This window comes from Salinicola corii (genome assembly GCF_008298015.1).
Classification (GTDB): Bacteria; Pseudomonadota; Gammaproteobacteria; order Pseudomonadales; family Halomonadaceae; genus Salinicola; species Salinicola corii.
The window spans coordinates 57,672-115,342 of the sequence record NZ_VTPX01000006.1; the positions used below are offsets into that span (position 1 = coordinate 57,672).

50 protein-coding genes and 2 tRNA genes (2 of these 52 cut by a window edge) are annotated in these 57,671 nt (G+C 63.2%); 37 read left to right on the plus strand and 15 right to left on the minus strand.

The window, feature by feature from the left end:
- The 3 genes from F0A16_RS11865 to F0A16_RS11875 form a co-directional block, all read left to right on the plus strand.
- Positions 1-117: the end of a ParA family protein gene (locus F0A16_RS11865; protein WP_149435619.1), read on the plus strand. Its footprint begins 630 nt before the window's first position; only the last 117 of its 747 coding nucleotides appear in the window; its start codon lies beyond the left edge, outside the window; its stop codon occupies positions 115-117.
- A gap of 74 nt (positions 118-191) precedes the next feature.
- Positions 192-1,919: a VRR-NUC domain-containing protein gene (locus tag F0A16_RS11870; protein WP_149435620.1), complete on the plus strand. Its 1,728-nt coding sequence runs from the start codon at positions 192-194 to the stop codon at positions 1,917-1,919.
- On the plus strand, positions 1,916-4,231 hold the full coding sequence (locus F0A16_RS11875; protein WP_149435621.1) for an ATP-dependent DNA helicase: 2,316 nt from the start codon (positions 1,916-1,918) through the stop codon (positions 4,229-4,231). The genes F0A16_RS11870 and F0A16_RS11875 overlap by 4 nt, the downstream gene beginning before the upstream one ends.
- Positions 4,232-4,332: 101 nt before the next feature.
- Here F0A16_RS11875 and F0A16_RS11880 read toward each other — a convergent pair whose 3' ends face one another.
- Both F0A16_RS11880 and F0A16_RS11885 read right to left on the minus strand, forming a co-directional pair.
- Positions 4,333-5,985 (minus strand): dihydroxyacetone kinase subunit DhaK, encoded by a 1,653-nt coding sequence (locus tag F0A16_RS11880; RefSeq protein WP_149435622.1) that lies wholly within the window; start codon positions 5,983-5,985, stop codon positions 4,333-4,335.
- 34 nt (positions 5,986-6,019) lie between these two features.
- On the minus strand, positions 6,020-7,318 hold the full coding sequence (locus F0A16_RS11885) for an NAD(P)/FAD-dependent oxidoreductase (RefSeq protein ID WP_149435623.1): 1,299 nt from the start codon (positions 7,316-7,318) through the stop codon (positions 6,020-6,022).
- Positions 7,319-7,644: 326 nt separating this feature from the next.
- Here F0A16_RS11885 and F0A16_RS11890 point away from each other — a divergent pair, with 326 nt between their 5' ends.
- The 3 genes from F0A16_RS11890 to F0A16_RS11900 all read left to right on the plus strand — a co-directional run bounded on the left by F0A16_RS11890 (position 7,645) and on the right by F0A16_RS11900 (position 10,809).
- The gene (locus F0A16_RS11890; protein WP_149435624.1) at positions 7,645-8,310 is read left to right on the plus strand and encodes a phosphoglycolate phosphatase; all 666 of its coding nucleotides are present in this window, start codon (positions 7,645-7,647) and stop codon (positions 8,308-8,310) included.
- 220 nt (positions 8,311-8,530) lie between these two features.
- Positions 8,531-10,027 (plus strand): anthranilate synthase component I, encoded by a 1,497-nt coding sequence (trpE, locus tag F0A16_RS11895; protein ID WP_149435784.1) that lies wholly within the window; start codon positions 8,531-8,533, stop codon positions 10,025-10,027.
- 83 nt (positions 10,028-10,110) lie between these two features.
- Positions 10,111-10,809, plus strand: a complete 699-nt coding sequence (locus tag F0A16_RS11900; protein WP_149435625.1) for a VTT domain-containing protein — start codon at positions 10,111-10,113, stop codon at positions 10,807-10,809.
- Positions 10,810-10,883: 74 nt separating this feature from the next.
- Here the strand turns inward: F0A16_RS11900 and argF are convergent, their stop codons facing one another.
- Positions 10,884-11,801 (minus strand): ornithine carbamoyltransferase, encoded by a 918-nt coding sequence (gene argF / locus F0A16_RS11905; RefSeq protein WP_149435626.1) that lies wholly within the window; start codon positions 11,799-11,801, stop codon positions 10,884-10,886.
- A gap of 415 nt (positions 11,802-12,216) precedes the next feature.
- Between argF and grxD the strand changes: the two genes are divergently transcribed.
- A complete protein-coding gene (gene grxD / locus F0A16_RS11910; RefSeq protein WP_149435627.1) occupies positions 12,217-12,561 on the plus strand; it encodes a Grx4 family monothiol glutaredoxin in 345 nt (114 codons plus the stop codon).
- 154 nt (positions 12,562-12,715) lie between these two features.
- Here grxD and rnt read toward each other — a convergent pair whose 3' ends face one another.
- On the minus strand, positions 12,716-13,381 hold the full coding sequence (gene rnt / locus F0A16_RS11915; protein ID WP_149435628.1) for a ribonuclease T: 666 nt from the start codon (positions 13,379-13,381) through the stop codon (positions 12,716-12,718).
- A gap of 216 nt (positions 13,382-13,597) precedes the next feature.
- Here rnt and F0A16_RS11920 point away from each other — a divergent pair, with 216 nt between their 5' ends.
- The 4 genes from F0A16_RS11920 to F0A16_RS11935 all read left to right on the plus strand — a co-directional run bounded on the left by F0A16_RS11920 (position 13,598) and on the right by F0A16_RS11935 (position 16,646).
- Positions 13,598-14,818, plus strand: coding sequence for an argininosuccinate synthase (locus F0A16_RS11920; protein ID WP_149435629.1), 1,221 nt, complete (start codon positions 13,598-13,600; stop codon positions 14,816-14,818).
- Between the two features lie 64 nt (positions 14,819-14,882).
- On the plus strand, positions 14,883-15,188 hold the full coding sequence (locus F0A16_RS11925; RefSeq protein ID WP_149435630.1) for an HlyU family transcriptional regulator: 306 nt from the start codon (positions 14,883-14,885) through the stop codon (positions 15,186-15,188).
- 150 nt (positions 15,189-15,338) lie between these two features.
- Entirely contained in the window at positions 15,339-16,001 is a 663-nt protein-coding gene (locus tag F0A16_RS11930; protein WP_149435631.1) for a glutathione S-transferase family protein, read from the plus strand.
- Positions 16,002-16,112: 111 nt separating this feature from the next.
- Positions 16,113-16,646, plus strand: coding sequence for a DUF1161 domain-containing protein (locus F0A16_RS11935; RefSeq protein ID WP_149435632.1), 534 nt, complete (start codon positions 16,113-16,115; stop codon positions 16,644-16,646).
- 27 nt (positions 16,647-16,673) lie between these two features.
- Here the strand turns inward: F0A16_RS11935 and nth are convergent, their stop codons facing one another.
- The 3 genes from nth to metG form a co-directional block, all read right to left on the minus strand.
- Positions 16,674-17,312: an endonuclease III gene (gene nth, locus F0A16_RS11940; RefSeq protein WP_149435633.1), complete on the minus strand. Its 639-nt coding sequence runs from the start codon at positions 17,310-17,312 to the stop codon at positions 16,674-16,676.
- The gene (locus F0A16_RS11945) at positions 17,309-18,310 is read right to left on the minus strand and encodes an RnfABCDGE type electron transport complex subunit B (protein WP_149435634.1); all 1,002 of its coding nucleotides are present in this window, start codon (positions 18,308-18,310) and stop codon (positions 17,309-17,311) included. Before F0A16_RS11945 ends, nth begins: the two co-directional genes overlap by 4 nt.
- A gap of 63 nt (positions 18,311-18,373) precedes the next feature.
- Positions 18,374-20,443: a methionine--tRNA ligase gene (gene metG / locus F0A16_RS11950; RefSeq protein ID WP_149435635.1), complete on the minus strand. Its 2,070-nt coding sequence runs from the start codon at positions 20,441-20,443 to the stop codon at positions 18,374-18,376.
- 344 nt (positions 20,444-20,787) lie between these two features.
- Between metG and F0A16_RS11955 the strand changes: the two genes are divergently transcribed.
- From F0A16_RS11955 to dcd, 7 genes are all read left to right on the plus strand, one after another.
- Positions 20,788-21,717, plus strand: a complete 930-nt coding sequence (locus tag F0A16_RS11955) for an AEC family transporter (protein WP_149435636.1) — start codon at positions 20,788-20,790, stop codon at positions 21,715-21,717.
- A gap of 25 nt (positions 21,718-21,742) precedes the next feature.
- A complete protein-coding gene (locus F0A16_RS11960; RefSeq protein WP_239023807.1) occupies positions 21,743-24,142 on the plus strand; it encodes a DNA polymerase II in 2,400 nt (799 codons plus the stop codon).
- A 226-nt stretch (positions 24,143-24,368) separates the two neighbouring features.
- On the plus strand, positions 24,369-25,097 hold the full coding sequence (locus tag F0A16_RS11965; RefSeq protein ID WP_149435637.1) for a glutathione S-transferase: 729 nt from the start codon (positions 24,369-24,371) through the stop codon (positions 25,095-25,097).
- Between the two features lie 81 nt (positions 25,098-25,178).
- Entirely contained in the window at positions 25,179-25,694 is a 516-nt protein-coding gene (luxS, locus tag F0A16_RS11970; RefSeq protein WP_149435638.1) for an S-ribosylhomocysteine lyase, read from the plus strand.
- A 168-nt stretch (positions 25,695-25,862) separates the two neighbouring features.
- Positions 25,863-26,324, plus strand: a complete 462-nt coding sequence (locus F0A16_RS11975) for a tellurite resistance TerB family protein (protein WP_149435639.1) — start codon at positions 25,863-25,865, stop codon at positions 26,322-26,324.
- A 92-nt stretch (positions 26,325-26,416) separates the two neighbouring features.
- Positions 26,417-27,274: an iron-sulfur cluster carrier protein ApbC gene (gene apbC, locus F0A16_RS11980; RefSeq protein WP_149435640.1), complete on the plus strand. Its 858-nt coding sequence runs from the start codon at positions 26,417-26,419 to the stop codon at positions 27,272-27,274.
- A 226-nt stretch (positions 27,275-27,500) separates the two neighbouring features.
- Complete coding sequence (dcd, locus tag F0A16_RS11985; protein ID WP_110599211.1) at positions 27,501-28,067, plus strand: dCTP deaminase; 567 nt, start codon at positions 27,501-27,503, stop codon at positions 28,065-28,067.
- A gap of 121 nt (positions 28,068-28,188) precedes the next feature.
- On the opposite strand, the gene F0A16_RS11990 is transcribed toward dcd, so the two are convergent.
- The 3 genes from F0A16_RS11990 to purM form a co-directional block, all read right to left on the minus strand.
- Positions 28,189-29,277: an aldo/keto reductase gene (locus F0A16_RS11990; protein ID WP_149435641.1), complete on the minus strand. Its 1,089-nt coding sequence runs from the start codon at positions 29,275-29,277 to the stop codon at positions 28,189-28,191.
- A 172-nt stretch (positions 29,278-29,449) separates the two neighbouring features.
- Entirely contained in the window at positions 29,450-30,202 is a 753-nt protein-coding gene (gene purN, locus F0A16_RS11995; protein WP_149435642.1) for a phosphoribosylglycinamide formyltransferase, read from the minus strand.
- Entirely contained in the window at positions 30,199-31,293 is a 1,095-nt protein-coding gene (gene purM, locus F0A16_RS12000; RefSeq protein WP_149435643.1) for a phosphoribosylformylglycinamidine cyclo-ligase, read from the minus strand. The genes purN and purM overlap by 4 nt, the downstream gene beginning before the upstream one ends.
- Before the next feature lie 231 nt (positions 31,294-31,524).
- Here purM and hda point away from each other — a divergent pair, with 231 nt between their 5' ends.
- On the plus strand, positions 31,525-32,226 hold the full coding sequence (gene hda, locus F0A16_RS12005) for a DnaA regulatory inactivator Hda (RefSeq protein ID WP_149435644.1): 702 nt from the start codon (positions 31,525-31,527) through the stop codon (positions 32,224-32,226).
- Positions 32,227-32,301: 75 nt separating this feature from the next.
- Here hda and F0A16_RS12010 read toward each other — a convergent pair whose 3' ends face one another.
- A complete protein-coding gene (locus F0A16_RS12010; RefSeq protein WP_149435645.1) occupies positions 32,302-33,315 on the minus strand; it encodes a LysR substrate-binding domain-containing protein in 1,014 nt (337 codons plus the stop codon).
- Positions 33,316-33,498: 183 nt separating this feature from the next.
- Between F0A16_RS12010 and F0A16_RS12015 the strand changes: the two genes are divergently transcribed.
- From F0A16_RS12015 to F0A16_RS12040, 6 genes are all read left to right on the plus strand, one after another.
- Complete coding sequence (locus F0A16_RS12015; RefSeq protein ID WP_338100607.1) at positions 33,499-34,734, plus strand: aldose epimerase family protein; 1,236 nt, start codon at positions 33,499-33,501, stop codon at positions 34,732-34,734.
- 317 nt (positions 34,735-35,051) lie between these two features.
- Positions 35,052-36,044 (plus strand): arabinose ABC transporter substrate-binding protein, encoded by a 993-nt coding sequence (locus F0A16_RS12020; RefSeq protein WP_149435646.1) that lies wholly within the window; start codon positions 35,052-35,054, stop codon positions 36,042-36,044.
- Between the two features lie 44 nt (positions 36,045-36,088).
- Positions 36,089-37,582 carry an L-arabinose ABC transporter ATP-binding protein AraG gene (gene araG, locus F0A16_RS12025; RefSeq protein ID WP_149435647.1) on the plus strand — a complete coding sequence of 498 codons (1,494 nt, stop codon included), beginning with the start codon at positions 36,089-36,091 and terminating at the stop codon, positions 37,580-37,582.
- A 52-nt stretch (positions 37,583-37,634) separates the two neighbouring features.
- Complete coding sequence (gene araH / locus F0A16_RS12030; protein ID WP_149435648.1) at positions 37,635-38,636, plus strand: L-arabinose ABC transporter permease AraH; 1,002 nt, start codon at positions 37,635-37,637, stop codon at positions 38,634-38,636.
- A 219-nt stretch (positions 38,637-38,855) separates the two neighbouring features.
- Positions 38,856-40,256, plus strand: a complete 1,401-nt coding sequence (locus F0A16_RS12035) for a GntP family permease (RefSeq protein ID WP_149435649.1) — start codon at positions 38,856-38,858, stop codon at positions 40,254-40,256.
- Between the two features lie 77 nt (positions 40,257-40,333).
- Entirely contained in the window at positions 40,334-42,097 is a 1,764-nt protein-coding gene (locus F0A16_RS12040) for an IlvD/Edd family dehydratase (protein WP_149435650.1), read from the plus strand.
- A 35-nt stretch (positions 42,098-42,132) separates the two neighbouring features.
- Here the strand turns inward: F0A16_RS12040 and F0A16_RS12045 are convergent, their stop codons facing one another.
- On the minus strand, positions 42,133-42,552 hold the full coding sequence (locus tag F0A16_RS12045; protein WP_149435651.1) for a secondary thiamine-phosphate synthase enzyme YjbQ: 420 nt from the start codon (positions 42,550-42,552) through the stop codon (positions 42,133-42,135).
- A 252-nt stretch (positions 42,553-42,804) separates the two neighbouring features.
- Between F0A16_RS12045 and attM the strand changes: the two genes are divergently transcribed.
- The 3 genes from attM (at position 42,805) to F0A16_RS12060 (ending at position 46,405) form a co-directional block, all read left to right on the plus strand.
- Positions 42,805-43,590, plus strand: a complete 786-nt coding sequence (gene attM / locus F0A16_RS12050) for an AttM family quorum-quenching N-acyl homoserine lactonase (RefSeq protein ID WP_149435652.1) — start codon at positions 42,805-42,807, stop codon at positions 43,588-43,590.
- 111 nt (positions 43,591-43,701) lie between these two features.
- Positions 43,702-44,829, plus strand: a complete 1,128-nt coding sequence (locus F0A16_RS12055; RefSeq protein ID WP_149435653.1) for a zinc-dependent alcohol dehydrogenase family protein — start codon at positions 43,702-43,704, stop codon at positions 44,827-44,829.
- A gap of 196 nt (positions 44,830-45,025) precedes the next feature.
- Entirely contained in the window at positions 45,026-46,405 is a 1,380-nt protein-coding gene (locus F0A16_RS12060; RefSeq protein WP_149435654.1) for a class II fumarate hydratase, read from the plus strand.
- 131 nt (positions 46,406-46,536) lie between these two features.
- On the opposite strand, the gene F0A16_RS12065 is transcribed toward F0A16_RS12060, so the two are convergent.
- The 3 genes from F0A16_RS12065 to F0A16_RS12075 all read right to left on the minus strand — a co-directional run bounded on the left by F0A16_RS12065 (position 46,537) and on the right by F0A16_RS12075 (position 50,266).
- Positions 46,537-47,550 (minus strand): endonuclease/exonuclease/phosphatase family protein, encoded by a 1,014-nt coding sequence (locus F0A16_RS12065; protein ID WP_149435655.1) that lies wholly within the window; start codon positions 47,548-47,550, stop codon positions 46,537-46,539.
- 193 nt (positions 47,551-47,743) lie between these two features.
- Complete coding sequence (gene glpD, locus F0A16_RS12070; RefSeq protein WP_149435656.1) at positions 47,744-49,270, minus strand: glycerol-3-phosphate dehydrogenase; 1,527 nt, start codon at positions 49,268-49,270, stop codon at positions 47,744-47,746.
- Between the two features lie 189 nt (positions 49,271-49,459).
- Complete coding sequence (locus F0A16_RS12075) at positions 49,460-50,266, minus strand: DeoR/GlpR family transcriptional regulator (RefSeq protein WP_149435657.1); 807 nt, start codon at positions 50,264-50,266, stop codon at positions 49,460-49,462.
- 451 nt (positions 50,267-50,717) lie between these two features.
- Between F0A16_RS12075 and F0A16_RS12080 the strand changes: the two genes are divergently transcribed.
- The 9 genes from F0A16_RS12080 to F0A16_RS12120 all read left to right on the plus strand — a co-directional run.
- Positions 50,718-50,794, plus strand: a tRNA-Val gene (locus F0A16_RS12080).
- 32 nt (positions 50,795-50,826) lie between these two features.
- Positions 50,827-50,903, plus strand: a tRNA-Val gene (locus F0A16_RS12085).
- A gap of 434 nt (positions 50,904-51,337) precedes the next feature.
- Positions 51,338-52,447 (plus strand): ABC transporter ATP-binding protein, encoded by a 1,110-nt coding sequence (locus tag F0A16_RS12090; protein ID WP_149435658.1) that lies wholly within the window; start codon positions 51,338-51,340, stop codon positions 52,445-52,447.
- The gene (locus F0A16_RS12095) at positions 52,448-53,560 is read left to right on the plus strand and encodes an ABC transporter ATP-binding protein (protein WP_149435659.1); all 1,113 of its coding nucleotides are present in this window, start codon (positions 52,448-52,450) and stop codon (positions 53,558-53,560) included. It abuts the gene before it with no gap.
- Positions 53,544-54,410, plus strand: a complete 867-nt coding sequence (locus F0A16_RS12100; RefSeq protein WP_149435660.1) for a carbohydrate ABC transporter permease — start codon at positions 53,544-53,546, stop codon at positions 54,408-54,410. The genes F0A16_RS12095 and F0A16_RS12100 overlap by 17 nt, the downstream gene beginning before the upstream one ends.
- Positions 54,411-54,417: 7 nt before the next feature.
- Complete coding sequence (locus F0A16_RS12105) at positions 54,418-55,218, plus strand: carbohydrate ABC transporter permease (protein WP_149435661.1); 801 nt, start codon at positions 54,418-54,420, stop codon at positions 55,216-55,218.
- Between the two features lie 30 nt (positions 55,219-55,248).
- Positions 55,249-55,521 carry a DUF2160 domain-containing protein gene (locus F0A16_RS12110; RefSeq protein ID WP_149435662.1) on the plus strand — a complete coding sequence of 91 codons (273 nt, stop codon included), beginning with the start codon at positions 55,249-55,251 and terminating at the stop codon, positions 55,519-55,521.
- Between the two features lie 153 nt (positions 55,522-55,674).
- On the plus strand, positions 55,675-57,351 hold the full coding sequence (locus F0A16_RS12115; RefSeq protein ID WP_239023820.1) for an ABC transporter substrate-binding protein: 1,677 nt from the start codon (positions 55,675-55,677) through the stop codon (positions 57,349-57,351).
- A 173-nt stretch (positions 57,352-57,524) separates the two neighbouring features.
- On the plus strand, positions 57,525-57,671 hold the start of the coding sequence (locus F0A16_RS12120) for an HDOD domain-containing protein (protein WP_149435663.1). The gene runs 687 nt beyond the window's last position; the window shows 147 of its 834 coding nt (coding positions 1-147); its start codon is at positions 57,525-57,527; the stop codon falls past the right edge of the window.

Genomic DNA, 57,671 nt, shown 5'->3' on the forward strand with positions numbered 1-57,671 from the left:
GACGTCGAGCGCATGAGCCTGGAGTGCCGCCCGCTGGCGGACCTGGCGCCACGTAGTCGCGCCACCCACGCCTACCGTCGTCTATGGCAGGAGCTCAAGACGGAACTGGGCGAATAGCCACGACAACGCTTCGAACGCCTCTCTTGGGTCTGTATACTTACCCAGTGTTTTGAGTCTACGCTGGGGAAGCCATGGCGCTGTCGACGCTCGAAGACCCGCTCTACTATCTCGCCAATTTCCGCCGCGTGCTTGACTGGCTGACGTCGCGTTACGCCGATGTGTTGAGCGTCGACGAGGCCGCTTTCATCGCTGATTTCCAACGTCTGCCCCAGCCCTCCCAGGCGCTGCTGGTCAGGATGATCATGCGCCGGGGTGTCGATTTTCGGGCCAGCCGCCTCGACTATGCGGAGATTGGCGATACACGGGCGGCGGCCGAGCCGCTGATCGCGGCCGGCTGGATCGAGGAGGGCGCGCCGCTGTCGCTGGAGGCGCTGTTCGCGCTGACGACCCGGCCGGAGATCGGTGCGCAGCTGGGCGGCTGGCTGGCGACATGCGGTCTCTCCCGGGGCGCCGGCAAGGGGGTATGGCTGGCGGCGCTGCAGGCAGAGTCTCCCGAGCCCCGCCCCCTGGCCGAGTGGGCGCCGGGACTTGAGGATCGTCACTACCGGTTGAGCGTCGATGCGATGTGCGAGCGTTTCCGGCTGATGTTCTTCGGCAATCTGCGTCAGCAGTGGTCGGAGTTCGTGCTGGCGGAGCTCGGCGTCTACCGTTTCGAGACCATCGAGCTGGAGGCAACCTCGCGAGCGTTCTCCCGGCGCCAGGAACTGGAGGCCTATCAACACCTGCACCGCTGCCGGGAGCGTTTCGAGGCCGATGAAGCGATGGAGTCGCTGCTGGCCGATGTTCCACGCCTGCCGTTTGCCAATGACTGGCTGGAGCGTCGCCGGGGGCGGTTGATCTACAAGCTGGCCTACCGTCTCGAACGCCAGGGCGAGCTCGATCAGGCCCTGGCGCTCTATCAAGACTGCTCGGCACCGGAGGCGCGGCTCCGCCGGATCCGGGTGCTGGAGGCGCAGCAGGCATTCAGCGATGCGCTGGCACTGGCCGAGCGGGCGGCAGCCGATCCCGTCAACGCGGCGGAACGCCAGGCGCTGGAACGGGTGCTGCCCCGGCTTCGTCGCAAGCTCGGCCTGGCGCCGGGGCGTCGGCCGGAGGCAATGCAGCCGCCGCGCCTGGACCTGGTGCTGCCCCGCGCCACCAGCGTCGAGCGGGCGGTGGCCCGGCATCTCTGCCGTGACGAGGCGCCGGTCTGCTACGTCGAGAACGCGCTCGTCAATGGTTTGTTCGGGCTGCTCTGCTGGGAAGCGATCTTCGCGCCACTGCCCGGCGCCTTCTTTCATCCGTTCCACTCGGGGCCGGTGGATCTGTTCGAGGCGGACTTCCAGGTGCGCCGGCGCGACCGGTTCGACAGCTGTCTGGCAGCGCTCGAGACGGGCGACTACGGCGCGATCATCCGTCGACGCTATCGCGAGAAGTGGGGGATCCAGTCACCCTTTGTGTTCTGGGAAGCGCTCGACGAGCACCTGCTGGAGCTGGCCCTGCAGTGTATCCCGGCGCGCCACCTGCGGCTCTGGTTCGAGCGGCTTCTCGGCGACGTCCGTGCCAACCGTGCCGGGATGCCGGATCTGATCCAGTTCTGGCCGGAAAACGCTGATCCCTCGCAGGCGACGCGTTATCGCATGATCGAAGTGAAGGGCCCCGGTGATCGCCTGCAGGACAACCAGAAGCGCTGGCTGGATTTCTGCGCCCGACACGACATGGCGGTCAGTGTCTGCTACGTCAGTTGGGCCTCCGAGGGCGATGTCGAGGTGGCAGGCCTCCCCGGTCCCGACACGGCCGTGACCGGGAGCGATTCTTGAGCTACCGGATCGCCGTCCGGGCGCTGTGCGAGTTCGCGGCCAAGCGTGGCGATCTCGATCTGCGCTTCACGCCGTCGCCCTCGGCGCAGGAGGGGATCGCCGGCCATCAGCTCGTCGCGGCGCGCCGCGGCGAACGTTACGAGCGCGAGATTGCCTTGAGCGGCAGCTATCACCATCTCGAAGTGCGCGGGCGTGCCGATGGTTACGATCCCGACGCCAACCGGCTGGAAGAGATCAAGACACATCGCGGAGACCTCGCCCGTCAGCCGGCCAATCAGCGGGCGCTGCACTGGGCACAGGCCAAGGTCTATGGACATCTGCTGTGCGCCGAACGCGGGCTGGACCAACTCACGGTAACGCTGGTCTATTTCGATATCGTCAGCCAGCGCGAAACGCCCCTGGCCGAGCAATGCTCCGCCGGGGCTCTGCGTGCCGAATTCGAGGCGCACTGTCAGGCATTTCTGGCCTGGGCGCAGCAGGAGCTGGCCCATCGCCGCCGCCGGGACAACGCCCTGAAGTCGCTCCGCTTTCCCCATGCCGGTTTCCGCGAAGGCCAGCGTCCGTTGGCCGAATCCGTCTACAAGGCCATCCACACCGGGCGCTGGCTGATGCTGCAGGCGCCCACCGGTATCGGCAAGACGCTGGGGACGCTGTTTCCGCTGCTCAAGGCGATGCCTGGCGAGCCGCTGGACAAGGTCCTCTTCCTGACGGCGCGCAATACCGGGCAGCGACTCGCCCTCGAGGCGTTGCAGACGCTGGGCGCAGGTGGCCGTTGCCACCGTGGCGAGTCGCGTGTCCCCGTGCCCGACGGGACCGGGGCGCTGCCCCTGCGGGTGCTGACGCTGACGGCCCGCGACAACAGCTGTGAGCACCCCTACAAGGCCTGTCACGGCGACTCCTGCCCGCTGGCCGCCGGTTTTTACGATCGCCTGCCCGCGGCCCGCGCGGCGGCGGTCGAACGCGGCTGGCTCGATCGTGCCGGCCTGCGGGATACCGCGCTTGCCCACGACATCTGCCCCTATTACCTCGGCCAGGAGATGGCGCGCTGGGCCGATATCGTCGTCGGCGACGTCAACTACTGGTTCGATTTTCACGCCATGCTCTATGCCTTGAGCCAGCAGCAGCAGTGGCGGGTCGGAGTGCTGGTCGACGAGGCTCACAATCTGGTGGAACGCGGGCGCGGCATGTACAGCGCGACGCTGGACCACGGTGCTTTCCGGCGCCTGAAGCCGACGTTGCCGGCGCCGCTCAAGCGGCCGTTCTCGCGGCTGGCCGCTATCTGGCAGGCGCTGGCGGACGAGAGCAAATCGGACTATCGGGTCATCGAGACGCTGCCCGGCAAGCTGATCGGGGCGCTGCAGCAAGCGGTTTCGCAGGTGGTCGAGTATCAGAGCGAGCAGCCGATCGCGCTCGACGGCGAATTGCAGCGATTCGCCTTCGACGCCCAGCACTTCTGCCGCGTCGCCGATGTCTTCGGCGAACATTCGATCTGTGACGTGACCCGCCAGGCGCCCCGCGGACGCCAGCGCCGCGCCGGGGCGCAGGTGACGTTGCGCAACGTGGTGCCGGCGCCGTTCCTGGCGCCGCGATTCGCCGCGGCGCATGGCGGCACTCTGTTTTCCGCCACGCTGACCCCGGAAGCCTACTATCGCGATCTGCTCGGCGTGGCACCGGACGCGCCCTGGCTATCGCTGGATTCACCGTTCCACGACTCGCAACTGGCGGTGCACGTCGCCGCATCGCTGTCGACGCGTTACGTCGACCGCGATGCCTCGCTCACGCCGCTGGCGGACCGGATCGCCGCCCAGTTCCGGGCACGTCGCGGCAACTATCTGGCGTTTTTCTCGAGCTTCGCCTACCTCGAACGGGTTGCCGATCGTCTGGCCGAACGCCATCCCGACGTGCCGTCATGGCGACAGGCCTCACGCATGGATGATGCCGCCCGGGAGGCATTCCTGGCCCGGTTCGAAGCGAGCGGGGAGGGGGTAGGCTTTGCCGTACTGGGCGGGATCTTCGGCGAAGGCATCGATCTCCCCGGCGATCGCCTGATCGGCGCCTTCGTCGCGACGCTGGGATTGCCCCAGGTCAACCCCGTCAATGAGCAGATGCGCGCCAGGCTGCAGGCGCTCTACGGTCATGGCTACGATTACGCCTATTTTTTTCCGGGCATGCAGAAAGTGGTGCAAGCTGCCGGACGCGTGATTCGCTCGCCGCAGGACGAGGGCGTGATCCACCTGCTCGACGATCGTTTTAGCCGGCGCGAGGCCCAGGCACTATTGCCGGACTGGTGGCCGCCGGCTTTGTGGGATTGACCAGGGCAGAGACGAGCACCCGGGTGGTCGATTGCCCGGCAGTGGTAGTCTTGCCATATTGAAATGAGTCGCGTGGGCAAAGCACGGGCGGCGTGACGCTGTTATCCCATCGTCGCCAATGCCTCGAACACTCTTGCCACCGCCTCGGCGCCGGGGTCGACGACGCCCTTGAGCGCGCTCTCTGGCACGTAGGCGGACCGACCGGCGTTGGCGCGGACGAGTTGGGCAGTGGCCTGGGCACCATCGCGAGCGGCCTGCGCTGCTTGGGCCAGCGATTCACCCCGCTGCAGTGACTCAATGGCAGGGATCAGGGCGTCGAGCATGGTACGGTCGCCGGGCTTGGCGCCGCCGTAGGCCTGCACCTTCTCGACGCCGGCGGCGAGCGCCTCGTCGAGTTTGCCACGTCGATCCAGCGAGGCAGCGGCTGCGGTAAACAGGATCGATAGCAGTACGCCGCTGGAGCCACCCATTTCCCGCGAAAGGAGCTGGCCGATACCGGCGAACATCAATGGCAGGGCTTCGGTGTTGAGTCGGTTGGCCGACAGCGCCCTGGCGATCGACTCGGCGCCGCTCTCCATGCTGGCGCCGGCGTCACCGTCGCCACTTTTTGCGTCGAGGGCGTCGAGCTCCTGGCGCGATTGGCGCAGGGTCTCGATGACCCGCTCGAGAAGGGCGGAAGTGCCGGGATCCTGCGGGGCATCGTCGGCCAGTGCCTCATGATCCTGTCGGGTATCCGGAGAAAAGTGGGCGGGAGCCTGGGCGACGTGCAAACCGGGCCAGGCCGGCGCCGTCGTCGGGGCCGACAGCGCCTCGACGACATCGTCGTCGGCCGGCAGCAGCGTGAGCGAGAAGCCGTGCATGTCCAGCGAGGTCATCAGCGGCGCCGGGCCGATCAGATGGGCTATCTGATTGACGCCCAGTTGGCGCAGCAGGCTGGCGGTCAGCACCCCCATCTCCTGGGTGGAACAGCTGCCAAGGTCGTTGAGCATCGCGATCCAGGGCCCGGAGAGCTTGCGGTCGGACAGGGCGTCGCGCAACGGCTCGAGCACCAGTCGCATCGCCTCGTCGGCATTCTTTGGATTGACCTCCCGCGTGCCGGTCTCGTTGTGAATACCCAGGCCCAGTTCCGGCGAGCGCTCGGCGGCTGCCTGGCCCGGCTGGGCCGCGGCGCTGAGCGCCATGCCCAGCGACCCCATTCGCTGGCACAGGGCTTCGGCGCGCTCGAGGATGGCGTTCAGCGGCAGTTCCCGGCTCGCCAGATGACCGCTCAGCTTGTGCACCAGCACGGTGCCGGCGATGCCTCTCGGTTGCGGGGCATTTTCGATGGCGACATCGTCGGCGACGATGACCATGGCAACGTCCAGTCCCTCGCCTCGGGCACGCTCGGCGGCGAGGCCGAAGTTGAGGCGATCACCGGTATAGTTCTTGACCACCAGCAGGCAGCCGGCCTCGCCGCAGACTTCGCGAATGGCAGCGAGTACCGCCTCGACGCTGGGCGAGGCGAACAGGCTGCCGGAGATCGCTCCGGTCAACATGCCCTCGCCGATATAACCGGCATGTGCTGGCTCGTGACCGGCCCCACCGCCGGACAATATCGCGACCTGGTGTCGGCCCTGATCCGCTTTGTCCCAGTCGCGGCGGATCAGGATTCGCAGACCGCTCTCCGGTTCGGCGACACGCAGTGGAGCGGTTACAGCCGCCGCTCTCAAAATCTCGTCGACGACATCGCCGGGGGCATTGTAGAAACGATCCATGTTGTCTCTCCGTTGAAGTTTCGGGGTCGATGCTTCAGTGCAGTTTCATTTTCGGCCGGATATAGCGGTTGAGACCGTCGACAATGACGGTCATCGCTGTCTTGAAAATGCCATGAATCGCCATCTGGTGCATACGATAGAGAGAAGCGTAGAACAACTTGGCCAGCCGCCCTTCGATGAACAGGCTGCGCGCCGATGCGCCACGCATGAGGCTGCCGACCGCCTCGAAGTGCGCCAGCGAAATCAGTGAGCCTCGATCGCGGTAGACGAACGGCTTGAGCGGTTTGCCGTCCATGGCTGCACGCAGGTTGTGGTAGCAGTGGGTCGCCTGCTGGTGGGCGGCTTGGGCCCTGGGCGGCACTCGCTTGTCGTCGGGCTGAGGGCAGGACGCACAGTCGCCGAAGGCGAAGATGCGCTCGTCGTCAAGGCTCTGCAAGGTTTCGTGGACCTTGATCTGGTGGTTGCGCTCGGTGGCGAGCCCCAGTTGCGACAGGAATTCCGGCGCGCGAATGCCGGCCGCCCAGACGCTGAGGTCCGTCTCCAGCGGCTCGCCGTCGGCGGTGATGAAACCGTTGGCGTTGGCTTCGGTGACCCGAGTGTCGACATGGATCTTGACCCCGAGTCGCTCCAACTCGCCGTGTACCGCGCGGCTGATCCGCTCGGGCAGGGCCGGCAGGATGCGCGGTGCCGCCTCGATCAGATGGACCTCGAGTTTGCCGCTGTCCAGCGCCGTGAACCCGTAGCTGTGCAGCATTCGGGAGGCACCGAAGAGTTCGGCGGCCAGCTCGACGCCAGTGGCGCCCGCGCCGACCAGGCCGACGGTCAGCTTGGGGTGTGTCCGGCGCTCCGGATCGCTGTAGCGCAGGAAGGTGTTGAGCATGTTGCGGCGAAAGCTCTCCGCCTGCTGCGGGCTATCGATGAAGTGGCAGTGCCTGGCAACACCTGGCGTACCGAAATCGTTGGAGACGCTGCCGACGGATAGCACCAGGTAGTCGTACTCGAGCTCACGAGCCGGTAGCACCACGGCGCCGTCCTGATCGTGGATCGGCTCCAGCGTCAGGGTGCGGTTGTCGCGATCGATGGCACTCAGCGTACCCCGCTGGAACCGGTAGCCGTGACTCTTGGAGTGGCCCTGGTAGGAGACCTCGTCGAGCCCGGAGTCGAGGGTGCCGGTGGCGATCTCGTGCAGCAGCGGCTTCCAGATGTGAGTGGGGTTGCGGTCTACGAGGACGATGTCGGCACGCTGGGACTTGCCGAGTTTGCGACCCAGACGGGTTGCCAGCTCGAGTCCACCCGCGCCGCCACCGACCACGACGATGCGTGGTGTGGTCATGGGAAACTCCAATCGAAAAATCGGAAGAAAATGAGAAGGGAACAGCCGGGGAAATCGGGAGTCGTCGGTTCGGGGCGCTTCGAGAGGGCTCGGGGCAGATGGTTGGCGATAAGGCAGGCACACCGAGAACCGAGTGATGACGACATCGGATTGTGAGACTGCGCGTTCACGGAAATGAGCACCCGTCGATTCGACGAAAAAAGATGTGTCCGAGGATACGCCGATCATCGACACTTGGCATCTGTGGGTTGCGTAAACTTACGCCGTTTTGGGTAAGCTGCTGTGCGATGTGTCGTCTTTCCAACCTTTCACTCGAGGATTCCATCATGCACCCGTCGCTTCAGGACATCCGGCTGGTCGCTTTCGATCTTGATGGCACCTTGATCGATTCCGTACCCGATCTGGCGGCGGCGGTGGACGCCATGCTCGTCGGGCAGCGCCTGGCGCCGGTGGGCGAGGCCAAGGTGCGTGACTGGGTGGGCAACGGCTCTCATAAGCTGGTCGAGCGAGCGCTGGCCTGCGTCCTGGGGGAAGCGCCGGATACGGCCCGGGTGACGGCGAGTCATGACGGATTCCTGCGCGCGTATCACGCGGCGCCTTGCGAGCGCACCCGGGCGTATCCCGGGGTTAGCGAGGCACTTGGATCGCTCGAGGCGAGGGGGATCATCGTGACGCTGGTCACCAACAAGCCCGCGGCGTTCATCGATCCGATTCTCGAGGCACTGGGTCTGCGCCGCTACTTTCGCATGACGCTGGGCGGGGATTCGCTGGCGGAGAAGAAGCCCCATCCCGCGCCGCTGCTCCATCTGGCGGCACAGTTCGGCGTCGCGCCTGCGCAGTGTCTGATGGTGGGGGATTCGCGCCACGACGTGGAGGCGGGGAAACGGGCCGGTTTCCGCACCCTGGCGGTGCCGTACGGCTACAACCATGGCGAGCCGGTGGTCTCGAGCCGCCCGGATGGCGTGGTTGAATCGCTGGGGGAACTCGTTTAGGGTTTCCGAACCGGCGCCATGGTGGTCGTGGCGTCGTTCTTGCACACCTTCCCGGTATTTTCGTTTCCCCTCGACCGAGCTTTGACATGCGACCGGATATCCAACGCCTTTTCAGTCCCAGCGTGTTGATGCGCTACGTGACGCGTTGGCGATGGTGATTGTCAGCCGAACTGCCTCGTTTGCCGATTGCTGATTTTCACTGCTGGAGCCCGGTCCCATGATGACCCCCGATCGTTTTGCCGAGCTGGCGCAAGCTGGCTATAACCGTATTCCGGTCACCCGCGAGGTGCTGGCCGATCTGGATACGCCGCTGTCGACCTACCTCAAGCTGGCCGATGCGCCCTGGACCTTTCTGCTCGAATCGGTCCAAGGAGGCGAGAAGTGGGGGCGTTATTCGATCATCGGCCTGCCCAGCCGGGAGCGGATCGAGGTGCGAGGCCTTACCGTTCGCCACATCGTCGACGGCGAAGAGTTTGGCGTCAGCGAAGTCGAGGATCCGCTGGCCTGGATCGAGCGATTCCAGGCGCGATTCAACGTCCCGGACCTGAATGACCAGCCGCGGTTCGATGGCGGTCTCGTGGGCTATTTCGGCTACGATACCATTCGCTATATCGAACCGAAGCTGCGCACCGCGCTCGCCGCCGAGAAGCCCGACCCCATCGGTGTGCCGGACATCCTGTTGATGGTGTGCGACGACCTGGTCGTCTTCGACAACCTCTCCGGTCGCCTTCAATTGTGGACTCACGCCGACCCTGAGTCGCCTCACGCCTATGCCGACGCGGTCGAGCGACTCGAGACGCTGGAGCTGAAGCTGCGCAGTGCCACCTTCAACACCTTGAGTCCGGGTACCGGCCGGGCGGATGTCGCCGAGGACGACTTTCACGCCAGCTTCAGCGAGCAGGGCTACAAGGACGCGGTGGCGACGATCAAGGAGTATGTGCTGGCCGGCGACGTCATGCAGTGCGTGCCGTCCCAGCGCATGTCGATTCCGTACCAGGCGCCGCCGTTGGATCTTTACCGGGCGTTGCGCAGTCTCAATCCGTCGCCCTACATGTTCTTTCTGAATCTCGAGGATCATCACGTGATCGGGTCATCCCCCGAGATTCTGACCCGGCTGGAGAATGGCGAGGTGACGGTCCGCCCGATCGCCGGCACGCGGCCGCGCGGTGCGACGCCCGAGCAGGACAAGGCGCTGGAGGAGGAGCTGCTGGCCGATCCCAAGGAGATCGCCGAGCATTTGATGTTGATCGATCTCGGGCGCAACGATATTGGCCGCATCAGCGAAATCGGCACGGTTGAGCTCACCGACAAGATGGCGATCGAGCGTTACTCCCACGTCATGCACATCGTCTCCAACGTCACTGGCAAGCTGCGCGAGGGTATGTCGGCGATGGACGTGCTGCGGGCCACTTTCCCGGCGGGTACGCTCTCGGGCGCGCCGAAGATCCGGGCGATGGAGATCATCGACGAGCTCGAGCCGGTCAAGCGTGGTGTCTACTCCGGTGCCGTGGGCTATCTCTCCTGGCACGGTAATATGGACATGGCGATCGCGATTCGCACGGCGGTGCTTAAGGATGGAGAGCTGCACGTCCAGGCCGGCGGCGGCATCGTCGCCGATTCCAATCCCGACGACGAGTGGAACGAGACGCTCAACAAGCGCCGGGCGCTGTTCCGTGCCGTGGCAATGGCAGAGAAAGGGCTCGACAACCTCGAATGAGCCGCTGCGGAGGGAGCGTTCGGTTCTCTCCGCGCTTGTCGCTTGTCATCGATCCTTCATCGAAACCGGATTAGATTGGGGGTATGCGACGCTCGACCCCCGGTTCCCATCGATCCCATGTCATCTCGCCGCCACGACGTGCTCGTCGCTGGTGGCTTTGGACGTCGGTGCTGCTCGGATTCACCACGCTGACTGCAGGGCTTGTCGCCTGGGGTGGTCTATCACTCGAGTCGCTGGAGACACTGCATTCACTTCCCTTGCTGCTGATGATGGTGCTGCTGCCGGCATTGGGCCTGCCGATGACGCCGTTTTACATCATCGCCGGGCTGCGTTTCGGTATCCCCGGCGGGTTGGCGTTCTCCGCCATCGCCACGCTGCTCAACCTGCTGCTCTGCTATGCCATTGCCCACGGCCGCCTGCGGCCGGCTCTGAGCAGTGCCATCGAGCGGCGCTTCCCGGCACTGGCGGGTCTCGACCGGACCCGGGGCGATGCCTGGCGAGTCACGTTCCTGATCAAGTTGGTGCCCGGGGTTCCGATGTTCATCAAGCACTACGCCTTGGGGATCGCCGGCGTCCCCCGGTCGATCTACCTGACGGTGGCATTGATGACGACCGGACCCTATGCCGTGGCGTTCGTGGTGCTGGGCAAGTCGGCGCTGGAGGGGGATGTCGGTCAGATGCTCGTCGCATTGGCGCTGGTGGCACTCGTCGTCGTGTTGCTGAATATGGCGGTAGGCTACTGGACGCGACGCGGGGTCTCCCGGCCGGCGGGCTCTCGATGAAGCCGGACAGGAACGGTGCGAGAACCTTGGCGCCGCGATCCATTACAGGATCGCGGCGTTTTCTCATCGATGAATCAGGCGACCCGACCCAGCAACAGGAATTCGATCAGCGCCTTTTGGGCATGAAGGCGATTGCCGGCTTCCTGCCACACCACGGCGCGCGGGTCGTCGAGCAGTGTGGTGCTGATCTCCTCGCCGCGATGCGCTGGCAGGCAGTGCAGGAAGATAGCCTCTTCGGTCGCCTGATCCAGCAACGCTTCGGTGACCTGGAAGCCGGTGAAGTCACGTTCGCGTTTGGCCTGCTCTTCCTCCTGGCCCATCGAAGCCCAGACGTCCGTGGTGACCAGGTCGGCATCTCGAACGGCGTCGCCAGGATCGCGCACGATGACGGCATGTTCGCCTGCGGCCTCGAGAATGTCCCGACGCGGATCGTAGCCCTCGGGACAGCAGATGCGCAGCTGGAAATCGAATTGCCGAGCGGCGTTGATCCAGGAGTGGCACATGTTGTTGCCGTCACCGATCCAGACGGCCGTCTTGCCCTTGATCGGCCCACGGCATTCGGTCCAGGTCATCACGTCGGCCAGCAGCTGGCAGGGGTGGTAATCGTCGGTCAGGGCGTTGATCACCGGCACGGAGCTGGCGGCGGCGAACTCTTCGAGGCCGGCGTGGGAGAAGGTGCGAATCATCACCGCATCGACCATTTCCGACAGCACTCGCGCGGTATCCGCGATCGGTTCCCCGCGTCCGAGCTGGGTATCGCGCGATGAAAGGAACAGCGCATGGCCGCCGAACTGTGCCATGGCGGTCTCGAACGATACGCGTGTTCGCGTCGAGGACTTCTCGAAAATCATCGCCAGGGTGCGATTGCTGAACGGCGTGTAGATGGGGCCGTTGGTCTTCAGGCGATTCTTGATCGTGATCCCGCGCTGGATCAAATAATCGAGCTCGTCGGCGGAAAGGTCCAGAAGGGTCAGAAAGTGGCGTGCGCTCATGGGCGGATTCCTGTCGTGACTTGATGTCGATACATGGGCTACAAGGCATGCGGCATCATCCCGGCGCGCCGCACTGAAAACTCGATCGGTGACCGTGCCCGCCATGGCGGCTGCCACCAGAAAAAGAAAAAGCGCCGCGGGCGAAGCGCCCGGTGGGGCGTTTCGCTAGGCGGCGCCACGATCGATGCCATGGGGAGCCGCGCCCTGGGCGGGCGTCGGCGGCCAGCGTCGATCCGTGCGAAAGCCAATCATCCTAACCAGACCTCGTGAGCGGCGCAACGCCGCGGGATATCTTCACGGGTCGGCGGGGGTGTTTTCGACCGGTGTCATCAGTAGAATGGTGTCACGGTCTTTTATATTCGCGCACACGCGAAGGGTGGGTCAGCGGCTCTCCCTTCCCGCTACAGGACGTCTCATGAGCGATACCATCGAATCGATCAAGCAGCAGATCAGTGACAATGCCATCCTGCTCTACATGAAAGGATCGCCCCAGCTACCCCAGTGCGGCTTCTCGGCCCAGGCGGTTCAGGCGTTGATGGCATGCGGCGAGAAGTTCGCCTTCGTCAACATTCTCGACAACCCGGATATTCGATCTGAGCTGCCCAAGTACGCCAGCTGGCCGACGTTTCCCCAACTGTGGATCGACGGTGAGCTGGTGGGCGGCTGCGACATCATCGTCGAGATGTACCAAAACGGTGAACTGGAGCCCATGGTCAAGGCTGCCGCGGCCAAGTCCGCCGAAGCTTCCAGCGACAGCTGATCCGTCAGCCGCCAGGCCTAATCAACGACGCCCCATCCGTGCAAAAAATGCGGATGGGGCGTTTTTCGTTCGGTACGGTCGGGAGCAGATGATTTGGAGTGCGTGTTCGCGGATGACTCAAAATTGGTCGCTGTCGGCAGGTCTGCCGGATCGATCAGAGTTCGTCGTAACCCTGTTCCTTCAGCGCGAGATTCCAGCCGCCCAGGTCCTTGAAGCGGTTGACGATGGCGCAGAAAAGCTCTGCGGTGCGCTCGGTATCGTAGCTCGCCGAGTGGGCCGAAGAGCTGTCGAAGATGATACCGGCCGCCTGGCAGGCGCGGGCCAGTACCGTCTGGCCGTAAGCCAGCGCGGAGAGCGTGGCGGTGTCGAAGCTGGAGAAGGGGTGAAAGGGGTTGCGCTTGATATTGCAGCGATTGACGGCGGCGTTGAGAAATCCCTGATCGAAAGAGGCATTGTGGCCGACGAGGATGGCTCTCGAGCAGTCGTGGGATTTGATGGTCTTGCGAATCGGCTTGAAGAGTCCGTCGAGCGCTTCACGCTCGCTGACGGCGATCTGCTTGCGGAAGGCGCTGGAGAGGTCGATGCCGGTGAAATCCAGGGCGGACTGTTCGACGTTGGCGCCCTCGAAAGGCTCGACGTGAAAGGCAATGGTATCCAGTGGCAGCAGGTTGCCCTGATCGTCCATGGTCAGCGGCACGGCAGCGATTTCCAGAATCGCATCCGTTGCCGAATTGAACCCGCCGGTTTCGACGTCTACCACGACCGGGAGATATCCGCGAAAACGCTGCGCCATCAGCTCTTTCGTGCTGGCGTCCGACATGCAATGACTCCCATTCCCTTGGTGTGGTAGTGGTAATGTGTAGAGGAAACCGTGGTCATGAAACCGCGTAGAGTCTAGCAGTTTCGGCCATCGGCGTCCCGTCGCTCGGTGTTCGTAGCGGGCCGGGAGCGTTATAATTTCGGGCCGCGCCGTTCGCCGCACGTCAACGAACGACATACCCTGCCCATCAATTCAAACTTGCTAAGGAGCTATCGCATGTCCGATGTCAAAAAGGTCGTCCTCGCCTATTCCGGCGGCCTTGACACTTCCGTGATCGTGAAGTGGCTGCAGGAAACCTACGCTTGCGAAGTGGTCACCTTTACCGCCGATATCGGTCAGGGCGAAGAGGTCGAGCCGGCGCGAGCCAAGGCGCAGGCGCTCGGGGTCAAGGAGATCTACATCGAGGACCTGCGAGAAGAGTTCGTTCGCGATTACGTCTACCCGATGTTCCGGGCCAACACCATCTACGAGGGCGAGTACCTGCTGGGCACGTCCATCGCGCGGCCGCTCATCGCCAAGCGTCTGATCGAAATCGCCAACGAGACCGGTGCCGATGCGATCTCCCACGGCGCCACCGGCAAGGGCAACGACCAGGTGCGCTTCGAATTGGGCGCCTACGCCCTGAAGCCGGGGGTCAAGGTCATCGCGCCGTGGCGCGAGTGGGACCTGAACTCCCGCGAGAAGCTGATGGCGTACTGCGAGGACAATGACATTCCGGTCGACTTCTCCAAGAGCAAGAAGAAGTCGCCGTACTCGATGGATGCCAACCTGCTGCACATCTCCTACGAGGGTGGCATTCTCGAGGACCCGTGGGCCGAGGCGGAAGAGGAGATGTGGCGCTGGAGCGTGGCGCCGGAAGCCGCGCCGGATCAGCCCACCTATGTCGAGCTGACCTACGAGAAGGGCGACGTCGTCGCCATCGACGGCGAGCCGCTCAAGCCTCACGAAGTGCTGGCCAGGCTCAACAAGCTGGGTGGCGACAACGGCATCGGCCGTCTCGATATCGTCGAGAACCGCTATGTCGGCATGAAGTCTCGCGGCTGCTATGAAACGCCTGGCGGTACCATCCTGCTGCGGGCGCATCGAGCCATCGAGTCGTTGACGCTGGATCGCGAGGCGGCGCATCTCAAGGATGAGCTGATGCCCAAGTACGCCAAGACCATCTACAACGGTTATTGGTGGAGTCCGGAGCGCCGCATGCTTCAGGCCGCCATCGACGAAACCCAGGCGTTCGTCAACGGCGTGGTGCGGATGAAGCTCTACAAGGGCAGCGCGGTCGTCGTCGGTCGTCGCTCCGAGCAGTCGCTGTTCGATGAGTCGATTGCCACGTTCGAGGATGATGCCGGCGCCTACGACCAGAAAGATGCCGAAGGCTTCATCAAGCTCAATGCGCTGCGTCTGCGGATCGCGGCAGGCAAGGGCCGCTCCGCGAGCTAGCGCCGTCCGGTCCAACCCTTGATGCCGATACCTGCCGTGTCGGCATCCGAATCGGGAGCAACGTATGCTGAAGAAACTGTTCTCCGGGCTGCTGGGCGGTGGCAATGCCAAACCCGCCACGCCCACAAAAGAGCGCGAGCCGGTCGAGTACAAGGGGTTTTTGATCGTGCCCGATCCGCAGGATGTCGGCGGCCAGCATCGGGTCAGTGGTTGGATTCGCAAACCGGTCGAGGGCGGCGAGACCCTGGAGCGACGCTTTGAGCGTTCGGATGTCGTTCCGGGCGAAGATGCCTGCGTGGAGCTGACGATCACCAAGAGCCAGCGCTATATCGATGATATCGGCGATGAGATGTTCGAGCAGCAGCATTGACGACGATCGTTCGATCTCGATGGCGGCGCCTGCGTGGCGCCGTTTTCGTCATTGGCGGCTTCAGCGATAACTTCCTATGGTTAAGGCATTCCCGGAGGCCGAGGCCCCGGTGGATAGGAGCGTTCGAACAACCGGCAAGGAAGCGCTGACATGATCACCGTTCATCACCTCGAGAACTCCCGCTCGCAGCGTATTCTGTGGCTGCTGGAGGAACTGGGTGTCGAGTACGAGATTCGGACCTATCGACGCGACCCCAAGACCATGCTGGCCCCCGCGGAGCTGAAGCGGATCCATCCGCTCGGCAAGTCGCCTATCATCACCGACGACGCTCACACCGTCGCCGAATCCGGTGCCATCATCGAGTATCTTGTCGCTGGCTACGGTGGTGACGCCCTGCTCCCCGCCCAGGACACCCCGGAGCGCTTGCGCTACACCCACTGGCTGCACTACGCCGAAGGCTCCGCCATGCCGCTGATGGTGATGAGTCTGGTTTTCGCAAAGTTGGGTAAGCCCCCGGTTCCGGCGATCATTCGCCCGATCGGTAAGCTGTTGGGCAATGGTGTTCGTGAGAAATTTCTCGTTCCACAGCTACGTCTGCATTTCGACTATTGGGAGAGCGAGCTGGACCAGCACGCTTGGTTCGCGGGGGATACGTTCAGTGCGGCGGATATCCAGATGAGCTTCCCTCTGTTGGCTGCCGAGAGCCGCACCGATCTATCCCGTTATCCCAATATCAGGGGCGTGCTCGAGAGGATGCGTGAGCGACCGGCCTATCAGCGTGCGGTCGAGAAAGGCGGTGAGTTTCAGCTGTAAATCGTTCCGATGGATGGCATCCATTCGTCGGGCCACGCGCGGCTTTGATCATTCGTGCGCGAATTACCGGCATTCCGGCCGGGCTCGTGCCACTCTGGCTGAGGAGTCTCTATGCGTGTCCTTACCTGGAAACATGCCATGATCGCCGCTTTGAGCGGCGCCGGTCTGGCGTCGTCGCTGACTTGGGCGCAGATGCAGCCCGGCGACTCACCTTTCGACAACCAGCCGGAAACGCGGCTGGCTTGCGAGCGTCTCAAGGCGCAGATCGATCAGACGATCCGCGACAACGGCGCGCGGCACTTTCTCCTCGAGATCGTCGACAACGCTCAGGTGGAAGGCGATGTAGTGAGGGAAGGGGAGGCGTTTGCCGGTGCCGAGGTGGTCGGTAGTTGCGACGGTGGCACCCGCAAGGTGGTCTACAGCCGTGATGGCGCGACGGAGATGAGTTCCATGCGACCGGCTGCGGAATCTTCCACCCCGGTCGAATCCTCGTCGCCCAACATGACCAAGTCGCCGGAGGGTGGTGACGGCAGCAGCGTGCCTGAGACGGCTCCGGTCCCTCCCGAGTCCAGCGGTGAAGAGGCCGTGCCCACGCAGGATACGCAAGCCGGTAACGCGGCCCAGGAGCCGGAAGCCAGCCCTTGATCCCGGCCCGCGAGTCTCAGCCGGGCATTAGGCGATATCGATCTTGTCCGGGTACTCGCACAGATCCTCGATGACACAGCTGCCGCAGCGGGGCTTGCGCGCCAGACAGGTGTAGCGCCCGTGCAGGATCAGCCAGTGGTGGGCGTCCTTGAGGTAGGCCTTGGGTACGTGACGCATCAGCTTGTTCTCGACTTCGACCACATTCTTGCCCGGCGCGAGTCGTGTGCGGTTGGATACGCGGAAGATATGCGTATCCACCGCCATGGTCAGCTCGCCGAATGCCGTGTTCAGAATCACATTGGCGGTCTTGCGCCCAACCCCGGGTAGCGCCTCCAGCCCTTCCCGCGTTGTCGGGATGTTGCCGGCGTAGCGCTCGGCCAGGATGTGGCAGGTTTTCATCAGATTCTCGGCCTTGGTATTGAATAGGCCAATGGTCTTGATGTGTTCCTTCAGCCCATCGATACCCAGATCGATGATCGCCTGCGGCGTATTGGCCACCGGAAACAGTCTTGCCGTCGCCTTGTTGACGCCAACGTCCGTCGCCTGGGCCGACAGTAGTACCGCTGCCAGCAGCTCGAACGGCGTCGACCAGTTCAGCTCCGTGGTCGGGTTGGGATTGTGAGCCTTGAGGCGAGCAAAGATCTGCTCTCGCTTGGTGGCGTTCATGAGGTGGTTCCATGATAGTCGTCTGCGTCTCTGGCAGGCTGGTTGACGGGCGATCCGCTGGCCAGGGAGATCAGCCTCTCCGCCTCGCATATCTTGTCCCGCGCCTGCGCGATGCCCGCCTGATCGCCCTGACGTTGAAAATGGGCGAGCTCCTGGCGTGCCTTGCGCATCGCCTGCTCTGCTGCCGCCACGGCGATATGCTGGTGGTCTCGCGTGGTGCTCCGGTTCGATGGCGGTCCGGACTCGAGTCGTCGGTACAAGGCGTCGAGCTGGTCGTCGAATCCCGCCAGGCGCTCGAGGAGCGCGGGGCGCTGCGCCTCTTCGACTTTGTCCAGTTGGCGGTGCAGGCGTTTTCGGCGTGCGGTAAGAGTCGCCACCTGCGCCTTCAGGGCGGTAACGTCGACATCGACGGGCCATTCACGTGATGCATTGGCGGCCGGCCGTGCCGCAGCGGCGCGGCGTTGCTCGCGCTTGCGGCGTTTCTCCTCGGCTCTGACAACCAGTCGCCGGTTGCGCGCCTCGAAGCGTCGGCGTCCGTTTTCGGCCCGCCAGTCGAGATAGCGCTGCCGCTCGATGTCATTGCCGGCCTGCGCCCACTGCGGGTGCCGAACGAGATCGATGCAGTCGACCGGGCAGGGTGCGATACACAGTTCGCAGCCGGTGCATTCTGACTCGATGACCGTGTGCATCTGTTTGGCGGCGCCGAGAATGGCATCGACGGGGCAGGCCTGGATGCACTTGGTGCAGCCGATGCACTCGGCCTCGCGAATCACGGCCAGCAACGGTGTCTGGGGCGGCTCGATCAGTTCGAGAGGCGGGTGGCCTGTCAGCGCTGCCAATCGGTCACGCGTGGCCTCGCCACCGGGAGGGCAGCGGTTGATCGCCTCGCCCTCCACGATCGCCTCGGCGTAAGGCCGGCAACCGTCATGACCGCACTTGCCACATTGGGTCTGCGGTAGTTCGGCATCGATTCGTTCGACGGTGATAGCGAATGACATAGGATTTCCGGAATAGCGGGACAAACGACCACTCCCGATGGGAATCGTGCGGCATTGGCTCCTTCAGGTGACGCGCTGGCCCGGTTTGGCGCCGCTGTCCGGGGAGAGAAGATAGATGCCATCGTCGTCACCTGCGGCCAGCACCATGCCTTCGGAGACGCCGAAGCGCATCTTGCGCGGCGCCAGATTGGCGACCATCACCGTCAGCCGGCCTTCGAGGGCTTCCGGCGCGTACACCTTGCGAATCCCGGAGAAGACGGTCCGCGTCTCGCTGCCGATATCCAGCGTCAGCTTGAGCAGCTTGTTGGACCCTTCGACATGTTCGGCCTTCTTGATCTCGGCAATCCGCATGTCGACCTTGATGAAGTCGTCGAAGGCGATCTCGTCGCCGATCGGCTCGTCGACCAGTGGCGTGTCCCGGGGCGCTTCGGCGGGGTTCGAGGGGGCTTTCCCGGTCAATTTCTTCTCCTCCTCGAGCACCTCCTTGGAGGCCTCGATCATCGACTCGATCCTGTCGCTCTCGACACGGGTCATCAGCGGCTTGAACTTGCCGATGACATGACCTTCGAGTACCTGCTGGCGGCTCGCCCAGGCGAGGCTGTCGACCTGCAGGAACCGTCGCGCCTGCTCGGCCATTGCCGGCACCACCGGATGCAGGTAGACCATCAGGGTGCGGAACAGATTGATCCCCACCGAGCAGATATCGATCACTTCCTGCTCGCGACCGCTTTCCTTGGCCAGTACCCATGGCGTCTTGTCGGCGATGTAGGTATTGGCCTCGTCGGCGAGTTCCATCACCTTGCGCATGGCGCGGCCAAACTCACGGGCCTCGAAATCGGCGGCGATCTCGTCGCCGGCGTGGATGAACCTGGCGACGAGTTCCGGTTCGGCACAGGTCGAAGAGAGCTGCCCGTCGGCGAGCTTGTTGATGAAGCCGGCGCAGCGGCTGGCGATATTGACCACCTTGCCGACCAGATCCGAGTTCACCCGCGCGGCGAAATCCTCGAGATTGAGGTCGAGATCGTCGACGCGAGAAGTCAGCTTGGCGGCGAAGTAGTAGCGCAGATACTCCGGGTTGAGGTGCTCCGCGTAGGTCTGCGCCTTGATGAAGGTCCCGCGGGACTTCGACATCTTGGCCCCGTTGACGGTCACGAAGCCGTGGCAGTTGACGCCGGTCGGCGTGCGCATGCCGGCGCCTTCGAGCATGGCTGGCCAGAACAGCGCGTGGAAGTAGACGATGTCCTTGCCGATGAAGTGGTAGACCTCGGCGCTGGAATCCGCCTTCCAGTAGCTGTCGAAATCGAGGCCTTCGCGATCGCAGAGGTTCTGGAAGCTGGCCAGATAGCCGATCGGCGCGTCCAGCCAGACGTAGAAATACTTGCCTGGCGCATCGGGAATCTCGAAGCCGAAGTAGGGCGCATCGCGGGAGATGTCCCACTCGTTGAGGCCGGATTCGAACCACTCCTGCAGCTTGTTGGCGATCTGCGGCTGCACGCGACCGGAGCGCGTCCACTGCTTCAGAAACGCTTCGAAGTCCGGCAGCTTGAAAAAGTAGTGGGTCGAGGTGCGCACTTCCGGCGTGGCGCCGCTGATCGCCGAGACCGGATTGATCAGCTCCGCCGGTGTATAGGTCGCGCTGCACACTTCGCAGTTGTCGCCGTACTGGTCCTCGCTGCCGCACTTCGGGCAAGTGCCCTTGATGAAGCGGTCGGCCAGAAACAGACCCTTGACGGGATCGTACATTTGCTCGATATCGCGGGTGCTGATATGGCCGGTATCGCGCAGCGCCGTATAGATCCGCTCGCTGTGAATGCGGTTCTCTTCGGAGTGGGTCGAGTGGTAGTTGTCGAAAGCCACGCCGAAGCGGGCGAAATCTGCCTGATGCTCCTCGCTGACCTTGGCGATCAGTTGCTCGGCCGTGATGCCTTCCTGCTCGGCGCGCAGCATGATCGCGGTGCCGTGGGCGTCGTCCGCGCAGACGTAATGGCACTCGTGGCCGCGGCTCTTCTGGAAACGCACCCAGATATCGGTCTGGATATACTCCAGCAGGTGGCCCAGGTGGATCGAGCCGTTGGCATAGGGCAGCGCGCTGGTGACGAGGATCTGGCGCGAAAGCGAGGCGTTGTTCGACATGGCGACTGGAACATTCCCGTAACGAAACCCGAGGCGGCCTGGTATCGGTGGCCCCACGGGTGGATAGGCTGAAAACTTGGTCGACGATTGTAGCACCGATGGCGGGGGCTTTGCGTCGGGTGCACGCGTGGGGAGAAGTGATTCCCATCGCCCTCCATCGTCGTGACGCGGAAACGGGTCGAGGAGGGGCTCGAGCTCAGCCCCTGACAACTGTCATGGTGGTCTGGATAGGGCGTGGCGAATACTGCGATCCCGTAGTAACCCAGAGCCCGGCCGGCGAGACATTCAAATGTTAAAGTCAGCGGCCAAACCGTTACCGCCGACCGTTGCTCAAGGAACCCCGGATGGCCGAAATCGATCTTTCCCAGTCACTATGGATGCTGCTCTTCTTCGTCGCGCTGGGTTGGCTGGCGGCGCGGCGGTTGAGGGTCGATCCTCGGCCGATAGCGACGCTGCTCGTCTACATCATTTCACCGCTGACCTTCTTCCATGGCCTGACCCAGGGGCAGCCCAGCGCCGACAAGCTGATACTGACGCTCAGCGTGCTGTTGCTGGCGACGTGCCTCTGTCTTGCGGTCAACAGGGTAGCCAGCCGCTTTTTCGCCGAACAGGAGCGGGCGCTATTGGCCTTTTCCGCCGGGACCGGCAACACGGGCTATTTCGGTTTCCCGATCGCGCTGGTGCTGCTGCCGCCGGAGGGGGTCACGCTCTATCTCTTCTGCATGCTGGGTGTCTCGCTCTACGAGTTCACGGTCGGTTTCTATGTCAGCGCCCGGGGACGTTTCTCGGTGAAAGAGAGCCTGACCCGACTGGCGAGGCTGCCGCTGATCTACGCCTTCGCGACCGGCATGCTGGTCAGCGCCCTCGACTGGCAGATACCGGATGTCGTCGCGGATGGGCTCGACTACTTCAAGTACTGCTTCACGGTGCTGGGGATGATGATCATCGGCATGACCCTGGGACGCGTGACGTGGCGGGAGTTCGACCTGCGCTTCGTCGCCGGCTGCGTGGTGGTGCGCTTCGTCGTCTGGCCGTTGGCGACGCTATTGATGGTGCTGCTGCTGCGGATGAGCGTGGGCGTCTCGGACTCGCTGGCGCTGGCATTTCTGCTCATCGGCGCCGTCCCCATGGCCGCCAATGTGGTGGTCATCGCCATGGAACTGGAGATTCGCCCCGAGAAGGGCGCCATCGCCGTGTTGATCACCACACTGGCCGCGCCCTTGCTGATACCGGTCTACCTCGGGGTCGCGCTACCGTGGGTGCTCTCCTTCTAAGTGCTCTCCGAACGGAAAGGGACGGGTGTCGACCACCGTGCAATCGAATAGCGTGACGCAACAGGGCTTCATTCTGACCCGCCAATGGCAGGACACGCCGACCGGTACCGAGGTATCGCTTTGGCTGGCCACCGATGACGGGCCGCGATTGGTACGCCTGCCGCCGCAGACATCGGTGGCTTTCATCCCAGCCGATCAGCGCGAGAGCGTCGAGCGCTCGATTCGCCGTGAGCGCGATGTCGAACTGCGAGAACTCGATCTGAGGGACTTCGATCACCGTCCGGTGCTCGGCCTCTATTGTCGTCAGCATCGTCAGTTGATGAACCTGGAGCGACGTCTCGCCGATGCCGGCGTCGACCTGCTCGAGGCCGATATCCGACCGCCGGACCGTTACCTGATGGAGCGCTTCATTACCGCGCCGGTCGTGGCGATGGCTACCCAGGCGGCCGACGGTTCCCTGATCGACGCCCAGTTGAAGCCGGCGCCGGATTATCGGCCGCAGTTGACACTCTGCTCGCTGGACATCGAGACCAGCGAGCGCGGCGAGCTCTACTCGATCGGCCTGCATGGATGCGGCCAGCGCATCGTCTACATGCTGGGGCCGCCGGCGGGCAACGGGAGCAAGGCCGATCGCGAGCGGGATTTCGAACTCGTCTACTGCGACTCCCGCGCCGATCTGCTGCACGCGCTGAACGCCTGGTTCGCGCGCTTCGACCCGGATGCGATCATCGGCTGGAGCGTGATCCAGTTCGACCTGCGCCAGCTGCAGCGTCACGCGGATCGCCTGAATGTCGCCTTGCGGCTGGGGCGAGGCGGAGCGACGGTGGAGTGGCGGGCGCATGGCCACCAGCCCAATCACTACTTCGTCACCATTCCGGGGCGGCTGGCGATCGACGGCATCGAGGCGCTGCGCTCGGCGACCTGGAGCTTTCCCTCCTTCAGCCTCGAAAACGTCGCCCAGACGTTGCTCGGCGAGGGCAAGGCGATCGACAACCCCTATCAACGCATGGCGGATATCAACCGCATGTTCGCGGAGGACAAGCCGGCGCTGGCGCGCTACAACCTCAAGGATTGCGAACTGGTGACGCGCATCTTCGAGCACACCCGGATCATCGACTTCCTGCTCGAACGGGCCAGCGTCACCGGGCTCTCCGCCGATCGCAGCGGTGGCTCCGTCGCGGCATTTTCGCATCTCTATCTGCCGCGCATGCACCGGCTCGGGTTCGTCGCCCCGACGCTGGGCAGCCGCGACGGCGAGGACAGCCCGGGCGGCTACGTGATGGACTCGCGCCCGGGCCTCTACGATTCGGTGCTGGTGCTCGATTTCAAGAGTCTCTATCCCTCCATCATCCGCTCGTTTCTGATCGATCCGGTCGGTCTGGTGGAAGGGCTGCGCACGCCGGATGAAGCACACTCGGTGGCGGGATTTCTGGGGGCGAGGTTCTCTCGAACCGCCCACGCCCTGCCGGCGATCGTCGAGCAGGTGTGGGAGGGGCGCGAGGCGGCCAAGCGCGAGGGCAACGCGCCCCTGGCCCAGGCGTTGAAGATCATCATGAACGCGTTCTATGGCGTACTCGGCTCGCGGGGCTGCCGGTTCTTCGATCCTCGACTGGCGTCGTCGATCACCATGCGCGGTCACGAGATCATGCGCCGTACGCGGGCGCTGATCGAGGCCGAGAGTTATACCGTTATCTATGGTGATACCGACTCGACGTTCGTGTGGTTGGGCGGGGCCCACGACGCCGAAGCCGCCAACACGATAGGGAGACGGTTGGTGACCAGGGTCAATGCCTGGTGGCAACGGCATCTGCGAGACGACCTACAGCTCGAAAGCGCCCTGGAACTGCAGTTCGAGACGCACTTCACACGCTTTCTGATGCCGACCATTCGCGGCACGGAAGAGGGCAGCAAGAAACGCTATGCCGGCTTGGTCCGCGAGGCGGACGGGAGTGAGCGACTGGTCTTCAAGGGACTGGAGTCGGTGCGCGCCGACTGGTCACCGCTGGCCCAGGCCTTCCAGCGCGAACTCTATCGGCGGGTCTTCGCCGATGAACCCTATCGCGATTATGTACGCGAGACCGTGCGTCAGACACTGGCCGGGGAGAACGACGACCAACTGGTATATCGCAAGCGCCTCAGGCGCAAGCTGGACGACTATCAGCGCAATGTTCCGCCCCACGTGCGCGCGGCACGTCTGGCGGACGAGTTCAACCGCCAGATGGCGCGTCCGCTTCAGTACCAGAATGGGGGCTGGATTCGCTACCTGATCACGGTTGCCGGCCCGGAGCCGTTAGAGAATCGGCGTTCGGCTATCGATTACCAGCACTATGTAAGCCGGCAGCTCCAGCCCGTTGCCGACGGCATTCTGCCGTTCGTGGGCGACGATTTCGAGCGCCTGACCGGACAGCAGTTGGGGCTGTTCTGAGCCCGGTTCGAAAGACATTGATGCCGAGATCGAGGCGGTGATAGCTAGCCGCTGCCTGCCTTTTTTGTTCTATGCTGGGGAGCGTATCGATCGATGTCGCCTGTCGTGACGACTTCGGGGTTGTCTGGCGGCAAATTCGCCGTCACCTGTCATGGGCATGGCGGTCGCATGGAGACGCCGCAAAACGGTGCTTCATGGAATCTTTTCAAGGAGGGAGAGGCAGGCGATGACCTACGAACTCTATTACTGGCCCGGTATCCCCGGCCGCGGTGAATTCATTCGTCTCGCGCTGGAAGATGCCGGTGCGGACTATGTCGATGTCGGCAATCAGCTCTCCTCGAACGGCGGTGGCGCCGGCGCGGTCAGCGAATTCCTCCATGGCGGCGAGATGGGAAAACCCCATTTCGCGCCGCCCGTGCTGAAGGCCGGCGAGATCGTGGTATCTCATGTCGCCAATATCCTGCAGTTTCTGGCGCCACGCCTGGGGCTGGTGTCGGATGACGACGCCAGCCTGGTCTGGGCCAACGGCCTGCAATTGACGCTGACGGATTTCGTTGCCGAGATTCATGACACGCACCATCCGATCGGCAGTTCGCTCTATTACGAGGATCAGCAGGACGAAGCGGCGCGTCGGGCCACGATTTTCGTGCAGGAGCGCTTGCCCAGATTTCTTCACTACTTCGAGCGGGTGCTCTCGGTCAACGCGGGTAACGAGGCCTACTTGGTGGGAACGGCGCACAGCTATGTGGATCTGTCCCTGTTCCAGGTGGTGACGGGCTTGCGTTACGCGTTCCCTCGGGCGATGGGGCGACTGGAGCCGGAAATACCCGAAGTGACCGCTCTGGTCGATCGCGTCAGTCAGCGACCGAAGCTTTCCGCCTATCTCACGTCCGACCGGCGACTGGATTTCAACGAGGGCGGCCTGTTCCGTCACTACCCCGAACTGGACGGGTGATGATTCGGAGTCGGCGCATGACAGCGCCGGTTAGCGTGCTAAAGTAGACGGACATTCGGACATGCCGATTAAGGAGGCAGCATGCCATTACTCGATAGCTTCATGGTCGACCACACCAAGATGAATGCACCTGCGGTGCGTGTCGCCAAGCAGATGAAGACACCGGGCGGCGACAATATTACCGTTTACGATCTGCGTTTTTGCATTCCCAACGAAGAGATCCTGTCCGAGCGCGGCATTCATACGCTCGAGCATCTGTTTGCAGGCTTCATGCGGCAACATCTCAATGGCGATGGCGTCGAGATCATCGATATCTCGCCGATGGGTTGCCGTACCGGGTTCTACATGAGCCTGATCGGTCAGGTCGACGAGCAGACCGTGGGGACTGCCTGGAAAGCGGCAATGGAAGACGTGCTCGAGCTCACGGATCAGAAATCGATTCCCGAGCTGAACGTCTACCAGTGCGGAACGGCAGAAATGCACTCGCTCGACGAAGCACAGCAGATCGCCCGCAACGTCACCACGCGAGGGATTGGCGTCAACTCCAACAGCGAACTCAAGCTGACCGAAGAGTTTCTCGCCGCTCACGGTGCATGACGCCACTCCGATGCTCCGCAAGGCGTCCGTTCAGATGCCAGACCCGCAACTTCGGTTGCGGGTTTTTCGTTCGGAGAATGGTTGAATCTGAAGGAGCTTCGAACCTTTCGGCCTTTCGGTGTCAAAACGTTACCCGATTGTTCGCCGTTCACCGCAGGGGATTGACCGATGCTCGATACCGTTCAGCAGTTCTTTCAACGCGTTCTCGCTACGCCGCAGTCCGCAAACCGGGACGTGATCACGCCACAATTGGCGGTTGCCGCGCTGTTGAGCGAGATTCTGCGCGCCGATTACGAAACCGAACCCGAAGAGTTGGCCATGTTGCGTCGGATGCTGATGGCGCAGTTTTCGCTGGACGAGGTTGCCGTCGATGAACTGGTCGACCAGGCGCAACGGCAGGTCGACCAGGCGGTGGATCATTTCCAGTACGTCTCTTTGCTCAACGAACGCTACGACTACGATCAGCGCGTCGAGCTGATCGCGGCCATGTGGCGTTTGGCCTATGCCGACCATGAGCTGGCGGCCCTGGAGGAGCACCGGATTCGCCGTCTGGCCGATCTGCTCTATGTGACCCATAGCGACTTCATTCGCACCAAACTGACCGTGCTGGGCGAGTTCAAGCGTTCATAGCTCGCCTCGGGATTGATCGCTGTCACCCCGTCGCTGCCTGCTCGGTCAGAATCGGGTGCTATTTCCGAGCGTGTTGCTAGGGTATAGAGGGTCTGCCTCGTTATACTGGTGGAAAGTCGCGCTTTGAACGTTGCAAGGAGTGGTTCGTGATCGAAGGCATCAAACATATCGTGGCCGTCGCCTCCGGCAAGGGTGGCGTCGGCAAGTCCACCGTCACCGCCAATCTGGCGTTGGCGATGGCGGCGGAAGGCTACCGCGTGGGCCTGCTCGACGCCGATATCTACGGTCCGAGCCAGGCGCGGATGCTGGGGCTGGCGGAGAACACCCGCCCCGAGGTGATCGACGAGAAGAGCATGAAGCCGGTGATGGCCCATGGCATCCAGGCGATGTCGATGGCGTTCATGGTCGATATCAATCAGCCCATGGTGTGGCGTGGGCCGATGGTCTCCGGTGCCTTCCAGCAGCTGCTCAACCAGACGCTGTGGGACGATCTCGACTTCCTGTTCATCGACATGCCGCCGGGCACCGGCGACATCCAGTTGACGCTGGCGCAGAAAGTGCCGGTGGATGGCGCGGTGATCGTCACCACGCCGCAGGACATCGCGCTGCTCGACGCACGCAAGGGCATCGAGATGTTTCGCAAGGTCAACGTGCCGGTATTGGGCGTGGTCGAGAACATGAGCCTGCACGTCTGTTCGAACTGCGGCCACAGCGAGCCGATCTTCGGCGCCGGTGGGGGGGAGCGCATTGCCGAGCAGTACGACACCCAATTGCTGGGCCAGCTTCCACTGCGGCTGTCGATCCGCGAACAGGCCGATGGCGGCAAGCCCAGCGTGGTAGCCGAGCCGGATGGCGAGGTCGCCGCCACGTTTCGTGCCATGGCCCGCACGGTCGCCAGCGGTGTCGCCGGGCAGGACACCGCTGGCCCCTCGATTTCCTTCAGCGACTGATCCCGTTCGGCGCGCGAGCCGCCGCCTGCTTCGTCCTGCCGGGGCTGGCGCGCTTCGGGCAGCCGCGTCTTCTCGCCGTTTATCACGGACGCTCGCCCTGGGTGGCGTTTTCGGGCGCGTCGTTTCCTTCACGGAAGCGGGCCGCTATCATGTCGCCCACCGATGAGTTTCCCCGATGATTTCATGACGTCGTGACGACGTCTGCCCCTGTCTCAAGGACGCCTGCATGAGCATTAAATCCGACAAGTGGATTCGCCGTATGGCGGAGCAGGAGGGCATGATCGAGCCGTTCGAAGCCGATCAGGTCCGCCACGTGAACAACCAGCGCGTGATATCCTACGGCACGTCCAGCTACGGTTACGATGTGCGCTGCGCCGACGAGTTCAAGGTGTTCACCAATATCCACTCGGCGATTGTCGACCCCAAGGCGTTCGACGAGAAGAGTTTCGTCGACATCAAGGGCGACGCTTGCGTAATCCCTCCCAACTCGTTTGCCCTGGCGCGCACGGTGGAGTATTTCCGTATCCCGCGCAGCGTACTGACGATCTGTCTGGGCAAGTCGACCTACGCGCGCTGCGGCATCATCGTCAACGTGACGCCGCTGGAGCCGGAGTGGGAAGGGCATGTCACCCTGGAGTTCTCCAATACCACCAACCTACCGGCGCGGATCTACGCCAACGAAGGCGTGGCGCAGATGCTGTTTCTGGAATCCGATGAGATCTGCGACGTCTCCTACAAGGATCGCGGCGGCAAGTATATGGGGCAGCGCGGCGTGACGTTGCCGCGCACCTGAAAGCACTACCCGGGTTGGCAATATTGCATTGAAAACGGCCGGCACAGCGTCAATCCTGACGATGTGCCGGCCGTTTTTGCCTTGTCTGCCTCGCTTGCGTTGTTGAGCGGTCAGCCGGCGGTCATTGGGCCGAGCGCTCGTCGGTACGATTCTTGATGGTCTCGCCGAAGCCGTCCAGGAACGGCTTCTCCGCCGGATCGAGTCGATCCATGCCGGAGACCACCCGATGCCAGTAGGGATAGAGCGGTGCCGGACGGGTCAGCCGCTCGAGACGCTGGTGCTCCTCCTGGCTCAACTCGAGGTCGGCGGCGGCGAGATTGTCGCGAAGATGCTCCTCGCTGCGGGCTCCCACGATCAGGGAGGTGACGCCGGGGCGGTCCTTCAGCCATGCGAGGCAGGCGCGCGGGATCGAGCAGTTGTGGGCCTCGCCGATGGCGGCCAGCGCCTCGATGATGTCGTAGGCGCGCTCCATGTCGTGGACGTAGGGCTCCGGCCAGCCGTTGCCCTGACGGGTGTCCGGCGGCGTCTTCTGGCCTCGGCGGACCTTCCCGGTGAGAAAGCCCTCGCCCAGAGGCCCCCAGATCAGCGATCCGAGGTTCTGGTCCAGCGCCAGCGGCATCAGCTCGTACTCCGCCTCGCGGGACTCCGGCGTATAGTAGATCTGCTGGCTGATCGGCTTGTTGAAACCGTGGAGTTCGGCCTTGCCGAGGGTCTTCATCATCTGCCAGCCAGTGTAGTTGGACGTACCCCAGTAGCGAACCTTGCCGCTGGCGACCAGATGGTGCATCGCCTCCAGCGTCTCCTCGATGGGGGTGACGCCATCCCAGTTGTGCAACTGATAGAGGTCGATATGGTCGGTGCCGAGCCGCTCCAGGCTGGCCTCGACGGCGCGCATCAGGTGATATCGCGAAGCACCGCTGGCGTTGGGGTTGTCGCCGAGCGGGCTTCTTCCCTTGGTGGCAAGGATAATGTCGTTGCGCTTGCCGCCCAGCGCCTTGCCGGTGATCTCCTCGGCCAGGCCCATCGAATAGAGATCGGCGGTGTCGATAAGGTTGACGCCGGCATCGAAGGCGATGTCGAGCAGCTTCCTGGCGCCCTTGACGTCGACGCTCGCGGCCTTCTCGAAACCGTTGGCGCCGCCGAAGGGCACCGTACCCAGTGTCAACGTCGACACCATCAGTCCTGAGTTGCCCAGCGGACGATAATCCATATCGCTGCTCCTCCTTGCTTGCCGAAACATTGGCCGACTGAAACGATTCGCCCGGCGAGGCGCCGGGCGATTGCGTCATGTCAGTCTGGCAAAGATTGGCGTCAGGGCAAGCCAGGGGAGAGGCCAATGACAACGGCACGATCCCGGTACGCCGGAACCGGCGCGTGAGGGGTCAGTCGTCGAGATCCTCGTCCAACTCTTCGGCGGCGTCGGCGTGGGACATGCGAAGGCCCGTCGGCGGCAACGGCATGTTGTCCAGCGCCACCTTGCCATCGGGCGACAGCTTGATCCGGCCTTCCAGGAACCAGCGTACCGCGATGGGATAGATCAAGTGCTCGCGGGCATGGACCTTTTCGATCAGGGTGTCGATATCCTGATCCGGTTCGACGTTGACCACGGCCTGGATCACCACTGGCCCGCCGTCGAGTTCCTCGGTGACGAAGTGCACACTGACGCCATGCTCCGAGACGCCGTCGGCCAGCGCTCGCCGGTGCGTGTCCAGGCCCTGGTAGGCGGGGAGCAGCGAGGGGTGGATGTTGAGCATGCGCCCACGGTAGTGATCGACGAAAGCGGGCGTGAGGATGCGCATGAAGCCCGCCAGCACCACCAGGTGAGGTTCGTGGCGGTCGATGACCTTGATCAGCGCGGCGTCGAAGGCGTCGCGGGTGTCATACTCGCGATGGGGCAGAGCGACGGCGTCGACGCCGGCATCCCTGGCGCGCTTGAGCCCGTAGGCATCGGCCTTGTTGGAGACCACGGCGACGATCTCGCCGCCACCGAGTTCCTCGTGCTGCTGGGCGTCCAGCAGCGCCTGCAGGTTGCTGCCGTTGCCGGAGATCAGTACCACCACCCGTGGTTTTTCGGCCGCGGCGGCCTCGAAGTCGTTCAGCGTATCGTGCTGTTGTGAAGGATAGTCACCGCTCATGCCGGTAGATTCTCCAACTGCACGGCCTCGGCGCCGTCACGGCGGGCGATGATATCGCCCAACCGATAGACCGTTTCACCGCTGGCTTCGAGATGGGCGATGGCCTGATCGGTCTGGTCGCGATCGACCGCGATGACCATGCCGATACCGCAATTGAGTACGCGGTACATTTCACGCTCTTCCACATTGCCCTGCTGCTGCAGCCAGTCGAAGATGGCCGGACGCTGCCAGCGGGTGACATCGATCCGGGCCGCCAGACCGTCCGGCAACACACGCGGAACGTTCTCGAGCAGACCACCGCCGGTAACGTGGGAGAGGGCGTGCACGTCGACGCCGCCGGAACGGATCAGCGACAGCAGCGGCTTGACGTAGATGCGGGTCGGCGCCATCAGCAGGTCGGCCAGCGGCTTGCCGTCGAGGGTCTCGTCGAGCTTGCCGCCACCGACTTCGAGGATCTTGCGGATCAACGAGTAGCCGTTGGAGTGCGGCCCCGAGGAGGCCAGCCCCAGCAGCACGTCGCCTTCGCCGACCTTGCTGCCGTCGAGTATCTCGGACTTCTCGACCACGCCCACGCAGAAGCCCGCCAGGTCGTAGTCGCTGCCCTCGTACATGCCGGGCATTTCCGCCGTCTCGCCCCCCACCAGCGCGCAACCCGCCTGGCTACAGCCCTCGCCGATACCGGTGACGACGTCGGCGGCGATATCCACGTCCAGCTTGCCGGTGGCGTAATAGTCGAGGAACTGTAGGGGTTCGGCACCGGCGACGATCAGGTCGTTGACGCACATCGCGACCAGGTCGATGCCGATGGTGTCATGTCGGCCCAGGTCCATGGCCAGGCGCAGCTTGGTGCCGACGCCGTCGGTTCCGGACACCAGTACCGGCTGGCGGTAGCCGCTGGGAATTTCACACAGTGCACCGAAGCCGCCGAGCCCACCCATGACTTCCGGACGCGAGGTGCGCTTGGCGACGCCCTTGATTCTCTCGACCAGCGCATTGCCGGCATCGATGTCGACGCCGGCGTCACGGTAGGTCAAGGAGTGCCGGCCAGACGAACCGGGCGCGTTCGGTGTGTCGGAAGAGGAGCGCGTCATGGGAGGACCTTTCTGAATGGGGATGATGTTCGGCGGGGCGCATTGTAGCATTGCTTCATTGAGGGAACAGCCGAAGGGCGACGAGAGCGCGATGACAACACAGCAAATCTGGAGCGCGATCGGAGGGATCGGGAGGATCGTCGCGGCCGCCTTGGGGGGGGGCTTGCCGTTTCGTGGCCGGGCGAGAAGCGTCTGCGTCGTCCAGCGCCCTTGCAGGGGGAGCGGATCAGCATGAGCGTCGGGCCGTCACAACTCCCGCTGGGTGTCGGTCTCCGCGACGACGCGACTCTCGCCAACTACTTGCCGGGCGACAACGCATCGCTGGTCTCGCACCTGACCGGGCAACTGCAAGAGGGCGGTGAAGCGTTTCTCTACCTGTGGGGGGGCGAGGGCGTGGGTTGTAGCCACCTGTTGCAGGCGGCTTGCCACCAGGCGGATGCCCAGGGCAAGCGCGCGCTCTATCTCCCGCTGGATACGCTGGGGCACTTCCCGCCCGACATTCTCGAAGAGCCGGAGCGTCTCGACCTGCTGGCCATCGATGACCTGCAACTGGTGGTGGGGCGCAAGCGCTGGGAGGAGGCGCTGTTCCACGGCTTCAACCGCTTGCGCGATGCCGGCAAACGGCTGGTGATCGCTGCCGACCGGTCGCCGCGTCAACTCGAGGTCAAGCTGCCGGACCTGGCCTCCCGCCTGAGTTGGGGGATGGTGTTCCATGTCCAGCCGCTGGACGACGCTCAGCGGCTGGCCGCTCTCCAGCTCCGGGCTCGGGTTCGCGGGATGGAACTGCCGGCGGAAGTGGGGCGGTATATCCTCCATCGCGGGCCGCGCCAACTGGATCCGCTGTTCGAGATCCTTTCGAGGCTCGATCGCGCTTCGCTGTCCGCCAAGCGCAAGCTGACCATTCCCTTCGTCAAACAGGCGCTGGAGTGGTGAGTCGAGCCTGCGCTAGTCGGGGGACTTTTCTGTCTCCTCCGCATCGCCGGTGTGGCGCAGATGAGCGAGCGACGCTCACAGCGTCACATCCCTGTAATGGGTCGCCACCCTGGCTTGAGCGTCGCTGTCTGAGGCCTTGCGCTCGCGGATCAACTGGTGGAGCGTGCTCATCAGCTTCGCGGCGCCGGGCGACATGCGTCGTTCGCGCAGACTGATCAGGCCGAAGGGTTGCACGCTGATGCTATCCGTCGACGGTAGGATCGCGAAGCGGGGCTGTGTGCACAGCAGGTCGGCGACCTCCCGGGTCGTCACCGTGACCGAATCCGACTTGTCGACCATGGCGAGCGCCATGTAGATGTCCGGCGTATTGATGATGCGCTGGGGGGGAGCGACCTTGTGGTGCAGGAATAGGTGCTCGACGCGCTGACGCATCAGCGCCCCCGGGGGCTGGAGCACCCACGGGTAGTCCAGCATCGGCGTCAGGTCGAAGCTCTCACGGGCGGTGAGCGGGTGATCCGCCCGGCACACGAAGCACAGCGCCTCCTCCCCGATCTCCTCGAACACGAAATCGCCGGCCGGCATACCGCTGGGGATCCGGGCGATGGCGAAGTCGAATTCGCCATCGCGCAACCGCGGCACCAGGTTGCGGCTGACGTCGACATCGATGTTGACCTCCAGGTGAGGGCTGTCGCGGTGTACGCGTTCCACCGCGCTGGCCAGCAGCGTCACGGCCGGCGCGAGGACCGTGCCGATGGAGACCGTCCCGGCGTTGCCGTCGTTGAGCGCGTTGATCTCCTCGCTGGCCTGGGTCAGCGAAGTCAACATGCCGCGGGCATGGCGAATCAGGCTCTCCCCGTACCAGTTGGGCGTCACCCCCCGCGAATGCCGGTCGAAAAGCGAGACGCCGAGCAGGTGCTCGAGGTCCCCCAGCAGCTTGGAAGCCGCGGGCTGACTCATGCCCAGCCGTTCGGCGGCACGATGAAGGTTGCGGCAGTCGTCGAGGGCGACGAACAGCTGGAGATGACGAAACTTGAGCCTGACGCGCAGGAACCAGTCCGGCGGCAGCAGCTCGGTGGAGTGAGACTTCATGCGACCATCCCCATCCCGCTCATGGATTCGACGTTTTTATAAGGCATGTTGCGCTGTTCTCGCATAGTCAGATCGGGGCGCCCGGTCTAGGGTTTAAACGATCGTGTCGGCGGAGAGGAGTCGGCCGGAACGTCAGGAACGACAATCGGAACGTGAAGCTCAAACGAAAAACAGGAGTTCGCCATGACTCGCCATCTCTTTTCTCTTCCTCGATGTCTCGGCATCGGCCTGTTGGGAGTGATGATCGGCCCGGCCTTTCTTCAAGCTCAGGCACAGACGATGTCGACCACCTCGTCGTCGGCCATGCCGCCGGGAATCGAGCGCTCCTCGTTCGGCCGGCTTCCGGATGGCCGCGAGGTCGACTGCTACCGCATCACCAACGACAACGGCATCGAGATGCGGGTCATCAACTACGGCGGCATCATCGTGTCGCTGAAGACACCCGACCGAACCGGACGGATGGATGACATCGTGCTGGGCTTCGACTCGATCGGCGATTATCTCTCCGACACCTATCGTCAGGCCAACCCCTACTTTGGTGCCTTGATCGGGCGTTACGGCAACCGGATCGCCAACGGTCGCTTTACGCTCGACGGGGAAACCTATCACCTGCCGACCAATGATGGACCGAACACGCTGCATGGCGGCGATGTCGGGTTCAACCAACGGCTGTGGCACGTCGAGCCTTTCTCCTCCGCCGAGGGGCGAGGGCTGGTGCTGACCTACACCAGCCCGGATGGCGAGCAGGGATTTCCCGGTCGGCTCTCGACGCGGGTCAGCTATACGCTGACCGATGACAATGAGCTGGCCATCGACTACCGCGCCAGGACGACCCGTGCCACGCCGGTCAATCTGACCCAGCACAGCTACTTCAACCTGAAGGGCGAGGGGAGCACCAGCGTGCTGGATCACGAGTTGATGATCAATGCCAGCGCCTACACGCCCATCGATGAAACCCTGATTCCGACCGGCGAGATCGCCGACGTCAGCGGCACGCCATTCGATTTTCGCCAGCCTACCGCCATTGGCGCGCGCATGGGCCAGAAGAATACCCAGTTGGCCTATGCCAAGGGTTACGATCACAACTTCGTGCTGAGCAAGACTCCCGGCCAGGGCGATTTGCCGACACTGGCGGCCAGGGTCATCGAACCCCGCAGCGGCAGGGTGCTCGAAGTGGCCACCACCGAACCCGGACTCCAGTTCTACTCGGGCAATTTCCTCGATGGAAGCCTCACCGGCAAGAGCGGACGTCCCTACACCCACCGTTCCGGCCTGGCATTGGAGACGCAGCACTTTCCCGACTCTCCCAACCAGCCGAACTTTCCCTCGACGATCCTGAAGCCCGACAAGACCTATCACTCGCAGACCGTCTATCGCTTCTCGACGACAGCGTCGGAAAACCAGCCCCACGCCGACTGAATCCCGCCCGGCGAAGGCCGGCACCGACAGTCTGCAGATTCCGCCAGAGTCGCCATCGCGGCGGCTCTGGCGGGATGAAACGCCTGTTTTAACCAAAGTCGTAAAAAGACTTTAGTCGGCCCGGCAGGTCCGTCCGCTGGCGTCCGCCCCGCCTGCTGGTTGTCCTCTTGGTTTGTTGATAACAAATTATGTATCGCTTCGCCGTATTATCGTTATTAGCCGGTTATCGAGTAACTGCTTAATGTCACGACAGTCATGACGTGGCAAACGTCATCCAATAACAAACTCGATGGCCCTGTGAGGGCTGGAGGCCGCCAATGATTCGCTTTCTGAAATCGTCACTATTCGTACTCGGCGTGACCGGCCTGGGGGTCGCCTCCGCGCCGCTCCATGCCCAGGACGACGTAAAGATCGGGTTCATCGTCAAGAAGCCCGAACAGGCGTGGTTCATCAATGAACAGGATGCCGCCAGTGCGCTGGGCGAACAGAAGGGGTTCGAGGTGGTGCGGCTGGCCGGTGAAGACGGCCAGCAGGTACTCAGTGCCATCGACAACCTGAATTCCCAGGGCGCGCAGGGATTCGTGATCTGCCCGCCGGACGTGCGACTCGGGCCGGCGATCGCCAACCGCGCCAAGCAGTACGGCATGAAGGTCGTGACCGTCGACGACCAGTTCCTCGGCGCGGATGGCAAACCCATGGCCTCCGTGCCGCACCTGGGCATGTCGGGCTACAAGATCGGCCAACAGGTCGGTGAGACCATCGCCAAGGAGATGAAGGCGCGGGGCTGGGATCCGCAGAGCGTGGCAGCCTTGCGCATCAGCAACAACGAGTTGCCCACCGCCAAGGAACGCACCGACGGCGCGACCGACGCGCTGCTGGATGCCGGCTTCGTCGAGGACAACATCTTCGACGCGCCGCAGCAGAACACCGACACCAGCAGCGCCTTCGCGGCGGCGTCGCCGGTGCTGTCCAAGAACGGCCGCTTCGAGCACTGGGTGATCTTCGCACTCAACGAGGAGAGCGTGCTGGGTGGCGTCAGGGCCAGCGAGCAGTACGGGTTGTCGCCCGATCAGGTGATCGGTGTCGGCATCAACGGCTCCGGCGCGGCGTTCGCGGAGTTCTCCCGCGAGAAGCCGACCGGCTTCTACGGCACGATTGCCGTCAGCTCGACCATGCACGGTCGCCAGAGCGCCGACAATCTCTATACCTGGATCACCGAAGACAAGGAACCGCCGGCCAATACCGAGACCACGGGCACGCTGATGACGCGTGACAACTGGCAGCAGGTTCGCGAAGACCTGGGCCTGTAAGGTCCGTTCGCGAAACCGGCCCCCCTACCGCTGAGGAGATTGGGATGGCGGAAGCTTATCTTCGCATCGATGGCATCACTGTCGAGTTTCCCGGCGTTCGTGCGCTGGATGGTGTCAGCTTCGCGGCGCGTGGAGGGGAAGTCCATGCCTTGATGGGCGAGAACGGGGCTGGCAAGTCGACGCTGCTCAAGGTGTTGAGTGGCGTCAACCGGGTCACCGGCGGACAGCTTTGGATCGGAGGCGAGCCGATCGTTTTCGCCAATGCGCGCGAGGCGCTGCGGCGCGGTGTCTCGATCATCTATCAGGAGTTGACGCTATCGCCCAATCTTTCGGTGGCGGAGAACCTGCTGCTGGGACAACTGCCGGTCAAGCACGGCTTTCTCGATCGGCGTCGGCTGCGCGAACGGGCGATGGCGATCCTGGAGGAGTTGGGCGAGGGGGATATTGACCCGTCGACCAAGGTGCGGGATCTCTCGATCGGCCAGCAGCAGATGATCGAGATCGGGAGGGCGCTGCTGCGCGATGCTCGCATCATCGCCTTCGACGAGCCGACCAGTTCGCTCTCGGTCCAGGAAATCCGGCATCTCAAGCGGATCGTCTCGCGCCTTCGCGACGAAGGGCGTGTGGTGCTCTACGTGACCCATCGCATGGAGGAGGTGTTCGAGATGTGCGACGCGGTCACGGTGTTTCGCGATGGCCGTCACATCCGCACCCACGACACCCTCGAAGGGCTCGACCACGACACTCTGGTCAGCGAGATGGTGGGGCGCGAGATCGAGGATGTCTACGGCTACCGCCCGCGGGAACGCGGCGACGTGTTGATGCGTCTCGAAGGAATAGAAGGGCGAGGCGTCAGGGCCCCGGTCAGTCTGGAGGTGCATCGCGGCGAGGTGCTGGGGCTCTTCGGATTGGTCGGCGCCGGTCGCAGCGAGCTGATGCGGCTGGTCTGCGGGGTCGAGCGCGCCTCGGCCGGCCAGGTCTCGTTCGATGGCACCAGCCGCCGGTTCGGCTCGGCACAACAGGCGATCCGCGCTGGCATCGCGATGTGCCCGGAGGACCGTAAGTCCCAGGGCATCTTTCCCGTGGCCAGCGTGTCCGACAATCTCAATATCAGTTGCCGTCGCTTCTTCAAGCGCTGGGGAGGCTTTCGCGACCCGGCGCGCGAAACCCGCAACACCCGGGACTATATCCGGCAGCTACGTATCAAGACGCCGGGGCCCAAGACCCCCATCGCCAACCTCTCCGGCGGTAACCAGCAGAAGGTGATTCTGGCGCGCTGGCTGGCGGAGGAGATCGACCTGTTCGTGATGGACGAGCCGACCCGCGGGATCGATGTCGGCGCGCGCCGGGATATCTACTCGCTGCTCTACGACCTTGCCGAGCGGGGCAAGGGCGTACTGGTCATCTCCAGCGACCTGGCGGAGGTCAGCTCCATTTGCGATCGCATCGGGGTGATGCGGAACGGAGAACTCATCGACATCGTCCCGCGAGAAGACGCGACGCCCGAGAGGCTGCTGGGCCTGGCGCTGCCGGCCTGAGACTGGCCACGGATTTCCACGAGAGCTCTGAATCGCAAGAGGATTCGACAACATGAACGACAAAGCTGCCACCCAGTCGACGTCGCCCGTCGAGGGGCGCAGGGGACTTCCCAAGCCGCTACGGACGCTGCTGGACACTTCGGGGCTGATCGCCGTTTTCATCCTGCTGTTCATTGGCCTCTCGGTGTTGGTGCCGGACTTCCTGACCGGACGCAACATCGTCGGCTTGCTGCTGTCGGTGACGCTGATCGGTACCATTGCCACCACCATGATGATGGTGCTGGCGTTGGGAGAGGTGGACCTGTCCGTCGCCTCCATCGTTGCCTTTTCCGGCGTGGTGGCGGCGATGGTGACATCCACCAGTGGCAGCGTGGTGATCGGCGTGCTGGTGGGGATCGCGGCGGGCGCCGCTGTCGGCGCCTTCAACGGCTTCGTGGTCGCCCGTTTCGGCATCAACTCGCTGATCGCCACGCTGGCCGCGATGGAGTTCGTGCGGGGACTGGCCTATATCACCTCCGGGGGCGACGCGGTGATGATCACCGTGCCGGGGTTCTTCGATCTCGGCAGTGCGTCTTTTCTGGGGCTGACGCTACCGGTGTGGACGATGATCGGCTGCTTCCTGGTTTTCGGTGTCGTTCTGAACATGACGGCGTTCGGTCGCAACACGCTGGCGACGGGGGGCAATTCGGAAGCGGCCAGCCTCGCCGGGGTCAACGTCCGCCGCCTGAAAATCATGGTATTCGCGCTCCAGGGACTGGTGGCCGGTATCGCAGGCGTCTTGCTCACCTCGCGGATGGGGCTGGGCGATCCCAATACATCGCAGGGGCTGGAACTGGCCGTCATCTCGGCCTGTGTGCTGGGCGGCGTCTCTCTCTCCGGCGGCGTCGCCTCGATCACCGGCGTGCTGGTCGGGGTGTTGATCATGGGCTGCGTGCAGAACGCGATGGGGCTGCTCAACGTGCCCACGTTCTATCAGTATCTGGTACGCGGGGCGATTCTGCTGCTGGCGGTCATGTTCGACCGCTGGAAGCAGACCCGGCGCGCCGGTGGCTGACGGGCGTCGAACGAAAACTGCAACTTTGGTCGGGTCGCCTGAGCCGCCTTGTATGACGAAGCCGGGGCGCCGTGCTCCAGGCGTGTCTATCGATAACCAAAGACATATTACTAGTACGGTAAATTGACATTTCTTGGTTATCAGAAATTGGCGCTAACGTAGCGGTACCCCACGGCGAGCATTTCAGGCTGGAGCCGTGGCAGGAGTCAGGAGGACGCCATGCAAGACACGACACAGGCGGCGGCCGGTCTCCCCACCTTGGGTTTGATGGGGATCGCCGCTGCTGCCATCACGATTCTGCTGATCTTGATCATTCGGGTGCGCCTGCATCCGTTCTTCGCGCTGGTCATCGTCAGTATCGGTACCGCGCTGGCGACCGGGATCTCGGTCGGCGATCTGCTGCCGACGCTGTTGGGAGGTTTCGGCAAGACACTCGGCAACGTGGCGTTGCTGATCGGGTTCGGTGCCGTGCTGGGCCGTCTCGTCGCGGTATCGGGCGGCGCACGCGTATTGGCCGATACGCTGATTCGCTTCTTTGGCAGCAAGCGGGCACCCCTCGGGCTGTCGATCGCCTGCCTGCTGTTCGGTTTTCCGATCTTTCTCGACGCGGCCTTCGTGGTGATGCTGCCGGTGATCTATTCGGTTGCCCGCGAGCTCAAGGCGTCGCTGCTGCTCTACGGGCTTCCGGCCGCGGGGGCGTTTCTGGTCATGCACGCATTGATGCCGCCGCATCCCGGGCCCGTCGCGGCCGCCGTGTTCCTGCACGCCGACATCGGTCAGGTGCTGTTCGTCGCACTGCTGGTGGGGCTGCCGACCTGGTACGTGATGGGTTATCGGCTGTCGCTGATGCTGGCCAATCGCTCGCCGTTCCAAGCAGTACCCAACCTGATGGGCGGAGAGAGCGAGGAGATTCCGCCAGAGAAGCGTCCGGCCTTCGGCACCGTACTGCTGGTACTGCTGCTGCCACTGGTGCTGATCTTTCTCAACACCGGACTATCGACGCTGGGGCAGAGCGGGGTTATCGATGGCGACAACCCATTGGTCTCCGCGCTGATGGTGATTGGCGAGACGCCGATCGCACTGCTGATCAGCACCTGTATCGCGATGTGGCTGCTGGTCATTCGTTCCAGCGAGCGCGGGGCGATGGATTCGATCAACGAGATCGTCGAGCAGGCGTTGTCGCCGGTCTGCAGCATCATCCTGATCACTGGCGCTGGCGGCATGTTCGGCGGGGTGCTGACGGCCAGCGGTATCGGCGATGCGCTGGCGGACAGCCTGCAGGCGTTCGGGCTGCCGGTGATCCTCGCCGGCTACGTGATCGCATCGGTGATTCGGATCGCCCAGGGCTCGGCAACGGTGGCGGGGACCACGGCGGCCGGCATCATGGCCCCGGTGGTGCTGGGAGATCCGGCACTGGCCGGGCTGCCCGCCGCCTGCATCACCGTGGCGATCGTCGCGGGCGCCATCGGTTATTCCCATGTCAACGACTCCGGCTTCTGGCTGGTCGGTCGGTTCCTCGGTGTCGACACCAAGACCATGCTCAAGACCTGGACGGTGATCTCCACCGGTATTTCGCTGATGTCGTTCGGGCTGGCATGGCTGGCATTTTCCCTGCTGTGACGCTGCCCGCGATTCCTGACAACACCTGGACGACTGCCGTGACCGTCATCCACTGACGATGGCTCGAGGAGAGAGAGATGAGCGATTCATCGGATAGACCCCACAACAAGCGCCGACTGCGCTCGGCCCAGTGGTTCGGTACCGCCGACAAGAACGGCTTCATGTACCGCAGCTGGATGAAGAACCAGGGCATTCCGGACCACGAGTTCCAGGGCAAGCCGATCATCGGCATCTGCAACACCTGGTCGGAACTGACACCCTGCAACGCGCACTTCCGCAAGCTCGCCGAGCACGTCAAGAAGGGCGTGCTCGAGGCTGGCGGCTATCCGGTGGAGTTCCCGGTGTTCTCCAACGGCGAGTCCAACCTGAGGCCGACGGCGATGTTCACCCGCAACCTCGCCAGCATGGATGTCGAGGAGGCGATTCGCGGCAATCCCATGGATGCCGTGGTGCTGCTGGTGGGCTGCGACAAGACCACGCCGGCGCTGCTGATGGGGGCGGCGAGCTGCGACATTCCAACGATCGTGGTGACCGGCGGGCCGATGCTCAACGGCAAGCACGAGGGCAAGGACATCGGCTCGGGGACCGTGGTCTGGAGACTCTCCGAAGAGGTCAAGGCCGGCAAGATATCGATCCATGAGTTCATGGCCGCCGAAGCCGGCATGTCCCGCTCGGCCGGCACTTGCAACACCATGGGCACGGCCTCGACCATGGCGTGCATGGCGGAGTCGCTGGGGGTGTCGCTGCCGCACAACGCCGCGATCCCGGCGGTGGATTCGCGCCGCTACGTGCTCGCTCATCTCTCCGGCAACCGCATCGTCGAGATGGTCGACGAGGATCTCAAGCTGTCGAAGGTACTGACCCGCGAGGCGTTCGAGAACGCGATTCGAACCAATGCCGCCATCGGCGGTTCGACCAATGCGGTGATCCATCTCAAGGCGATCGCCGGGCGCATCGGGGTCGAGCTGCCGCTGGACGACTGGACCCGAATCGGTCGCGGCACGCCGACCATCGTCGACCTGCAGCCCTCCGGACGCTTCCTGATGGAGGAGTTCTACTACGCGGGCGGCCTGCCGGCCGTGCTGCGCCGGTTGGGCGAGGCCGACCGGCTGCCCCACAAGGACGCGCTGACCGTCAACGGCAAGACGATCTGGGAAAACGTTCAGGACGCACCGCACTACGACGACAAGGTGATTCGCCCGCTGGACAACCCGCTGCGCGAAGATGGTGGCATCTGTATTCTGCGCGGCAACCTGGCGCCCAACGGTGCGGTGCTCAAGCCCTCTGCTGCCAGTCCCGAGCTGATGAAGCATCGCGGTCGCGCGGTGGTATTCGAGAACTTCGACGACTACAAGGCGCGCATCAACGATCCCGAGCTTGAGGTCGAGGCCGACGACATCCTGGTGCTGAAGCACTGCGGTCCGCGGGGTTATCACGGCATGGCGGAAGTCGGCAACATGGGCCTGCCGCCTAAGATCCTCGAGCAGGGCATCACCGACATGGTGCGTATCTCCGATGCCCGCATGAGTGGTACCGCCTACGGCACGGTGGTGCTGCACGTGGCCCCGGAGGCGGCCGCCGGCGGACCGCTGGCGGCCGTCCACAACGGCGACTGGATCAGCCTGGACTGTGACAGCGGCAAGCTGGAGCTCGAGGTCGACGACGCCGAGATCGCGCGTCGTCTGGCCGAGGTCGACCCCACCGCGGCGTCGAACCGGATCGCCAGCAGCGGCGGCTATCGCCAGCTCTACATCGAACGGGTGCTGCAGGCCGACGAGGGGTGCGACTTCGACTTCCTGCGCGGCTGCCGGGGCGCCGAGGTGCCGCGCCACTCGCACTGAGGTGGCCGTAGGGCGGATTCAGACAGCAACTTGCATCATTCGCCCATCAGCGTGGCGGTGACCTTTCTGGCGCCGCCATGTTGGCGATGTTCGCCCAGCCAGATGCCCTGCCAGGTGCCGGTGAGCAGGCGGCCGTTTTCCACCGCCAGGGTCAGTTGGGTGCCGAACAGGCTCGCCAGCACGTGAGCGGGCATGTCGTCTGCGCCTTCCAGCGTGTGCCGCATCCCGGAGAGGTTCTCGGGTGCCAACTGGCTGGCGAACAGCGCCATGTCGTGGCGCACGTCAGGATCGGCGTTCTCGTTGAGGGTCAGCGAGGCCGAGGTGTGCATCAACTGCAGATGGAGCAGGCCGGTACGGATCTCGGCCAGCCGTGGCAGTGCCGCCAGGACCTCGTCGGTGACCAGATGAAAGCCGCGCGGGCGCGCGGTGAGCGTGAAGGGTTGACGATGCCACATGGCCGAGACTCCTCGATCGATTTTCTGAAAGTCGGCATGATCGGTCGGGACTGGATGAGGTGCCGACACGCCGCGGGGGCTGTCTGGGACCAAAGTCCGCTGGTCACGCCGTTTGGCGGTGTCCTACTCTGACATGTCCGATCCCCCGGCTGCGAGCGTCGGGGCCGCTGGCGGATGTTGCATCTTTCGCCGTGCTCGCACCGCAGTCGGCGGCAATGTCGTCTTCATGTGGCACAAAATCAGGAGTGCGTCATGACTACCCCTCGTCTTTACATGTTCCAGACCGGCACGCTCAAGTGCCGGGTGTGCAATATCAAGATGAATGCGGGGCTGGACGAGTACGAGATCCCCGTGCCCTGGTATCTCATCACGCACCCGGAGGGAAATGTCGTCATCGATGGTGGCTGTGCCGTCGAGTGCGCCAGCGATCCCGAGAAGCACTGGGGCGATATCACCGCGGTCTACTGGCCCGTGATGCGTGAGGAGGAAGGTTGTGTCCAGGCGCTGAAGAATTTCGGCATCGAACCCGAGGACATTCGCTATGTCCTGCACAGCCATCTGCACCTGGACCACACCGGGGCGACCGGGCGCTTTCCCAACGCCACTCATATCGTCAGACGTCGCGAATACGAGTATGCCATGGCCCCGGACTGGTTCTCCGCCGGCGGCTATATTCGCGCGGACTTCGACCGCCCCGGATTGAAGTGGCATCTGCTCGAGGATGGCGACGACGGCTACGACGTCTTCGGCGACGGCACCATTCGTTTCATCTTCACGCCCGGCCATGCGCCTGGGCATGCCAGTTTCCTGCTCCGCTTGCCCGAGACCGGGCCGGTGCTGTTGGCCGTGGACGCGGCATACACCACCGATCACTGGGAGGAGAAGGCCTTGCCGGGCTTTCTTGCCTCGACCGTGGACACGGTGCGATCCGTGCGCAAATTACATGCCCTGGTCGAGAAGACCGGCGCACTCGTGGTGACCGGGCATGACCCGGTGGCATGGCCGACATTCCGTCATGCGCCCGAATACTACTCGTGATCATGGCTCTTCATCACGACTCCTCTCTGATCGTGCCGCCAGGCAGACGAACGTAAACCACGCCCGGCTCGTTCAAGCGAGCCAGGGCGATCCGTGAAATGGGATGCTGATATGAAAATCCATGCCGCCGTGATTCATGAAATGCACAGGCCCCGACCCTATCGGGAATCGATGCCGCTGTCGGTCGAGGAGGTCGAGCTGGAGGGGCCGGGACCGGGTGAGGTTCTGGTCAAGATGCGTGCCGCTGGGCTGTGTCATTCGGATCTGTCCACGATCAACGGGGATCGGCCACGACCGTTGCCGATGGTGCTGGGGCATGAGGCGGCCGGCGAGGTCGCCGAAGTCGGCGAGGGCGTAACCGACCTGGCGCCGGGCGATCATGTGGTGTTCTCCTTCGCGCCGAGCTGCGGGGCGTGTTCTTCGTGTCTGTCCGGACGAGCGGCGCTGTGTCAGCCCGGTGCGGCGGCCAACACCGCCGGGCATCTGCTTGGTGGTGGCATGCGGCTGCACAAGGGCAACGACAAGATCTATCACCATATCGGCGTTTCCGGTTTCGCCGAATATACGGTGGCTTCGCGGCGTTCGTTGACCAAGATCGACGAGAACCTTCCCTTTCACATTGCGGCCCTGTTCGGCTGCGCGGTACTGACCGGCGTTGGTGCCGTGGTGCACACTGCCGGGCTCCGGCTGGGGCAGTCGGTACTGGTCGTCGGCCTGGGTGGCGTGGGGCTGGCGGCGGTGATGGGGGCGGTCGGCGGCGGCGCGCGGCAGGTGATCGCGGCGGATATCGCGCTGGACAAGCTCGAGACGGCCAAGGCGATGGGGGCGACGCACATCGTCAACAGCGGCGATCCTGACGCCATCGAGCAGGTGCGCGAGATCAGCGGCGGCGGGGTGGATATCGCCGCGGAGTTCGCGGGCGTCGCCAAGGCGCTCGAGTTCGCCTATGAATCCACCGGCCGCGGCGGCACCACCGTGACCTCCGGCCTGCCGCATCCCGACGTCCGGCTCGCCATCAGTCCGACGCGCATGGTCGCCGAGGAGCGCACGCTGAAAGGCTCCTATCTCGGCGGGCACGTGCCATCGCTGGACGTGCCCGAGTATATCGCGCTCTATCAGTCGGGAAGACTGCCCGTCGACAAGCTGCTGACCCATCGGCTAACACTCGACGAGATCAATCTCGGCTTCGATCGTCTGGCCGACGGGAAGGCGATTCGCCAGATCATCGATTTCGACTGAGTGCGTCTGGTCCCCCGGTGGAGGCGCTCTCCGGTGTATTATGGCTGCCTCCCGACATCCGCCGCGCGAAGTGGATGCAGTGTGGCCAGCGACTGACTGCTAGTCTTGACTGAGTCTAACGAGAACCTGGGGATCGGCGGTGTGTCGATCTCCCGTGGTTCCCTGGCATTTCATCCGTCATCGATAGGAGAAGGTCATGGCTCAGACACGAGTCGAGCGCGATAGCATGGGCGAACTGAACGTTCCCGAGAGCGCACTCTATGGCGCGCAGACCCAGCGTGCCGTCAACAATTTTCCGATCAGCGGCCAACCGCTGCCACCGGCATTCATTACCGCAGTCGCGCATATCAAGCGTGCCGCCGCGGAGGTCAACCGTGAGTTGGGGTTGCTGGACGATGACAGGGCGAGAGCCATCATGGCGGCGGCCGACGAGATCATCGACGGCAAGCACGCCGATCAGTTCCCGATCGATGTCTTCCAGACGGGATCGGGAACTTCGACAAATATGAACGTCAACGAGGTGATCTCTCACTTGGCCAGCCGGGGAGGCCTGGAGGTCGGCCCCAACGATCACGTCAACATGGGGCAGTCGAGCAACGATGTGATCCCCACGGCCATTCACCTCGCCGCGGCGACACAGGTTCGTGAGCGCCTGTTGCCGGCGCTCAACTATCTGAGATCAACCATCGACGACAAGGCAAAAGAGGTCGATGACGTAGTCAAGACCGGGCGTACGCACCTGATGGATGCGATGCCGGTTCGCCTGAGCCAGGAGCTCGGTGGCTGGTCCAGCCAGGTCGATCAATCGATCGAACGACTGGGAGACGGTCTCAAGCGCATGACCCGCTTGGCGTTGGGAGGCACGGCCGTCGGGACCGGCGTCAATGCTCATCCCGATTTTGCCGAAAAGGTGGCGCAGCGCCTCGCTATCGATACGCACCTCGACTTTCGGCCCAATGACAGTTTCTTCGCTAGCCTGGCGTCCCAGGACGCGGCGGTGGAACTCTCGGGCCATCTCAAGACCTATGCCGTCGCGGTGATGAAGATCGCCAACGATCTGCGCTGGATGAACTCCGGTCCGCTCGGTGGTCTGGGCGAGATCGAGTTGGAGGCACTGCAGCCGGGCAGTTCGATCATGCCAGGCAAGGTCAATCCGGTGATCCCGGAATCCGCGGCCCAGGTCGCCGCTCAGGTCATCGGCAATGATGCCGCCATTACGGTGGGCGGACAGAGTGGCAACTTCCAGCTCAATGTGATGCTGCCGTTGATTGCGCACAACTTGTTGGGCTCGATCAAGCTGCTGGCCAATGTGAGCCGCCTGTTGGCCGACCGCGCCATCGCCACTTTCAACGTACGTCGTGACAACATCGAGAGCCCGCTATCGAAGAATCCGATTCTGGTGACCGCGCTCAACTCCGTGATCGGCTACAACGCGGCAGCGGCGGTAGCCAAGAAAGCCTATCAGGCAGGGCGGCCGATCATCGATGTGGCCGAAGAAGAAACCGATCTCTCCCGCCAGGAACTGGAGCGCCTGCTTGACCCGGCCAGGCTGACCAGGGGGGGAATCCCGGAGTAGCTTCCGTCTTCACTTTCGGCCAATGTCTCCCGCCAATGCCCATGCGAGGGGCATTCGGCAGCCGATACGACAACGCCACCTCGAAATGGGTGGCGTTGTCGTCAAGATGGATTGCCTCGGGCGAGGAGGGTTCAGACAGGCGCCTCGCCATGACGATCCTGCGCTTCTTCGATGGTTTCTTCCGCGTCTTCCTGCTCGTCGCTATCAGCTTTTTCGGGCTCGTTCTCGGTCGCGCGGGTCGGGTTGTGACGTATCGTGACCAAGATCGGGAAGTGATCGGATCCCATTTCCGGCAACCGCTCCATATGGACGAGAGTGAAATGCTCGGTGACGAAGACGTGATCCAGGGGCCAGCGCAGCATCGGATATTTGGCGTGGAAGGTGCTGTACTGGCCGCGTCCGCGACGCAGATCGAGCATGCCGCTGATCCTGCAGAACAGTTTCGTCGTCGGTGACCAGGCGACATCATTGAGATCCCCGGCAATGACGGTGGGTTCATTGCTCTCGGCGATGGTCTGGCCCACCAGCAGCAGTTCCGCGTCGCGCCATAGCGACTCATCGCTTTCCGATGGCGCGGGCGGCCTTGGGTGCAGGGCGTGGAAGCGAATACGACTACCGTCTCTCATCTTTACCCAGGCGTGAATCGAGGGGATGTCGTCCTGGATCAGGCATTTGACCTTGACATCTTCCAGTGGCAGACGGGAGTAGAGATGCATCCCGTAGAGATTGTCGAGAGGGATGCGCACCGCTTCCGGCATCGACTTGCCGATGGCGGCGTCCAGTTGATCTCCCCACCACTGATCGGACTCCAGCGTCAGCAAGATATCGGGTTCGTGCTCGTGGACCAGATCGATCAACTTCGATGCCTGGCGATTGGGGGTCAGCACGTTGGAGACGAGCAGCTTGAGTTCGTGTTCCGGCGCGTATGAGTTGGATCTGACTACCGTACATCTGGCCAGGGGCGTCCACGGGTAGATGCGCGCCCACTGAATGACCGCCGCGATCACACTGGCGGTAACGCCGGCCCAATGCCACCAGCTTACGGGTTCGAACGCGAGTTGAATCAGCGCCAGAATGGTGGCGACGATGGCGATCTGGAGAAGCGGGAAATCGAAACTGCGAACGCTCCAGTGGCGAATTCGCATGTAAGGCGCCAGGGTGATCAACAGCGCGAGGCAGCCGAGAAAGCGCGAGGCAGCCGAGAAAGCTAAACAGGAGTTGCAGCAAGGGAGGATTCCTTGTGTCGGAGTAGGGCGCCGTGCTGGGTCAAGCGTAGCAGAAACGCGATTCGTACCCTCGACAGTATGGTTTTCCGAGAACCTCGTGACAGCTAATTCCTCATGATACTTTGGATAGGGAGTCTAGAGCGACGATGCCGGGATGCTGGTCGAGGTAGCGCGACAGCGTCTGCTGTTCGTCGCTGGTCAGACGTAGCCCCAACTTGCTGCGTCTCCACAGGATGTCCGCGCTGGTGCGCGCCCACTCGTGCTCGATCAGGTAGTCGACTTCGGCACGGGTGAGGCCACTGCCGAAATGCTGGCCGAGATCTTCCTGGCTCTGCTTGCCGTTCAGGAAATCGAGACAGAGTGAACCGTAGCTGGAAGCGAACCGCTCAACCCGTTCCCGTCCGAGAAACGGGTATTCATCCACGAGTCGATCGGCGAATGCCTGGCGTGACTCGATATCGCCGCCGGGCAGCCTGGCGTCGGCCGTCCAGGGTTGCCCCATGGTAGGCAGCAATGGCTCGAGTTTACGCATGGCCGCCTCGGCGAGCTTGCGGTAGGTGGTGATCTTGCCGCCGAAGATCGACAGCATCGGCGCGCCGTGCCGGTCGAGGTCGAGGGTATAATCGCGGGTCATCGCTGACGGGTTTTCCGACTCGTCGTCACAAAGCGGGCGGACGCCGGCGTAGGTCGAAATCACGTCCTCGCGGCTCAGCTGCTTGACGAAGTGAGAGTTGAGCACGTCGAGCAGATAGTCGATCTCCTCGTCGTTGATGCTGACCTGGGAGGGATCGCCCTGGTAACGGCGATCGGTGGTGCCGATCAGGCTATAGCGCTGCTGGTAAGGCAGCACGAAGACGATACGACCATCGCGATTCTGCAGAATGTAGGCGCGATCGTCATCATTGAGCCGCGGCACGATCAGATGGCTGCCCTGAATCATGCGGATGCCGTAGCGCGAGTCGCGCTTGGCATTGCCCTTGACGAAAGACTCCACCCAAGGGCCGGCGGCATTGACCAGCACCTTGGCACGCTGTTCCTGGCGCTTCCCGGTATCCAGGTTCTCGAGGCTGACCACCCACTGACCGTGCTCCTCGCGAGCCTCGACGCAGCGCGTGCGAACTCGGATGTCGGCACCTTTTTCCCGTGCCTGGATCGCGTTCAGCACGACTAGCCGAGCATCGTCCACCCAGCAGTCGGAGTACTCGAATCCGCGCTTTATCGTCGGCACCAACGGGCTTTCCGAACCGAATCGCAGGCGCTTGGCGTTGGGCAGGCTGTCGCGGTGGCTGAGATGATCGTAGAGAAAGAGGCCGGCGCGAATCATCCAGCCGGGCCGCAGGTGCGGCTGATGAGGCAGGATGAAGCGCAACGGCCAGACGATGTGCGGCGCTTTGCGCAGCATGACTTCCCGTTCCTTCAGCGCTTCGCGCACCAGGCGAAATTCGCGGTGCTCGAGATAGCGCAATCCTCCGTGGATCAGCTTGCTGCTGGCGGAAGAGGTGGCACTGGCCAGGTCCGACTGCTCGCACAGCAGCACGGAGAGGCCCCGGCCGGCGGCGTCGTTGGCGATGCCGGTGCCATTGATGCCGCCGCCGACGACGATGAGATCGTGGACGTGGTGCTGCGTCGTTGAGGCCATACCGTCCTCCGGGAAGGATAATGGAGTGAATGTTCGATTACGAAAATAGAGTAATCACTTCCGAACATCAATAGGCGCGAGGCGGTTTCCTCGACCAATGGAGGAGCCATGATGGAGGGAATCGGACGGTAAGAGGTGGGCTGGTATCGAGGCCGGCGCGTGGCCGGCCGACTCATGAGATCTCGAGCATCAGCCCGCGTAGGCGGGCAGGGCCTCGATATCCGCGGGTATCGAAGGATCGGCGACGTAGAGCGCCACATCATGCTCCCGCATCAGCCTGCGCAGCGCGTCGGGTGGTTGGCGATCGGTGAAAAAGGCATTGATCTGGCTGAGGTTGCCCTGGCGTACCACGGCGTTGCGGTGGAACTTCGAATGATCCGCCGCCAGGAAGACCTGGCGGGAGTTGCGCAGGATGGCCTGCGCAACGCGAACTTCCTGATAGTCGAATTCCAGCAGCGAGCCATCGCCATCGATGCCGCTGATACCGATGATGCCGTAGTCGACCTTGAACTGATTGATGAAATCGATGGTGGCTTCGCCGATGATACCGCCGTCCCGCGAGCGAACCTGGCCGCCGGCGACGATGACGTTGAAGTCGGTCTTGTGCTGCAGAATGGCCGCCACGTTGAGGTTGTTGGTGATGACCTCGAGCCCGCTGTGCTGGCACAGCGCTTCGGCGATGAATTCATTGCTGGTGCCGATGTTGATGAACAGCGACGAGGAGTCGGGAATGTGGCTCGCCAGCATTTCGGCGATACGGCGCTTGGCGTCCAGGTTCAGCGTCTTGCGCGTGTTATAGGCGGTGTTGACGGTACTCGACTCCAGGCCCGCGCCGCCATGGACCCGTTTGACGACGCCCTCTTCCGCCAGTTGATTGAGATCGCGGCGCACCGTCTGGGGCGTGACGTCGAAGTCTCTGGCGAGCTGTTCGATCGAGGCATAGCCTTGCCGTTTGACCAGCTCGACGATGGCTTCGTGACGTTCCTGCTGTGTCATGGTGGTTTCCTGCCGCGTTCCGTTGACGATTCTGTGACTGATCCGAGCAGTCAGTTTATCAAAGCTGCAGGGCTTGCCGTTGTCTCGGTTGGCCGTATCGGGGCCTTCATGGCTACGACCATGGTCTAGGTGTTGGAAAGCGAATTCGCATTGTTGCCAACCGAAAACGAAGCTAGGCAGGGTATCTCGATCATCCGGCCTGCGGCAGCGCCATGCCGCAGGGCTCCTTTCACAATCTGGGAAAACGGAAAGGGGCGACAGGGGCATCGCCTCGACGTGGCGGTATTGGGGCGCGCTGGGGACGCCCGACGCCAACGCCGTGGTCCGGAAGGAATTATCTCGCCATGACAGGCAGTTGGAGGCAATTTTTTTACGGTCAGAGGGTTGCATTCTGTGTCCGCCCGGGTAAAATTCGCATCCGTTGTCACGGCGAGCTCGTCGTAATCAATGCAGGACCGTAGCTCAGTTGGTTAGAGCGCCACGTTGACATCGTGGAGGTCAGCGGTTCAAATCCGCTCGGTCCTACCAGCAGTTCACATCGGCATGCGACGATGCCATCCAGGACCATAGCTCAGTTGGTTAGAGCGCCACGTTGACATCGTGGAGGTCAGCGGTTCAAATCCGCTTGGTCCTACCAGATTCGAAACCCGAGCTTCGGCTCGGGTTTTTTGTGCCCTGCCATCCCTGGCGGGCACCATGCTGGCTGTCGCTGGCGCGACGTCAAAAATCGCTCCCGGCGATTTTTTTGTGTCCGCGATTTCCCATTCCGCCATGCACCGACCATCGGCGCGCTGCCTTCAACGTCCGGCTCCTCGCATCCCCGAGTCATGTTGGTTTTCGAACAAACACTCTCGAAAGAACGCTTTTCTCAATGCGGTCATGCCACCGAAACTCGCATGGCGTGTTGGACATTAGTGGTTAAGACTAAGGTTTTAATTGAATTAACGATTTATAAAACAAATATTTAGAATGCTGTCGTGGTCAGTGGCGGTGCCTACTTTTTTCGTCGTATAGCTTTATAAAAAGAGTGTTTTAGGATGCTCGAAAGAGAAAAAGGGAACGGCGCCACTCATGTCATTACAACTCGATAACGTGACACTGTCGGTGCGAGGCGAAACCTACATCAGCGATGCCAGCCTGACGTTGGACCCGGGGTCATTCAATGTACTGCTGGGACACACGCTGGCGGGCAAGACGACATTGATGCGGCTGATGGCCGGGCTGGACAGGCCCGACCACGGCAAAGTGTACCTCGACGGCCGTGACGTGACTCACTTGCCGGTCCGCCAGCGTAATGTCTCGATGGTTTATCAGCAGTTCATCAACTATCCCACGCTCACGGTCTTCGACAATATCGCCTCGCCGCTCAAGCAGGCCAGGGTGCCGCGTCAGGACATGACTCGCCGGGTCGAGGAGACTGCGACGATGCTGGGAATTCAGCACCTGCTGGGACGTTATCCGCAGGAGCTATCCGGTGGTCAGCAGCAGCGCACGGCAATGGCCAGGGCGCTGGTCAAGGATGCCGATCTGGTGTTGTTCGACGAGCCGCTGGTCAACCTCGACTACAAGCTGCGAGAGGCGCTGCGGGTGGAGATGCGCAAGCTGTTCGAATCGCGCAACACCATCGCGGTCTACGCCACCACTGAGCCCGCCGAGGCGCTGGCACTGGGCGGGACGACGACGCTGCTGCACCAGGGGCGCATCGTCCAGAGCGGTCCCAGCGACGAGGTCTATCGCCATCCCCGTAACCGTGAAGCTGCCACGCTGTTCGGCGAGCCCCCCATCAACCTGATGCCGATGACGATCCAGGGCGACGAGTGCCGTGTCGCCGATCAGCGCCAAGCACTGCCCGAGATCTGGAAATCGCTCTCCGAGGGTGAATACCAGGTTGGCATCCGGCCTCATCACTGGTCGCTCCTGCCGCTCTCGGAGGCGGCGTTGCACCTGCCGGTCGTCGTGCGCGTCGCGGAGATCAGCGGCTCCGAGACCTTTTTGCACCTCTCGCATGACCGGATCGATCTGGTCGCGCACCTGATCGGGATTCACGAGTTCGGCGTGGATCAGTCGCTGGACGTCCAGGTCCCGTTTCGCCAGCTCTTCGTGTTCGAGCCCGGGGGCGACCTGGTGCTGTCACCTCCCTCATCGCGATCGACATCGCCCGGCGTGCGAGGAGACCTGTAGATGGCTGAAATCCGCCTGGAACAACTGGCCCATCGTTATCACGGTGCGCCCTCTGGCCCGGCCGACTATGCGCTCAGGCCGATGGATCACGTCTGGGAGCAGGGCGGGGCCTACGCGTTGCTGGGGCCCTCGGGGTGCGGCAAGAGCACGCTGCTCAACATCATTTCCGGTCTGCTGGTGCCCTCGGAAGGGCGCGTGCTCTACGACGGCAAGTCGGTCAACGATCTCACCCCGCAGCAGCGCAACATCGCCCAGGTTTTCCAGTTCCCGGTGGTCTACGACACCATGACCGTCCACGAGAACCTGGCGTTTCCGCTGCGCAACCAGGGGCAGCCTCGAGAGCGCATCGATGCCCGGGTAAGAGAGGTGGCCGAGGCGCTGGAGATCGAGCCGCTGTTGAATCGGAAGGCGCAGAACCTGACGGCGGACGAGAAGCAGAAGGTGTCGATGGGGCGCGGCCTGGTGCGCGACGACGTGGCGGCGATCCTGTTCGACGAGCCGTTGACGGTGATCGACCCGCAGCTCAAGTGGCGCCTGCGGCGCAAGCTCAAGGAGATCCATCAGCGCTTCAACGTGACGATGGTCTACGTCACCCATGACCAGTTGGAAGCGTCCACCTTCGCCGACAAGATCGCGGTGATGTACGAAGGCCAGATCGTCCAGTTCGGCACCCCGCGTGAGCTGTTCGAGAACCCGCAACATACCTTCGTCGGCTACTTCATCGGCAGCCCCGGCATGAATCTGCTGGAGATCGCGCTGGGGGCGTCGGGCGTCGAGTTCGACGGCCACGCGCTGGCGGTGCCCGACGCGATCGCCGCCCAGCTTCGGCAGCGCGAAGGCGGTCGACTGCAGGTCGGCATTCGGCCGGAGTTCGTGCAACTGGTGGCGCCCGACGACGCCGTCCTGCACGGCTACGTCGATCTGGTCCAGGACCAGGGCACCTTCAAGATCGTCGACGTGCGCCTCGATACGCCATCGGCGCCGGTGGTCAAGGCGCGCCTGGGAGAGGAGGCTGGCGTTCCCGAAGGGCGAACCGGCGTGCACTTCCCCGAAGCCTGGCAGCGCTTCTATATCGATGACCATCTGGTGGGAGTGGGTGATGAAAACCTATAACAACAAGGCCTGGTGGTTGGTACTGCCGGTGTTCGTGCTGGTGGCCTTCAGCGCCATCATCCCGATGATGACGGTGGTCAACTATTCGGTACAGGACATCTTCGACCCGAGCACGCGCTACTTCGTGGGCACCGAGTGGTACCGGGAGATCCTGGTGGATCCGAGACTGCACGATTCGCTGGTGCGGCAGTTCATCTACTCGTTCTGCGTGCTGGCCATCGAGGTGCCGCTGGGTATCGTCGTGGCGCTATCGATGCCTCGGCGAGGGTTGGGCGTGCCGTTCAGTCTGATCCTGCTGTCACTGCCACTGCTGGTGCCGTGGAACGTGGTAGGGACGATCTGGCAGATCATCGGGCGGGAGGACATCGGCCTGTATGGCTGGACCCTCAACAGTCTGGGGCTCGACTACAACTACGCCTCCAATCCGCGGGATGCCTGGATCACCGTGCTGGTGATGGATGTCTGGCACTGGACGTCGCTGGTGGCGCTGCTGTGCTATTCCGGGCTGCGCTCGATTCCGGACGTCTACTACCAGGCGGCGAGGATCGATCGCGCCTCTCACTGGGCGGTGTTTCGATTCATTCAATTGCCGAAGCTCAAGAACGTGCTGTTGATCGCGGTCATGCTGCGCTTCATGGACAGCTTCATGATCTACACCGAGCCGTTCGTGCTCACCGGTGGCGGGCCGGGCACCGCTACGACCTTCCTCAGCCAGACGCTGACCCAGATGGCGCTTGGCCAGTTCGACCTGGGTAGGGCCGCGGCTTTCTCCTTGATCTACTTCCTGATCATTCTGCTGGTGACCTGGGTGTTCTACACCGCCATGACCCACAACGACGACAAGGGATGACGCCGCCATGAGACTGCGCAAGAGCCTGGTGATGCTGGTCTATCTGCTGTTCGTGCTGGTGCCGATCTACTGGCTCGTCAACATGTCGTTCAAGTCGAACCGGGAAATCCTCGGCGGACTGACACTCTGGCCCACGACGCCGACGCTGGACAACTACCGGGTCATCTTCACCGAGCCGACCTGGTACATGAGCTATCTGAATTCCCTGAGCTATGTCTCGATGAACATGCTGATTTCGCTGCTGGTGGCGTTGCCGGCCGCCTATGCGTTCTCGCGCTATCGCTTCCTGGGCGACAAGCACATGTTCTTCTGGCTGCTGACCAACCGAATGGCACCACCGGCGGTTTTCCTGCTGCCATTCTTCCAGCTCTACTCGGCGGTGGGGTTGTTCGACACGCCGATCGCGGTGGCACTGGCGCACTGCCTGTTCAACGTGCCGCTGGCGGTATGGATCCTCGAGGGCTTCATGTCGTCGGTGCCCAAGGAGATCGACGAGACCGCGTATATCGACGGCTACACCTTTCCCAAGTTCTTCATCCGGATTTTCCTGCCGATGATTCGGCCCGGCATCGGTGTCACGGCGTTTTTCTGCTTCATGTTCTCGTGGGTCGAACTGTTGCTGGCGCGGACGCTGACCTCGGTCGATGCCAAGCCGATCGTGGCGCAGATGACCCGCACGGTTTCGGCGTCGGGGATCGACTGGGGCGTGCTGGCGGCCGCGGGCGTGGTCGCGCTGCTGCCCGGCATCGCCGTGATCTATTTCGTGCGCAATCACGTGGCCAAGGGCTTCGCCCTGGGACGCGTCTGATCCGTCTGGCCAGAGAGAGGGGGAGTCACCATGGGTTGGATGGCCTGGACACTACCGACGGGACTGTTCTTTGCCGGGATCGCGGCACTGCTGGTGGCGATGACGGTCTGGCAGACCGTATCGCCCGGCCGAGAGCGCAAGGGGTTTCTACCGATCTCCACGTCTCGGGGCGATCGGCTGTTCATTGGACTGCTGGCGGCGGCATACGGCCATTTGCTGGTTCTGGCACTGACCGACTGGCCGCTCTGGATCGCGACGGCGATCTGCGTGGCAGGAATGGCAATCATCATGAAATGGGGGTAACGCATCGACCAGGGATCATTGCTCTTCGGATAGCGCCAAGACAGCAAATGCAGCATAACAACGAGGGTTAACGCTATGTTCGATATCAAGCACGCCAGATCGCCACGCCGAATGCCTCTGGGCATCGGCATCGGAGTCGGCCTCGCGGGTCTGATGGCCGTTTCGGGAACCGCGATCGCCGATCAATATCAGGACGCCGCCAAGCGCTGGCTGGGTGACGAGTTCAAGACCTCGACGCTCACGCCCGAGCAGCAGATGGCCGAGATGCAGTGGTACATCGACGCCGCCAAACCGTTCCGTGGCATGCAGATCAATGTCGTCTCGGAGACGCTCACCACTCACAAGTACGAATCCGAGGTGCTGGCCCGCGCCTTCAGCGAGATCACCGGCATTCAGTTGAAGCACGACCTGATCCAGGAAGGGGACGTGATCGAGAAGCTGCAGACCCAGATGCAGTCCGGTCGCAACATCTACGATGCCTACGTCAACGATTCCGACCTGATCGGTACGCATTTTCGCTACGGCAAGGTGGTGCCGATTTCCGACATGATCGAGGGCGACGGGGCCGAAGTGACCTCGCCGACGCTGGATCTGGATGATTTTATCGGGCTCTCTTTCACGACCGGCCCGGACGGCAAGGTTTACCAACTGCCCGACCAACAGTTCGCCAACCTCTACTGGTTCCGCGCCGACTGGTTCGATGATCCGGATCTCAAGGCGCGCTTCAAGGAAAAGTACGGTTACGAACTGGGCGTACCGGTGAACTGGTCGGCCTACCAGGACATCGCCGACTTCTTCACCAATGACGTCCACGACATCGATGGCCAACGTGTCTACGGCCACATGGATTACGGCAAGAAGGATCCCTCGCTGGGATGGCGCTTTACCGACGCCTGGTTCTCGATGGCCGGGGCCGGCGACAAGGGCATTCCCAACGGCTTGCCGGTCGATGAATGGGGAATCCGAGTCGAGGATTGTCGGCCGGTGGGCTCGAACGTCACCCGAGGTGGCGCCACCAACGGCCCGGCCGCGGTGTTCGCGACCCAGAAGTACATCGATTGGCTGCACGCCTACGCGCCGCCGGAAGCCCAGGGCATGACGTTCTCGGAAGCGGGACCGGTGCCGGCGCAGGGCAATGTCGCCCAGCAGATCTTCTGGTACACGGCTTTTACCGCCGATATGACCCAGCCGGGCCTTGCTGTAGTCAACGAGGATGGCACGCCCAAGTGGCGGATGGCGCCGTCGCCGGTGGGGCCGTATTGGGAGGATGGCATGAAGAAGGGCTATCAGGACGTGGGGTCCTGGACCTTCATGAAGTCGACGCCCGAAAAGAACCGTCTCGCCGCCTGGCTCTACGCCCAGTTCGTGACCTCGAAAACGGTCTCGCTGCAGAAGACGCTGGTGGGGCTGACGCCGATTCGCGAGTCCGACATCCAGTCCCAGGCGATGACCGACGCCGCACCGAAGCTGGGTGGCCTGGTCGAGTTCTACCGCAGCCCGGCGCGACTGCAGTGGTCGCCGACCGGCACCAACGTGCCGGACTATCCCAAGCTGGCGCAGCTGTGGTGGCAGTATATTTCCCAGGCCGTCAGTGGCGAGACCAGCGCGCAGCAGGCCCTGGATGGGTTGGCGGACGCCCAGGACCGGATGATGGAGCGTCTGGAGCGGGCCAACGTCCAGCCAAACTGCGGGCCAAAGCTGAACGAACCCCGCGATGCGCAGTATTGGCTGGATCAGCCCGGCGCGCCCAAGCCCAAGCTCGACAACGAAAAGCCGCAAGGCAAGACCGTCCCCTACGCCGAGATGGTGAAATCCTGGCAGGAGAGTTAAGGATAGGGGGCGTACTCGATATGGGTGATTGCTGTCGCCTGGGCGGCGACCTTCCCGCCGGTTTTCCGGCGGGATTTTTTTGTCCCACCAACCCGTAACGGCCTATTCTGCCCCTCGCTCTCACGACTTTTGCCTGGGCGATAGATAACATGGGGGGATAGCAGGAGTAGACCATGCCATTCAACTCGCTTTTCGAACACATTCACCAGTTACCCAGCGTGCCCGCCGTCGTCACCGAGCTGATTGCCAGCCTGGATAACGACAGAATCAGTGTTCACCGTGTTTCCGCCACCATTCACAAAGATCCCAACCTGAGCCTG

Bases quoted from the DNA above. Each gene is read 5' to 3' on its own strand.
- F0A16_RS11870 (WP_149435620.1), top strand. From the start codon at position 192: ATGGCGCTGTCGACGCTCGAAGACCCGCTCTACTATCTCGCCAATTTC.
- F0A16_RS11880 (WP_149435622.1), bottom strand. From the start codon at position 5,985: ATGGATCGTTTCTACAATGCCCCCGGCGATGTCGTCGACGAGATTTTG.
- F0A16_RS11885 (WP_149435623.1), bottom strand. From the start codon at position 7,318: ATGACCACACCACGCATCGTCGTGGTCGGTGGCGGCGCGGGTGGACTC.
- F0A16_RS11890 (WP_149435624.1), top strand. From the start codon at position 7,645: ATGCACCCGTCGCTTCAGGACATCCGGCTGGTCGCTTTCGATCTTGAT.
- trpE (WP_149435784.1), top strand. From the start codon at position 8,531: ATGACCCCCGATCGTTTTGCCGAGCTGGCGCAAGCTGGCTATAACCGT.
- F0A16_RS11900 (WP_149435625.1), top strand. From the start codon at position 10,111: ATGCGACGCTCGACCCCCGGTTCCCATCGATCCCATGTCATCTCGCCG.
- argF (WP_149435626.1), bottom strand. From the start codon at position 11,801: ATGAGCGCACGCCACTTTCTGACCCTTCTGGACCTTTCCGCCGACGAG.
- grxD (WP_149435627.1), top strand. From the start codon at position 12,217: ATGAGCGATACCATCGAATCGATCAAGCAGCAGATCAGTGACAATGCC.
- rnt (WP_149435628.1), bottom strand. From the start codon at position 13,381: ATGTCGGACGCCAGCACGAAAGAGCTGATGGCGCAGCGTTTTCGCGGA.
- F0A16_RS11920 (WP_149435629.1), top strand. From the start codon at position 13,598: ATGTCCGATGTCAAAAAGGTCGTCCTCGCCTATTCCGGCGGCCTTGAC.
- F0A16_RS11925 (WP_149435630.1), top strand. From the start codon at position 14,883: ATGCTGAAGAAACTGTTCTCCGGGCTGCTGGGCGGTGGCAATGCCAAA.
- F0A16_RS11930 (WP_149435631.1), top strand. From the start codon at position 15,339: ATGATCACCGTTCATCACCTCGAGAACTCCCGCTCGCAGCGTATTCTG.
- F0A16_RS11935 (WP_149435632.1), top strand. From the start codon at position 16,113: ATGCGTGTCCTTACCTGGAAACATGCCATGATCGCCGCTTTGAGCGGC.
- nth (WP_149435633.1), bottom strand. From the start codon at position 17,312: ATGAACGCCACCAAGCGAGAGCAGATCTTTGCTCGCCTCAAGGCTCAC.
- F0A16_RS11945 (WP_149435634.1), bottom strand. From the start codon at position 18,310: ATGTCATTCGCTATCACCGTCGAACGAATCGATGCCGAACTACCGCAG.
- metG (WP_149435635.1), bottom strand. From the start codon at position 20,443: ATGTCGAACAACGCCTCGCTTTCGCGCCAGATCCTCGTCACCAGCGCG.
- F0A16_RS11955 (WP_149435636.1), top strand. From the start codon at position 20,788: ATGGCCGAAATCGATCTTTCCCAGTCACTATGGATGCTGCTCTTCTTC.
- F0A16_RS11965 (WP_149435637.1), top strand. From the start codon at position 24,369: ATGACCTACGAACTCTATTACTGGCCCGGTATCCCCGGCCGCGGTGAA.
- luxS (WP_149435638.1), top strand. From the start codon at position 25,179: ATGCCATTACTCGATAGCTTCATGGTCGACCACACCAAGATGAATGCA.
- F0A16_RS11975 (WP_149435639.1), top strand. From the start codon at position 25,863: ATGCTCGATACCGTTCAGCAGTTCTTTCAACGCGTTCTCGCTACGCCG.
- dcd (WP_110599211.1), top strand. From the start codon at position 27,501: ATGAGCATTAAATCCGACAAGTGGATTCGCCGTATGGCGGAGCAGGAG.
- F0A16_RS11990 (WP_149435641.1), bottom strand. From the start codon at position 29,277: ATGGATTATCGTCCGCTGGGCAACTCAGGACTGATGGTGTCGACGTTG.
- purN (WP_149435642.1), bottom strand. From the start codon at position 30,202: ATGAGCGGTGACTATCCTTCACAACAGCACGATACGCTGAACGACTTC.
- purM (WP_149435643.1), bottom strand. From the start codon at position 31,293: ATGACGCGCTCCTCTTCCGACACACCGAACGCGCCCGGTTCGTCTGGC.
- hda (WP_149435644.1), top strand. From the start codon at position 31,525: ATGAGCGTCGGGCCGTCACAACTCCCGCTGGGTGTCGGTCTCCGCGAC.
- F0A16_RS12010 (WP_149435645.1), bottom strand. From the start codon at position 33,315: ATGAAGTCTCACTCCACCGAGCTGCTGCCGCCGGACTGGTTCCTGCGC.
- F0A16_RS12015 (WP_338100607.1), top strand. From the start codon at position 33,499: ATGACTCGCCATCTCTTTTCTCTTCCTCGATGTCTCGGCATCGGCCTG.
- F0A16_RS12020 (WP_149435646.1), top strand. From the start codon at position 35,052: ATGATTCGCTTTCTGAAATCGTCACTATTCGTACTCGGCGTGACCGGC.
- araG (WP_149435647.1), top strand. From the start codon at position 36,089: ATGGCGGAAGCTTATCTTCGCATCGATGGCATCACTGTCGAGTTTCCC.
- araH (WP_149435648.1), top strand. From the start codon at position 37,635: ATGAACGACAAAGCTGCCACCCAGTCGACGTCGCCCGTCGAGGGGCGC.
- F0A16_RS12035 (WP_149435649.1), top strand. From the start codon at position 38,856: ATGCAAGACACGACACAGGCGGCGGCCGGTCTCCCCACCTTGGGTTTG.
- F0A16_RS12040 (WP_149435650.1), top strand. From the start codon at position 40,334: ATGAGCGATTCATCGGATAGACCCCACAACAAGCGCCGACTGCGCTCG.
- F0A16_RS12045 (WP_149435651.1), bottom strand. From the start codon at position 42,552: ATGTGGCATCGTCAACCCTTCACGCTCACCGCGCGCCCGCGCGGCTTT.
- attM (WP_149435652.1), top strand. From the start codon at position 42,805: ATGACTACCCCTCGTCTTTACATGTTCCAGACCGGCACGCTCAAGTGC.
- F0A16_RS12055 (WP_149435653.1), top strand. From the start codon at position 43,702: ATGAAAATCCATGCCGCCGTGATTCATGAAATGCACAGGCCCCGACCC.
- F0A16_RS12060 (WP_149435654.1), top strand. From the start codon at position 45,026: ATGGCTCAGACACGAGTCGAGCGCGATAGCATGGGCGAACTGAACGTT.
- F0A16_RS12065 (WP_149435655.1), bottom strand. From the start codon at position 47,550: ATGCGAATTCGCCACTGGAGCGTTCGCAGTTTCGATTTCCCGCTTCTC.
- glpD (WP_149435656.1), bottom strand. From the start codon at position 49,270: ATGGCCTCAACGACGCAGCACCACGTCCACGATCTCATCGTCGTCGGC.
- F0A16_RS12075 (WP_149435657.1), bottom strand. From the start codon at position 50,266: ATGACACAGCAGGAACGTCACGAAGCCATCGTCGAGCTGGTCAAACGG.
- F0A16_RS12090 (WP_149435658.1), top strand. From the start codon at position 51,338: ATGTCATTACAACTCGATAACGTGACACTGTCGGTGCGAGGCGAAACC.
- F0A16_RS12095 (WP_149435659.1), top strand. From the start codon at position 52,448: ATGGCTGAAATCCGCCTGGAACAACTGGCCCATCGTTATCACGGTGCG.
- F0A16_RS12105 (WP_149435661.1), top strand. From the start codon at position 54,418: ATGAGACTGCGCAAGAGCCTGGTGATGCTGGTCTATCTGCTGTTCGTG.
- F0A16_RS12110 (WP_149435662.1), top strand. From the start codon at position 55,249: ATGGGTTGGATGGCCTGGACACTACCGACGGGACTGTTCTTTGCCGGG.
- F0A16_RS12115 (WP_239023820.1), top strand. From the start codon at position 55,675: ATGGCCGTTTCGGGAACCGCGATCGCCGATCAATATCAGGACGCCGCC.